The sequence below is a fragment of the bacterium genome (assembly GCA_035419245.1).
Taxonomy (GTDB): Bacteria; Zhuqueibacterota; Zhuqueibacteria; order Residuimicrobiales; family Residuimicrobiaceae; genus JAKPUX01.
In genome coordinates this window covers 179,116-236,786 of sequence record DAOLSP010000001.1, presented here as the reverse complement: position 1 = coordinate 236,786, position 57,671 = coordinate 179,116, and the positions used below count along the sequence as shown (strand labels likewise).

General features: G+C 59.2%; 40 protein-coding genes and 1 other RNA gene (1 of these 41 running past the window's edge). 26 read left to right on the top strand and 15 right to left on the bottom strand.

The features are described from left to right. Nucleotides 1-1,045, bottom strand: the 5' portion of a protein-coding gene (locus tag PLH32_00920; GenBank protein HQJ63149.1) for an HD domain-containing protein. The gene continues 368 nt to the left of window position 1, outside the view; 1,045 of the gene's 1,413 nt are visible here — the first part of the coding sequence; the start codon lies at nucleotides 1,043-1,045; its stop codon lies off the left edge, out of view. A gap of 551 nt (nucleotides 1,046-1,596) precedes the next feature. Here PLH32_00920 and PLH32_00915 point away from each other — a divergent pair. The 11 genes from PLH32_00915 to PLH32_00865 all read left to right on the top strand — a co-directional run bounded on the left by PLH32_00915 (nucleotide 1,597) and on the right by PLH32_00865 (nucleotide 15,687). After that, the gene (locus PLH32_00915) at nucleotides 1,597-6,132 is read left to right on the top strand and encodes an Ig-like domain-containing protein (protein ID HQJ63148.1); all 4,536 of its coding nucleotides are present in this window, start codon (nucleotides 1,597-1,599) and stop codon (nucleotides 6,130-6,132) included. Nucleotides 6,133-6,147: 15 nt separating this feature from the next. Beyond that, nucleotides 6,148-7,107, top strand: coding sequence for a T9SS type A sorting domain-containing protein (locus PLH32_00910; GenBank protein ID HQJ63147.1), 960 nt, complete (start codon nucleotides 6,148-6,150; stop codon nucleotides 7,105-7,107). A gap of 307 nt (nucleotides 7,108-7,414) precedes the next feature. Continuing rightward, nucleotides 7,415-9,217: a peptidylprolyl isomerase gene (locus tag PLH32_00905; GenBank protein HQJ63146.1), complete on the top strand. Its 1,803-nt coding sequence runs from the start codon at nucleotides 7,415-7,417 to the stop codon at nucleotides 9,215-9,217. A gap of 157 nt (nucleotides 9,218-9,374) precedes the next feature. Next, the gene (locus PLH32_00900) at nucleotides 9,375-9,785 is read left to right on the top strand and encodes an Rrf2 family transcriptional regulator (protein ID HQJ63145.1); all 411 of its coding nucleotides are present in this window, start codon (nucleotides 9,375-9,377) and stop codon (nucleotides 9,783-9,785) included. A gap of 7 nt (nucleotides 9,786-9,792) precedes the next feature. Beyond that, the gene (sufB, locus tag PLH32_00895; GenBank protein ID HQJ63144.1) at nucleotides 9,793-11,238 is read left to right on the top strand and encodes a Fe-S cluster assembly protein SufB; all 1,446 of its coding nucleotides are present in this window, start codon (nucleotides 9,793-9,795) and stop codon (nucleotides 11,236-11,238) included. A 35-nt stretch (nucleotides 11,239-11,273) separates the two neighbouring features. Beyond that, nucleotides 11,274-12,041 (top strand): Fe-S cluster assembly ATPase SufC, encoded by a 768-nt coding sequence (gene sufC, locus PLH32_00890; GenBank protein HQJ63143.1) that lies wholly within the window; start codon nucleotides 11,274-11,276, stop codon nucleotides 12,039-12,041. A gap of 13 nt (nucleotides 12,042-12,054) precedes the next feature. Next, entirely contained in the window at nucleotides 12,055-13,362 is a 1,308-nt protein-coding gene (gene sufD, locus PLH32_00885) for a Fe-S cluster assembly protein SufD (protein HQJ63142.1), read from the top strand. 3 nt (nucleotides 13,363-13,365) lie between these two features. Beyond that, on the top strand, nucleotides 13,366-13,689 hold the full coding sequence (locus PLH32_00880) for an SUF system Fe-S cluster assembly protein (GenBank protein HQJ63141.1): 324 nt from the start codon (nucleotides 13,366-13,368) through the stop codon (nucleotides 13,687-13,689). Between the two features lie 12 nt (nucleotides 13,690-13,701). Then, nucleotides 13,702-14,016 (top strand): non-heme iron oxygenase ferredoxin subunit, encoded by a 315-nt coding sequence (locus tag PLH32_00875; GenBank protein HQJ63140.1) that lies wholly within the window; start codon nucleotides 13,702-13,704, stop codon nucleotides 14,014-14,016. A gap of 1 nt (nucleotide 14,017) precedes the next feature. Beyond that, entirely contained in the window at nucleotides 14,018-15,241 is a 1,224-nt protein-coding gene (locus PLH32_00870; GenBank protein HQJ63139.1) for a SufS family cysteine desulfurase, read from the top strand. Further along, complete coding sequence (locus PLH32_00865) at nucleotides 15,232-15,687, top strand: SUF system NifU family Fe-S cluster assembly protein (protein ID HQJ63138.1); 456 nt, start codon at nucleotides 15,232-15,234, stop codon at nucleotides 15,685-15,687. Before PLH32_00870 ends, PLH32_00865 begins: the two co-directional genes overlap by 10 nt. Here PLH32_00865 and eutT read toward each other — a convergent pair. The 7 genes from eutT to PLH32_00830 form a co-directional block, all read right to left on the bottom strand. Beyond that, the gene (gene eutT / locus PLH32_00860) at nucleotides 15,684-16,499 is read right to left on the bottom strand and encodes an ethanolamine utilization cob(I)yrinic acid a,c-diamide adenosyltransferase EutT (protein HQJ63137.1); all 816 of its coding nucleotides are present in this window, start codon (nucleotides 16,497-16,499) and stop codon (nucleotides 15,684-15,686) included. The genes PLH32_00865 and eutT overlap by 4 nt on opposite strands. Before the next feature lie 54 nt (nucleotides 16,500-16,553). Then, nucleotides 16,554-16,918: a transfer-messenger RNA gene (gene ssrA / locus PLH32_00855) on the bottom strand. A gap of 72 nt (nucleotides 16,919-16,990) precedes the next feature. Continuing rightward, on the bottom strand, nucleotides 16,991-18,238 hold the full coding sequence (locus tag PLH32_00850; protein ID HQJ63136.1) for an ABC transporter permease: 1,248 nt from the start codon (nucleotides 18,236-18,238) through the stop codon (nucleotides 16,991-16,993). 23 nt (nucleotides 18,239-18,261) lie between these two features. Next, entirely contained in the window at nucleotides 18,262-19,500 is a 1,239-nt protein-coding gene (locus tag PLH32_00845) for an ABC transporter permease (protein HQJ63135.1), read from the bottom strand. A 38-nt stretch (nucleotides 19,501-19,538) separates the two neighbouring features. Next, nucleotides 19,539-20,642, bottom strand: coding sequence for an efflux RND transporter periplasmic adaptor subunit (locus PLH32_00840; protein ID HQJ63134.1), 1,104 nt, complete (start codon nucleotides 20,640-20,642; stop codon nucleotides 19,539-19,541). A gap of 155 nt (nucleotides 20,643-20,797) precedes the next feature. After that, entirely contained in the window at nucleotides 20,798-22,249 is a 1,452-nt protein-coding gene (locus PLH32_00835; protein HQJ63133.1) for an aminoacyl-histidine dipeptidase, read from the bottom strand. A gap of 37 nt (nucleotides 22,250-22,286) precedes the next feature. Then, nucleotides 22,287-22,811 carry an asparaginase gene (locus PLH32_00830; GenBank protein ID HQJ63132.1) on the bottom strand — a complete coding sequence of 175 codons (525 nt, stop codon included), beginning with the start codon at nucleotides 22,809-22,811 and terminating at the stop codon, nucleotides 22,287-22,289. A 254-nt stretch (nucleotides 22,812-23,065) separates the two neighbouring features. Here PLH32_00830 and greA point away from each other — a divergent pair, with 254 nt between their 5' ends. The 4 genes from greA to PLH32_00810 all read left to right on the top strand — a co-directional run bounded on the left by greA (nucleotide 23,066) and on the right by PLH32_00810 (nucleotide 33,019). Beyond that, nucleotides 23,066-23,536, top strand: a complete 471-nt coding sequence (greA, locus tag PLH32_00825; GenBank protein ID HQJ63131.1) for a transcription elongation factor GreA — start codon at nucleotides 23,066-23,068, stop codon at nucleotides 23,534-23,536. Nucleotides 23,537-23,860: 324 nt separating this feature from the next. Then, on the top strand, nucleotides 23,861-24,688 hold the full coding sequence (locus tag PLH32_00820) for an SH3 domain-containing protein (protein HQJ63130.1): 828 nt from the start codon (nucleotides 23,861-23,863) through the stop codon (nucleotides 24,686-24,688). A 90-nt stretch (nucleotides 24,689-24,778) separates the two neighbouring features. Beyond that, entirely contained in the window at nucleotides 24,779-25,606 is an 828-nt protein-coding gene (locus tag PLH32_00815) for a cohesin domain-containing protein (protein HQJ63129.1), read from the top strand. A gap of 96 nt (nucleotides 25,607-25,702) precedes the next feature. Further along, entirely contained in the window at nucleotides 25,703-33,019 is a 7,317-nt protein-coding gene (locus PLH32_00810; GenBank protein HQJ63128.1) for a YCF48-related protein, read from the top strand. Between the two features lie 75 nt (nucleotides 33,020-33,094). Here the strand turns inward: PLH32_00810 and PLH32_00805 are convergent, their stop codons facing one another. Further along, the gene (locus PLH32_00805) at nucleotides 33,095-33,859 is read right to left on the bottom strand and encodes a tetratricopeptide repeat protein (protein HQJ63127.1); all 765 of its coding nucleotides are present in this window, start codon (nucleotides 33,857-33,859) and stop codon (nucleotides 33,095-33,097) included. 177 nt (nucleotides 33,860-34,036) lie between these two features. On the opposite strand from PLH32_00805, the gene uvrA reads away from it, so the two are divergent. From uvrA to PLH32_00785, 4 genes are all read left to right on the top strand, one after another. Beyond that, nucleotides 34,037-36,859 (top strand): excinuclease ABC subunit UvrA, encoded by a 2,823-nt coding sequence (gene uvrA, locus PLH32_00800; protein HQJ63126.1) that lies wholly within the window; start codon nucleotides 34,037-34,039, stop codon nucleotides 36,857-36,859. A 927-nt stretch (nucleotides 36,860-37,786) separates the two neighbouring features. After that, nucleotides 37,787-38,038 (top strand): ribbon-helix-helix protein, CopG family, encoded by a 252-nt coding sequence (locus PLH32_00795; GenBank protein ID HQJ63125.1) that lies wholly within the window; start codon nucleotides 37,787-37,789, stop codon nucleotides 38,036-38,038. Further along, nucleotides 38,032-38,385: a type II toxin-antitoxin system PemK/MazF family toxin gene (locus tag PLH32_00790; GenBank protein HQJ63124.1), complete on the top strand. Its 354-nt coding sequence runs from the start codon at nucleotides 38,032-38,034 to the stop codon at nucleotides 38,383-38,385. The genes PLH32_00795 and PLH32_00790 overlap by 7 nt, the downstream gene beginning before the upstream one ends. Before the next feature lie 18 nt (nucleotides 38,386-38,403). Beyond that, nucleotides 38,404-39,654, top strand: a complete 1,251-nt coding sequence (locus PLH32_00785) for a M48 family metallopeptidase (GenBank protein HQJ63123.1) — start codon at nucleotides 38,404-38,406, stop codon at nucleotides 39,652-39,654. A gap of 11 nt (nucleotides 39,655-39,665) precedes the next feature. Here the strand turns inward: PLH32_00785 and PLH32_00780 are convergent, their stop codons facing one another. Continuing rightward, entirely contained in the window at nucleotides 39,666-40,091 is a 426-nt protein-coding gene (locus PLH32_00780) for a hypothetical protein (protein HQJ63122.1), read from the bottom strand. Between the two features lie 207 nt (nucleotides 40,092-40,298). Between PLH32_00780 and PLH32_00775 the strand changes: the two genes are divergently transcribed. Further along, nucleotides 40,299-45,890 carry an MG2 domain-containing protein gene (locus PLH32_00775; GenBank protein ID HQJ63121.1) on the top strand — a complete coding sequence of 1,864 codons (5,592 nt, stop codon included), beginning with the start codon at nucleotides 40,299-40,301 and terminating at the stop codon, nucleotides 45,888-45,890. A 168-nt stretch (nucleotides 45,891-46,058) separates the two neighbouring features. Beyond that, nucleotides 46,059-46,433 (top strand): ankyrin repeat domain-containing protein, encoded by a 375-nt coding sequence (locus PLH32_00770; GenBank protein ID HQJ63120.1) that lies wholly within the window; start codon nucleotides 46,059-46,061, stop codon nucleotides 46,431-46,433. Nucleotides 46,434-46,579: 146 nt separating this feature from the next. Here the strand turns inward: PLH32_00770 and PLH32_00765 are convergent, their stop codons facing one another. The 4 genes from PLH32_00765 to PLH32_00750 all read right to left on the bottom strand — a co-directional run bounded on the left by PLH32_00765 (nucleotide 46,580) and on the right by PLH32_00750 (nucleotide 50,284). After that, nucleotides 46,580-46,942 (bottom strand): DoxX family protein, encoded by a 363-nt coding sequence (locus PLH32_00765; protein ID HQJ63119.1) that lies wholly within the window; start codon nucleotides 46,940-46,942, stop codon nucleotides 46,580-46,582. A 39-nt stretch (nucleotides 46,943-46,981) separates the two neighbouring features. Further along, a complete protein-coding gene (locus PLH32_00760) occupies nucleotides 46,982-47,437 on the bottom strand; it encodes a MarR family transcriptional regulator (GenBank protein ID HQJ63118.1) in 456 nt (151 codons plus the stop codon). Between the two features lie 203 nt (nucleotides 47,438-47,640). Beyond that, on the bottom strand, nucleotides 47,641-48,174 hold the full coding sequence (locus PLH32_00755) for a VUT family protein (protein ID HQJ63117.1): 534 nt from the start codon (nucleotides 48,172-48,174) through the stop codon (nucleotides 47,641-47,643). A gap of 13 nt (nucleotides 48,175-48,187) precedes the next feature. After that, a complete protein-coding gene (locus PLH32_00750) occupies nucleotides 48,188-50,284 on the bottom strand; it encodes a M3 family metallopeptidase (protein HQJ63116.1) in 2,097 nt (698 codons plus the stop codon). A 273-nt stretch (nucleotides 50,285-50,557) separates the two neighbouring features. Here PLH32_00750 and PLH32_00745 point away from each other — a divergent pair, with 273 nt between their 5' ends. The 4 genes from PLH32_00745 to upp all read left to right on the top strand — a co-directional run bounded on the left by PLH32_00745 (nucleotide 50,558) and on the right by upp (nucleotide 52,989). After that, the gene (locus PLH32_00745) at nucleotides 50,558-50,707 is read left to right on the top strand and encodes a hypothetical protein (GenBank protein HQJ63115.1); all 150 of its coding nucleotides are present in this window, start codon (nucleotides 50,558-50,560) and stop codon (nucleotides 50,705-50,707) included. A 56-nt stretch (nucleotides 50,708-50,763) separates the two neighbouring features. Next, complete coding sequence (locus tag PLH32_00740) at nucleotides 50,764-51,633, top strand: hypothetical protein (protein HQJ63114.1); 870 nt, start codon at nucleotides 50,764-50,766, stop codon at nucleotides 51,631-51,633. A 272-nt stretch (nucleotides 51,634-51,905) separates the two neighbouring features. Continuing rightward, a complete protein-coding gene (locus tag PLH32_00735) occupies nucleotides 51,906-52,304 on the top strand; it encodes a hypothetical protein (GenBank protein HQJ63113.1) in 399 nt (132 codons plus the stop codon). Nucleotides 52,305-52,365: 61 nt separating this feature from the next. Then, nucleotides 52,366-52,989, top strand: a complete 624-nt coding sequence (gene upp / locus PLH32_00730; protein ID HQJ63112.1) for a uracil phosphoribosyltransferase — start codon at nucleotides 52,366-52,368, stop codon at nucleotides 52,987-52,989. Between the two features lie 61 nt (nucleotides 52,990-53,050). On the opposite strand, the gene PLH32_00725 is transcribed toward upp, so the two are convergent. Next, nucleotides 53,051-53,260 (bottom strand): DUF2892 domain-containing protein, encoded by a 210-nt coding sequence (locus tag PLH32_00725; protein ID HQJ63111.1) that lies wholly within the window; start codon nucleotides 53,258-53,260, stop codon nucleotides 53,051-53,053. A gap of 284 nt (nucleotides 53,261-53,544) precedes the next feature. Between PLH32_00725 and PLH32_00720 the strand changes: the two genes are divergently transcribed. Beyond that, complete coding sequence (locus PLH32_00720; GenBank protein ID HQJ63110.1) at nucleotides 53,545-57,627, top strand: two-component regulator propeller domain-containing protein; 4,083 nt, start codon at nucleotides 53,545-53,547, stop codon at nucleotides 57,625-57,627. The last annotated feature ends 44 nt before the right edge of the window (nucleotides 57,628-57,671 follow it).

The window sequence follows — 57,671 nt, the reverse complement described above, 5'->3', positions numbered from 1 at the left end:
TCACCCCTTCCTCGGCTAGATGAATCGGCCGCAAATGCAGCCGGATGAGTTTTTGAATATAGTCGATCATCTCCTGGGGCAAACGCAGCCGCCGGCCGATAGCCGGGAAAAGGCGGGCGCCCAGCTCCTCGTGACCGTGAAAGCTCCAGCCGGTGCCGGGTTTGAATTCCTTAGTCTGCGGCTTGGCGATGTCATGAAAAAGGGCGGCGAACCGCAGCCCGAGCTGATCCGAGACCTGGGCCACATTGTCGACGACCTTGAGCGTATGCTCAAAGACATCCTTGTGGCGGAAGCTGGCAATCTGTTCGACTCCCTTGAGGGCGGCGACCTCCGGTAAAACCAGATCGAGGACGCCGCTGTCGCTCAGCAGCCGCAGCGCGATCGAGGGTTTGCGGCTGGCGATCATCTTCACAAGCTCCTCGCTGATGCGCTCCTGCGAGATGATGTGCAAGCGCTCGCGTTCGCTGCCCAGAGCCTGAAAGGTAAGAGGTTCGATCTCGAACTGCAGTTGCGCCGCAAAGCGGATGGCGCGCAGGATCCGCAGCGGATCGTCACTGAAAGTCCGGACCGCATCGAGCGGTGTGCGCAGGATGCCGGCTTCGAGATCGGCTCGTCCGGCAAAGGGATCGATCACCTCGCCGTAGCGGGCTCCGTTCAGGGACACCGCCAGGGCATTGATGGTAAAGTCGCGGCGCGCCAAATCGGTCTCGAGATCGGCGCTGCTCACCTCGGGATGACGTGAATCGCTGCGGTAGCTCTCGCGGCGAGCTCCGACCACCTCAATCGACAGGCCGCGGTAGCGCAGCATCGCTGTGCCGAACTTTTTAAATATCGAAATATTTGCTATATTAAGGTGGTCGGCCAACTGCTGGGCGAAGGCCGTACCATCGCCGACCACCACGATATCGATGTCCTTGCCGGTTCTACCGAGCAAGCGGTCGCGGACATAGCCGCCAACAGCATAGGCTGCGCAGCCGGCGTGGTCGGCCACCGCACCGATGGCTCTGAGAATGGGAACATCAAAGTGTGGTCTCTTCTTTTTCATCTTCTCGAAAGGGTATGCTTCAGGCCTCCGCAAGTTCTGCGCTGCAGGGCTCCCGGAAGAGGCGGCATGGTGCCGGAGGCGGTTAGGAAACGGATAACCTAATGTAACCATTCGTGTTTAAAAATAAAAGTAAAAGCATACGGCTTCCGCCGAAAATTGATCGAAATGGAGTAATATCATACAGACGGGCGCGGGCGCAGCGACGCGGGGCCTTACATGTTTCATCGCTGAACAATGTTTCATGGAAACACGGAACGGGGATAGACTCTGTCAGTAATAGCTATAAATCGTCAAAAATGATGGTGTTGACCGCAGAATTGGAAAAGGGCTAATTACATTAATAACAAAGGGCGTGCTCTGGGCGCGATAGCACTTTGTGACGACGATCTCAATCCATAAGCGAAAAAAAGGTTGCATTTATCTATGGCATTGAATTTGCGATGAGGCCCGCAGAGTATACTACTATGGCTGCTTTGCGCCCCCGGTTTTCGGGCTGCAAAACCGGTAGCGGCGCAACTCCGTCATCAACGAAGAACCAAATGGAGGCGAAAATGAAGTTGACTCCGATGTTACGCATCATGTTCGTCCTTGCGCTCTTGTTCGGGGCCGCGGCAGACCTTTCAGCGCAAATTCTGCGCCGGGAGACCGCCGATCCTCTGCAGACGGGCACGGCGGCCTGGATCAAGGTCGTCTTCAATGTGGCCGGTGGCACAAGAACCTACCTCAACGACAACTTTACCGGCACCGAATTTCGCATCGATTTGAATGTCGATGGCGACAACAACATCAGCACCAATCCGGGTGATCTCTACACCCTGCGCGGTCCTGGCGACATCTTCACATCGCCCCCGGGAGTGCCGGGCGGCAACAATGATGATGCCATTTATCTGCCCATCCGGCAGGGGACCTCGACGCCTTATCCGTACGACACCAATTTGCGTCCCTGGATCTGGTTGGTTGAAGGGGGCGGCTTGCAGATCAGCGGGACCGGAATCTCCGGCCCCTGGGGCGTGATTCAATACCCCTCCGTCTATATCGAATGCGACGACGGCATTACCCCTACGATCCGCCAGGCTCTCTATTATGACGACGGCAGCGGCAATTCGAATCCGGTGAGTGGTGTCCATGTCGGCAACCGCGTGGCGTTTGACGGCTATATCGATCGCATCGACCTGATCTGGAGCGAGCCGATGAATCCCTCCAACGTCACGGTCAACGATCAAATCTTCAGCGGTCTCGGCAGCACCATCCACAGCATGGAATCGATCGGCGTCTGGAATCTGGTGGGCGGCATGTCCAAGCGCTTCACCTTGTGGGTGCGCTCTAGCGCGCCCAACAGCGGCATCACCCCGACCCTGACCTACACCAAGCCGCTGAGCACAACCGACCGTTTCCGCGAGGCGACTACCTCGCAGTTCCAGGCCTATGCCGAAAGCCACTCGCGCACCTTGACGGACAAGGCCGGTCCGGCGATCATCAGTGCCCATACCAAGCGCGCCACCCGTCGTCAGCCCCTGGCCGCCGCCCTGGCAACCAAGCGCATCGAGGTGACCTTCAGCGAACCGCTCGATTATGCCAGCGTGCAAGGTGTTGATTTCACGGTGATCACTACGACCACCAGCCCCTCGCCCAATCCGATCAGTGTGATCGTTTCTCCCAATTCCGGCCTGGCTCCATCGGCCACCTACGAGTTTCAGCTGACCACCGACTATGCGTCCGGCAATGAAGTCGGCACCATCGTCTACGTGGCCGATCGCCAGGTCACCGACGCCGTCGGCAACTACAATGGCGAATCGCTGGCCCTGGCACCCCCCACCGCTCCGACCAATGGGCCCGGCGCTGTGGTGCCCATCACCGACGGCATTTACCCGATCATCACGCAAGTCATGACCCACGACGCCATTTTGCCCGCAGACCTGACCACCGGCGGTCCCAATGGCTGGGGCTATCTGGATTATGCCGATATCGTTTTTGACCATGCCATGAACACCGCACGCGTCAGCACGGCCGGCCTCCAAATCAGTGGCGAAGGGCTGCTGACGATCGGTGGCACCGGCGCCTGGATTTCCGCCAACACCCTGCGCGTGATCCTGACGGCTACCTCGCCCAAAGTGGCCAACACCGGCTTGATCCCGCGGGTGACCTACACCAATCCCGGCGATCCCAACGGCCTCAATGAGCCGGTCAACAACGGCTTGGTGGAAGCCCTTTACAGCTCGGATATCGCCCTTTCGGCGAACAACGCGCAGGTGGTGCAGATTCTCGATACCGCCGGCCCCGCGATCATCCGCGCCTTGACGGCTGGGACCAAGCGCATCCGCCTGGTCTTCAGCGAGAAGGTCAACACGGCCAGCTGGCCGATCAGTCCAACGCCCGGCATGCCTTCGCCTCTTTTCAAGTGGTTCGTGGGCCTCTCCAACTATGACGTCTCCGGGATTCAGATCTATTTCACTGGCATGTCCCCGGCGCGCACCGACAGCATCGTCTATCTCAATCATACCGGGCTGGCTTGGACCAAAAACGACAGCGGCGCCATCAACTTCAGGGCGCAATCGCTGGTCAACGATCTGGCCGTTACGCCCAACGGCAACATGCAATATGACAACGAGCTGAGCCTCAGCGGCACCACCCGGACGTTGCTGGGTTCGGATGTCAAGGTTGAACGCGACAACATTCCGCCGATCCTCCTCAGCCTGGCGACGGTGGACTTGGATGCCGATGGCAAGATCGATCACTACCGCTTCATCTATGATGATCTCTCGCCGATCTATCCCAAGCGCTCCTTCAGGCCGGCCAACTGGACCATCACGGGTTATGATGGCCTGAAGAAAAACCTGGTGGTGGACCTCAATGTCTACAATCCGGGCTATGCCTATTACCAGCCTGCGGCTATCAACACTTATGGGGATACGGTTGCGGCCTATATCCAATTTGATGAAACCACTGGCAGCGGACCGGCCTTGACACCCTATGGTGGCGATACCGGTGATGTGCCGGATGTGGTGGTTACAGCCAATAACGGCTTCACCGACTGGGCGGACAACCCCATGGCCCCGCTCCCGGTGGGCCTGACGGCTGAAAAAGACAATGCCGGTCCGGCCATCATGAGCGCCAAGACGATCAGCCGCTTTGACGTCGAGGTATTTATGAGCGAGGATCTGGCCGACTGGTCGGTCTACAGCACCGATTTCTATCTCAACATGGCCCCCAGAGCCAATTACGTCGGCGCCTGGCCCATTAGCGATGCGCGGGAGGTCTCCCCGGGCAAGGTCCTGCTCAACACTTTCTCCTATAGTTCTTCCCTGGGTTGGGATCCCAAGGCCGAGGGCATCCTCCGCTACGATGCACCGGGGGTCGAGGAAGATCTGGTGACGCCGGTCTCGAACAGCAATACCCAGACCAGCTGGGTCGCTGTGACGAGCAACGCCGCCTGCTCTTTTGTGATCCAGCCGGTAGTCGCCGGCGCCCAGGTCCGTGGCGTCCCCTTTGATGTGCAGGTGATCGCTCGCGACAAGTATGGTGTGATCGACAAGAATTTCGCCGGCTATTTGACCTTCTCGAGCAATCTCCAGTCGAGCGAGATCGTCATGCCCAGCGGTCCCAAGAAGCTGACCGAAGGCATCGGCGTCTTCCGCTTCACCAGCTGGGTGAGCACCAACAACCTCATCCTCTCTGTTTCGATCGGCACGGATATTTATCCTCTGGATTCCGCCTCTTCGAGCGCGATCACGGTGATCGATCCGATCATCGATCAGCCGGATTATTTGACGGTGCAGGATGTGCCGGGCGATCAGGGCGGCTGGATTACCCTGAAGTGGCCGTTCTCGGCCAACCATCAGGGCATGGGCGCCACGCCGGTGATTAACTATTACGAGATCTTTTACACGATCAACGGCGAGGATACGCTCCACTACTGGCCGCAGCAAATCGCCGCTTACAATCCCTCCGGCACAGGCTCGACGGTCATGGCGGTCGATCTGCCGGTTGTCAGCAGCGACACGATGGCTTTTTATGTGCGGGCGGTCTGGGTGCCTCCGGCTGCTGCGGTCAAGGGCGGTGGCGCGACGCTGGCCGCCTTGCCGCAGACTACGGCGGGGGCGGTTCCCCTGCTCATTCACAGCCAGGAGGGCTCGAACCCGGTCACCTCGGTGCTCGGCACCATGGGCGGTTCGGTGGTTTCCGGCGCTGCCATGGGCAGCGGCCGGGCGATAGACAACATTGCGCCGATGGCCCCGGCACGGCTGGCTGCGGATAAGAAGGGCGCCGCCGTCAATCTGCATTGGAATCCGGTGACCCGCGGTGTCAATGGCTCGCTCGAACGCACCGGCACCATCAGATACCGCGTCTATGTGCATGACTCCAAACCCTATTTCGACCCGGATGTGGAAGGCACGCTGCTGGCAGCCACCTCGGACACTACGCTGATGGTCAACAGTGAAACGCTGCGTCAATATTATGTCGTCCGCGCCGTCGACAGCGACAACTACTCCGCGCTTTCCCGCCGCGTCGGCAAATATGGCTTTGCACTAGTCCGCGCAGCCAAACCGCGCTATAATTATCTCTCCTTGCCGCTGGAGAGCCCGATCCGCAATGCCAAGGATCTCGCCGAGGCCATCGGCTCCGGCGTCAAGGTGGTGCTGCAGATCAACCCGGCAACCAACGGCTACAGCACCTATTATTTGCCGGATCTGAATTTCCCGGCGACGCCCTTCGCCCTCCACAGCGGCATGCCGGTCCTGATTCAGGCGGATGATACCGCCCCGGAGAAGTGGTTCTATTGCGGCGCAGTGCCGAACCCCGGCGAGCTTCAGTTCAGGTTGAGCACGACGGCCAAGTACACCTACAACGAAATCATCGTGCCGTTAGACCGGCCGGAGATCACCAACGCCAGTCAGTTGGCTGCCGAGATCGGTGGTGTGGAAGTGCTGCTCAAGGTCGGCGCCGACGGCCGCGGATTCAGCCAGTACTGGCTGCCGTCGCTCAACTTCGGCAATCCGATGACCCCGTTCAGTGTCGCCCCGGGTGATCCGGTTCTGATCCAGGTCAACAAGACCGCGCCAGCCGTCTGGCCCACATATACTCGTTAATCAGGAGGGATCGTCATGAGACTCAAATATTTCGCGCTGGCCTTGTTTGCGTTGGGTCAGATCGGCACCTTGTACGCGCAGGGTGATATGATGCCCCATATCGTGGGTGGAAAATTCCTCAATCCGGACGGCTCGGTGCCCGCCGCCGGCGAGATCAGGTTTCAGGCCTTTCTGACCAAATCGCCGGGCGATACCAGTCAGGCCAATTACTGCGCCACGGGGGGTGGATGGAGTGTTGAACTCAAGCAAACCCCGATGATTTCTTATGCCAACTGGCAGGCCGGGGATACCCTGGTGGTCAAGTTCGAAAACGTTTTGACGACCAGCCCCTTTTACGGCGCTGCCAAATCGATCTCCTATGTCACCACGGAGGATCCCTATGAGATTGTTGGCAGTGTCTCGCTGCCCGTCGAGCTCACTACCTTCACCGCCGCGGTGAAGAACACCTCCCTCAGTGATGTGGTCCTGCTGGAGTGGCATACCGTAGGCGAAAGCAACAATCTCGGCTTCGACGTCGAACGCAGTCTGGATGGTAAATCCTTTACCCGGCTGGGCTTCGTCGCCGGCGCTGGCTCCACCAATCTCGCGCAGAGTTACGGTTTCACCGACAGCAAGGTTGAGGTGGGCACCTATTTTTACCGCCTGCGGCAAATCGACCGCAACGGCGCCTTCACCTACTCCGATGTGCGTGAGGTGGAAGTCACAGCCCCGCAGCGCTATGAATTGACGCAGAATTTCCCCAATCCTTTCAATCCCCAGACCGAGATCGTCTTCCGGGTCAAGCAGGAGGGGATGGTCACCCTCAAGGTTTTTGATCTGCTCGGCCGTGAGGTGCGGACTCTGGTCAATGAGAAAAAGACGGCGGGCGTGCATCGGGTCACCTTTGATGCGCACGCCCTGCCTTCCGGGGTCTATGTCTACAGCATCACCATGGGCTCGTTCCACGATGTTAAAAAGATGCTGCTGGTCAAGTAAGGGACGAACACAGCAGTAACCAATCTCCAGATAGGCAATCAGATGGTCCCTCCCCGTCTGATGACCTATGCAGCCCGGCGTCGAGGGGAGAGGGCTATGCCCGCTTGACGCCTGAGAGCGCGGGACCCACCAGGGTCCCGCTTTTTTTATGCTGCATTCCGGCTGACCCCGCGCCGCCGGCGCGGATTTCATGAGACCGGGAGGCCGACGCAGGGAAAAAAGCCTTGCATTTTTGGCGTCTTAATGCTATATTCATTGGTTTTATTAGAAATAAACCCCTTCATTTTCACCTTAAAGGATACAAACCATGGCTTTGATGAAAAGCATGCGTAACAGCATGAAGACCATCCTCTTGGTCCTGGTCGTTGCCTTCATTTTAACGATCATTGTGGATTGGGGTATGGGCGGTTTCAAGTCCAACCAGCCCCGGGGTGTGATCGCCAAGGTGGATGGCCAGCCGATTCATTATGAAGAGTTTTCCAGCCGCCTGCAAAACGAGCTGACGGCCTATCGCCAGCAATCGGGCAGCGATCCCGAGGGTTATCAGCTGCAGCAGATTGAGAATCGCGTTTTTGATAATCTGGTACAGCAACGGCTGCTCAACCGCGAAGTCAAGGCGGTCAAGCTAAATGCTTCGGACCAGGAGATCATCGAGGAGATTTTTAACAATCCCCCGGAAGAGCTGCGCCAGAATCAGGCGTTTCAGGATTCGACCGGCAAGTTCGATATGCAGCGCTATCAGGCGGCCTTGAACAATCCGGGCGCCGGTGAATTCTGGTCCTCGGTCGAGGAATATCTGCGCACGACCCTGCCGATGCGCAAGTTGGACAATCTGCTGCGGGCTACGGCCGTTGTCAGTGAGGTGGAGCTCCGGGCGGAGTACATGAAGCGTGCCCTCAAGGCTCAGGCGGAATATGTGCTGGTTCCTGCCAGCAATTTTCTCGCTTCGGTCGCTGACCCCACAGATGCCGAGATCAAAGCCTATCATAAAAAGAACGAGGAGGAGTTCAAGGAGCCGGAAAAGCGCGCGATCGATTATGTCCTGTTCGATTTCACGCCGACCAAAGCCGATTCTGAGGCGGTCCGGCAGCAGGCCAGCGAGCTCCTGGCGGAAGCCCGCTCCGGCAGCGATTTTGCCGAATTGGCCAAGCTCAACTCGCAGGATCAGGGTTCCGCCGAAAAGGGCGGGGACCTTGGCTTCTTTGCCCGCGGTGCCATGGTCAAACCCTTTGAGGATGCCGCTTTCGCCGCCCGCCCGGGCGATATTGTCGGCCCCGTGACCTCCCAGTTCGGCCTGCATATCATCAAGGTGGGTGAGCGCAAGACCGAAGCAGGCCAGGAAAAGGTCCAGGCGAGCCATATTCTGCTTAAATATGAGATGTCGCCGCGGACGCGCGAGGCGCTGCAGGAAGAGGCCAATTATATCGCCGAGACGGCCAAGGAACAGGATCTGAAAAGCGTCGCCGCCACCGAGAATAAAAAGGTCGAACGCACCGAGCCCTTTGTCGCCGGCGGTTTCATCCCCGGCGTCGGCATGGAACCTCGCGTCAGCGGATTCGTTTTCCGCAGCAAAAAAGGCGCGGTCAGCGATGTGATCTATGCGGAACGCGGTTATATGATCGTGCAGGTGGTCGATGTGATCCCCGAGCATGTAAAGTCGTGGGTCGAAGCCAAGGAGACCATCAGCGCCAAACTGAAGAATGACAAGGCCATGGAGCTGGCGAGGAGTAAATGCCAGGCGCTTTACGAGCAGGCTTTTTCGGCCAATTCCCTCGACGGGGTGGCAGCGCAGATTGGCGCCAAAGTTCAGCAGACCGGCGATTTTACCTTTTCCGGCTACATCTCCGGCATCGGCCGCGAGCCGCGCTTCGTTGGAACGGCTTTTGCGCTGCAGCCCGGCACCATTTCGCAGCCGGTAGAGGGGAGCCGGGGTTATTATCTGATTAAGCTGTTGAACAAGAGCAATTTTGTCGAGTCGGAATTCGCCGCGCAAAAAGAGTCGCTGCGCAGCCAGCTGCTGCAGCGCAAGCAGCAGGCCGTCTTCGGACAGTGGTACACCGGCTTGAAGGACCAATCGAAAATCGACGATTTCCGCAAGAATTATCTCTAGAATGCAGGCCAGCCACTCCGGCCATTCTGCAGTTTCATTCCCCGGCGTCATCGACGCTGGGGTTTTTTTTTGAATGAAATGAAAGAGATCGCCGGGAACAAAAGGCCGGAAGGTGTTGTTAATAGATTTAAATAAGACTAAAAAGGTCCTATATAAAATGTTCAGATTATCCAAAAAGACTGAATACAGCATCCTGGCGCTGCGCCATCTGCACCAGAGCGCCGCGGGTACAGCGACCGTGCGTGAAATTGCGGAGACCTGCCGCATCCCGCTGGCCCTCCTGGCCAAACTGATGCAGCGCCTGGCCAAAGCGGGCATGGTCCAATCCCTCCAGGGTGTCAATGGCGGCTACTGCCTCGAGCGCCGTATGGACGGCATCAACCTTGCTGAGGTGATGGAGGCGGTTGAGGGTCCCTTCGGGATCACAGCTTGCGGGGCCCGGGAAACCGGGTGCGAACGCGCCGCGTTCTGCGATTTCAGGGGTGCCGTGCGGCCGCTGCAACGGCAGATATTCACCTACCTGCAGTCGGTCACCCTGGCCGATCTGGAACGAACTGCGGGATTGTGAGGACCGGATGAGCACAGAAGTTGAAAAACTGGAATCCCTGGCCAACCAGGAATACAAATACGGATTCACCTCTGATATCGAGGCCGAAACCCTGCCGAAGGGGCTTAATGAGGAAATCATCCGCGCGATATCGGCCAGGAAAAAGGAACCCCCCTTCATGCTCGAATGGAGGCTCAAGGCCTACCGGCACTGGCTGACCCTGCAGGAGCCGCGCTGGGCCAACGTCAAGTATCCGCCTATCGACTATCAGGATATCAGCTATTATTCGGCCCCGAAGAGCCACGGCGGGCCGAAGAGCCTGGACGAGGTGGATCCTGAAATTCTGGCGCTCTATCAAAAGCTGGGCATTCCGCTCGAGGAGCAGCAGGCTCTCGCCGGTGTGGCTGTTGATGCGGTGCTCGACAGCGTCTCGGTGGCGACGACCTTTAAGGAGAAACTCGCGCAGCTCGGGATTATTTTTTGCCCCTTCTCGGAGGCGGTTCAGAACCATCCCGATCTGGTGAAACAGTACCTGGGCAAGGTGGTGCCCGCGACTGATAATTTTTATGCCGCCCTCAATTCGGCGGTCTTCAGCGACGGATCGTTTATCTATGTGCCCAAAGGGGTGCGCTGCCCAATGGAGCTCTCGACCTACTTCCGCATCAACGCGGTCAACACCGGGCAGTTCGAGCGCACCCTCATTATCGCCGAAGAGGGGAGTTATGTCAGTTACCTCGAAGGGTGCACCGCCCCGATCCGCAAGGAGAACCAGCTGCATGCGGCCGTCGTCGAACTGATTGCGATGGAGCATGCCGAGATCAAATATTCCACGGTCCAGAACTGGTTTCCCGGCGACAAGGAGGGGCGTGGTGGGGTCTATAACTTTGTCACCAAGCGCGGCCTGTGCGCAGGTGCGCATTCGCACATTTCCTGGACTCAGGTCGAGACCGGATCGGCCATCACCTGGAAATACCCGAGCTGCATCCTCAAGGGCGACCATTCGATCGGGGAGTTTTACTCGGTTGCGATGACCAACCATCATCAGCAGGCGGATACCGGCACCAAGATGATTCATATCGGCCGCCATACGCGCAGCACCATCGTTTCCAAGGGCATCTCTGCCGGGGTGAGCCAAAACAGTTACCGCGGTCAGGTGAAGGTGCTGAAAAGTGCCGCACAGGCGCGCAATTTTTCCCAATGCGATTCCCTGCTGATCGGAGATCGCTGCGGGGCGCACACCTTTCCCTACATCGAGGTGAAAAACAGCACTGCCCGGGTTGAACACGAGGCGACCACCTCCAAGATTGGCGAAGATCAGATCTTTTACCTCAATCAGCGCGGCGTCTCGCGGGAGGATGCGGTCTCGATGATCGTCAATGGCTTCTGCCGCGAGGTGTTGGCCGAGCTGCCGATGGAGTTCGCGGTGGAAGCGCAAAAGCTGCTGAGTGTCAGTCTGGAAGGCAGTGTGGGATGAATCGGACCTGATACGTACTTTAGTGGAGAATGGTTATGCTTGAGATACGCGATTTGCGGGTGGGCATTGAGGGGCGGGAGATTCTCAAAGGGATTACGCTATCGGTCCAGCCGGGCGAGGTGCATGCGATCATGGGACCGAACGGATCGGGCAAAAGCACCCTGGCCCAGGTACTGGCGGGGCGCCCGGGTTATGAGATGCTCAGCGGAGAGGTCCGCTATCGGGGGTTGGATCTGCTTGAGCTTACGCCGGAGGTACGCGCGCGGGAAGGCCTCTTCCTGGCCTTCCAGTATCCGGTGGAGATCCCCGGAGTAAATACCTCCTACTTTCTGCGCACGGCGTTGAACGAAGTGCGCACGCATCGCGGCGAGAGCCGCTTGGGCGCCGCCGATTTTCTCAAGATGGTGCGCGCCAAAATGAAGTTGGTGGAGATGGACCCCGTTTTTCTCAACCGCGCGATCAACGAGGGATTTTCGGGCGGCGAAAAGAAGCGCAACGAGATCCTGCAGATGGCCGTGCTCGAGCCGTATCTGGCCATCCTCGACGAGACCGATTCGGGGCTCGATATCGACGCCCTGCGGATCGTCGCCGGCGGCGTCAACAAGCTGCGCACACCGAATAACGCCTTTGTGGTCGTCACCCATTACCAGCGCCTACTCGAATATATCGTCCCCGATTTCGTTCATGTGCTTTACGACGGCCGCATCGTCCAGTCCGGTGATAAATCCCTGGCGTTTGAGCTTGAGGCCAACGGTTACGATGAGATCAAAGAACGCGCCGGCCAGCCGGCGCCAACGGCATAGGCGAGGGCAGCCCATGGAAGAGAGCGTTGGCCCCCTGTGGCCCGAACTGCATCATCGTGCGCTGGAACAAGCAGCGGCTTCCGCACCGGAGTTCCTCGCTGAATTGCGCCGGGAGGCGCTGGCGCGTTTCACTGCGCATGGTTTTCCGACCCTAAAGCAGGAGCGCTGGCGTTTCACCGATGTCTCCGCTCTCGGCGGAAGCAGCTGGAAGCGGATTGCGGAGAGTCCCGCGCCGTCGGGCCTGCCGGAGACGATGACCGCGCTGCTCGAACCCTCCGCCTACCGCCTGGTTTTCATCAACGGCCGTCTCAGCCCAGAATCCCGGTTGCCCGGGGCGGCGGATTCTTTCTCTATCCGCATGGCGACGGAGCTTCGCGATGGATTTCTGGCGCGCGTGGAACGGCGGATGCGCGAGACGGCCGCGACCATGGATGCACCCTTCGCCCAGATCAACACCGCTTTGGCGGCCGAGAGTGTGGTTCTGACCATTCCGGACCGACTCACGCTGCTCGTGCCCATTGAGATCGTTCATTACACGGATGCGCCAGCGGCGGCGGTTCATCCGCGCGTTCTGCTGTTGATGGGAGAGAGGGCGGAGGCGCAGCTGCTCGAGGTCTATGGCGGCAGCGCCGGTTCAGACCATTTCACCAATCCCCTGACCGATGTTGTGGTAGGAGAAGCGAGCCGCCTGGATCACTACATCCTTCAGAATGAGGGCGCCGCGGCCTACCACATCTCCTCGACACGCGCCACCCTGGGCCGGGACAGCCGATATACACGCTGGATCTGCGATTTTGGCGGGCGGCTGGTGCGGCATGACCTCGAGGTCGAACTGGCGGATTCGGCGGCTGAGGCGAACCTCTTCGGCCTTTACATGCCGAAGAAGCGGCAGCACATTGACCACCACACGACGTTACGCCATCTGCAGCCGCACACCTTTAGCCGTCAGCTCTACAAGGGGGTGCTGCAGGACACGTCGCATTCGGTCTTCAACGGCCGGATTTGGGTCGCCCGGGAGGCGCAGCACACCGACGCGATCCAGCACAACAAGAATCTGCTCCTCTCCGATGAAGCCCTCGCGGACAGCCAGCCGCAGCTCGAGATTTTTGCCGACGATGTGCGCTGCACCCATGGGGGAACGATCGGCCAGATGGATCAGGAGGGCCTCTTTTACCTGCAGTCTCGCGGTATCGGGGTGGAGCGGGCGCGGCAGATTATGGTGCATGCCTTTGCCGGTGAAATCACGGAGTCGATCCGTCTCGGATCTCTGCGCGAGCGGATCGGGCGGATGGTCCATGAACGTCTCGGCCGGGAGGAGTAGCGCATGGCGAACGCCCTTGACCGGGAAGCGCTGATGGACCAGGTCGTGTTGACCCTGCGGGATCTGTACGACCCCGAGATTCCGGTCAACATCTATGACCTCGGTCTCATTTATCATGTTGATATCGACGAGGAAGGCCGCGTCGATATCCTGATGACGCTCACTTCGCCGATGTGCCCGGTGGCAGAGAGCTTGCCGCCGGAGATCGAGTCGCGGTTGTCGGCCATCCCGGGGGTGAGCGCGGTTCGAGTCACGGTGACCTGGGAGCCTCCCTGGGATGACTCGAGGATGAGTGAAGAAGCGAGGCTGGAACTGGGCCTTTTTTAAGGAGCATAGAGGATGTCCGGGTTTATCACGCTCTTTCCTGCGGCTGATCTGCCGGAAGGCGAAATGCGCCGTGTGATGGCGGGAAAAGAAGCCCTGGTGGTCGTTCATCAGCAAGGCCAGTGGTATGCCCTGATGGATGCCTGTTCGCACGAGGCCGTGCCGCTCTCAGAGGGCTACCTGGAGCCCGGCCGGATCTGTTGCGCGCAACACGGGGCCGCCTTTGACCTGCGCAACGGCGAGGTTCTGACGCCGCCGGCGTATGAGGCGGTGGCGGTACGGCAGGTACGTGTGACGGCGGGCATGGTTGAGGTGGAAGGAGAGGCGTAGCATGCTGGATGTCAGAAAAATTCGCTCCGACTTTCCCCTTTTGGTGCGGCCGGAGAACCGCGATCTCGTCTATATAGACAGCGCAGCCACCACGCACCGGCCGCGCCAGGTTCTGGAGGCGATGGAGGACTTTTACCGGCGCGACAATGCCAATCCCCACCGCGGAGCTTACCGCCTCGCCGAGCGGGCGACGGCGGCCTACGAGGCGGCGCGGGCGCGCGTGGCGGCCTTCATCGGCGCCGGACGCAGCGAGGAGATCATTTTCACCCGCAATGCAACCGAGGCGGTCAATCTGGTCGCTTGGGGCTGGGCGGAACGCGCGGTGCAGGAGGGCGATGAGATCATCGTAACCGAGCTGGAGCACCACAGCAATCTGGTGCCCTGGCAGATGGTCGCACAGCGGTGTGGTGCGCGGCTGCGCTTTCTCGAAATTGACGAGGCGGGCCGGCTCTCTTCCGACCAGCTGGATGATCTGCTTACGCCGAGGACTCGTCTGCTGGCCATCACCCAGACCTCAAACGCGCTGGGAACCATTGTCCCGCTGGGCCGCTTCATCGACAAGGCCCACGCTGCCGGCGCTCTGGTGCTGGTCGATGGCGCCCAAAGTGTACCGCATATGGCGGTCGATGTGCAGGCGCTCGACACCGATTTTCTGGCCTTTTCCGGACACAAGATGCTCGGACCTCTCGGCATCGGTGTCCTCTACGGCAAGATGGCCCATCTGGAGAAGATGAATCCCTTTCTTTTTGGGGGCGACATGATCAGCAGCGTCGATTACATGCACTCCGAGTGGAACGATGTACCATGGAAATTCGAGGCGGGCACCCAGAATGTGGCGGGAGCGGTCGGTCTGGCGGCAGCCATCGACTACCTGGAGGAGATCGGCATGACGGCCATTGCGGAACACGATCATGCGTTGACGCAGCTGGCTCTGGAGAAGCTGGCCTCCCTGGAAGGGATCATCTTGTACGGCCCGCGTACCGAGCGTGGCCCGGCGCTCTCCTTCAACCTGGCCTCTATCCATCCCCATGATCTGGCCACATTTCTCGATCAGCAGCAGATTGCCATCCGTTCAGGCCATCACTGTGCCCAGGTGGTCATGCACAAGCTGCAGGTCCCGGCCACCGCTCGAGCCAGCTTTTATCTCTATAACAGCGAACAGGATGTCGAACGTCTGGTTAACGGTTTGTTACAGGCAAAGGATTACTTTGAAAAATGGCTTTAGATCAACTCTATCAGGAAGTGCTTCTGGACCATTACAGGCAACCGCGCAACCGGGGGGAGCTTGCCGATGCGGACGTCCGTCTGGAATTGAAAAATCCCTTTTGCGGGGACGAAATTCTGCTGACCCTGAAAATGGCGGACGGACGGGTGCAGAAAGCCGCCTTTGAAGGTCATGGCTGTGTGATCAGTCAGGCCTCGGCTTCGGTGATGACGGAAAAGATCAAGGGATTGCGGGTGGAGGAGATTGAAAAGATCGCCGACCAATTCACCCGGCTGGTCAAGGAAGGCCGCTATGAGCGGCCGGAGGAAGAGGAGTTCGATGAGATCGAGGCCTTCGCCGGAGTATGCGAATTCCCCACCCGGGTCAAGTGCGCTATGCTCGCCTGGCGGACCCTGCTGCAGGGGCTGCAGGCACATGAGCACGACCATCCCCACGACGACCATTAGAATTTGATCGTTTCCAGCTCGACCTTTTTTCCCTTTTCTGCCAGCACGGTGAGGAGCATCAGCACATACAAGCCGCTGCTCAGCCGGTTGGCGGCCGTCAGCAGATCGGGCCGGATCATGGTGCCATCCGGCCCGGTAAAGGCTTGCACGATAGCGATCTCCACCTCACGGCACAACGCGCGTAGGACGTTGAGCCGTGCGACATTCCTTCCCTGGGATTCCTCCGGAACGATATGATCATGACCAAGATAGCGGAGCGGGTAATGCGAGAGGGCCTGCAGCTGTTCCGCATCGATACCAGCCAGTCCGGGTGGAGCGAGGGTCTCCCCGGTCACCTCGGATTTCAGCAGAGTGCCCATCCGCGAGCGCAGCTCCGCCAGATAGGGATGCAGCCAGGGGAAGCGTTTTTCCGGGTCGAAATCGCTCTGAGCGAGAACAGTAAAAGCGATGAGGGTATCCAGCTTGCCGCGGAGGACGATGCGGGGATGGGTCTTGGCGACCAGAGTGTGGGCATCGAGGTGGGTGATCAGCTCCGCATCAGCCTCGTTCTGCTTGTGCGTCGAGGGATCGCGCTTTTCCTGGGCGGCGCTGCGTCCGGTCAGGGGGTTGAGACGCACAAGAGGCTGGTCCGGCGCGGCGCCGGCGAAGACCCGGCCCTGATTGTCGATGTATCGGACCACGATGTGGCGCTCAGAGAGAAGCTGCCGCGCAGCGGGTGTCAGCTCGCTGCCGTACGGCAAATGGATTTCGCCGCCCTCAGCGAGGGCAAAGGCCGTGCGCAATAACTCTTCAGTGATCACCGCTCGGGTCATGGTCCCTCCTTCTTGGGGCGGATAAAAAAAGCCTTGTTTGTTCAACAAGGCTTGAGGTGGAGACGGTGGGAGTCGAACCCACGTCCGAAAACCCGGCCGTAGCAGCCACTACATGCATAGTCTGCTGCTGGATCTCGACCGCACCACGCGCAACAGACCAAGCGGATGCGGTCCAGCCCTGTTAAGGTTCGCCTCGGGGCCCAGAGCATGCCCGGAGGCTATCCTGCAGTGATCGACGCTCCTCTACAGCCCCTGCGGGCGCAAACCATAGGGAACGTGGCCACCTTTAATTAGGCAGCCAGTGCATACGAATAATCGTCTGCATCTACTTATTGTCCCGGATGATTAACGAGGCCAACCGGGGTCCTCGGCATGCGTCCACTACCGTCATGATTCCCGTCGAAACCATATTCGTCCCCATGTACTGCTGAAACGAATCTCTGCCGGGATTTGTTCCTTAAATGTACAAATTTTGCGGATACGGCGCAACTCTATTCGTAGCGCAAGGCTTCAACCGGATCGATATGAGCGGCGCGCCGCGCTGGAAAGAAGCCGGCGAGGAGGCCGATCAGTGCCAACAGCGAGACGGCGATGACCATCACGGAGGTTGAGAGCAGGGGGCGTCCGAGGAACTGCATGGCCCCGTCTTGCGCCGGAATCAGCCAGATCGCCTTGATGATTCCTGTGGCTGCCAGGATGCCCACAAGCCCGCCGATGGTGGACATCAGCAGGGACTCAAAGATGATTTGGAGCATGATGTGCCAGCGCCGCGCGCCTACCGCGCGTTTGATGCCGATCTCGCGGGTGCGTTCCTTAACGACAACGTACATGATATTAGCCACACCAACGCCGGCGATGATCAGGGTCATCGAACCGACCACGCCCATAAAGATATTCAGTCCGAGAAAGATCTTATCCTGGATGGCTACGGTCTCGGCGACGTCCCAAACGAAGAGGGCCTTATCATCCTTGGGGTCGAAGCGGTGTTTGCGGCCGAGAACCCGATAGATCTCCTCCTTGATCAGTTTGCCCTCCTGGGGATTGGCCGGCTGGAGGATGATGCTATTGAGGTAGCGCCACCCGTAAATGCTCTGAAAGGTCGAATACGGGATGACGGCGCGACGGTCATCGGGGCCGTTGTTCATCGAGGTCTGCATCTTTTTGGGCAGGACACCGACGACGGTGAAGGGCAGGCCGTCCAGTTCGCAGCCCTTGCCGACCGGATTTTCCTCGCCAAAAAGCTCCCTGGCGATCTCGCTGCCGATAAAAACGACACGCCGTTTTTCCTGCTGATCCATGGCATCGAGGAAGCGGCCGCCCGCGGCCGGATACATGCGTCGCATCCATTCAAAATTGGGGTAGACCGCTTCCATATAGGTCAAAGCCGTACGGCTGCCATTCCGCAGCCGGGTGCCGTGCTTGCCTTGCTGGGGACAAACCTGGCTGACCATCGGAAGGCTTTGCTGTAGTAGCTCGACGTCCTCTTCGGTGAGACCGATGCGGCGGCCGATTGGCAGGCCCTGGTACTTGATGGTCGTCTGGTTGGGCCAAACCGTGATCACCCGGTCGGCGGCATTGAGCAAGCCCTCGCGCATGCGAAAGGAAAGTCCGGCGCCGAAGGACATCAGCAGGATCACCACCAGCGTTCCCCAGGTGATGGCAAAGGTGGTGAGAAATGCGCGCAGCCGCTGCTTCTTTATGTCTTGCAGAAATTCCCTGATCAGCATCCAGAGATGCATCCTGACTCCTCCGCGATTAGGGGTTAGTGGCGCAGGCACTCGATGACGCTGAGTCGGGAGGCCTTGCGGGCCGGAAACCAGCCAGCGACCATCCCGACCAGGCCGAGGATCAGCACGGTGATCAGCGCGACGCGTACGTTAAGTGCGGGATCGCCGACATATTCTTCATAGGGCATTGCAGCGATCCCCTTGATGATCAGCGCGGCGAGAAGGAAGCCGATGACCGCGCCGGCCAAAACAATGATGAAGGACTCGAGAAGGAACTGGGACATGATATGGGAACGCCGGGCGCCAACGGATCGCCGCACCCCGATCTCCGCGGTGCGCTCCTGGACGACGACATACATGATATTGGCCAGGCCGATGCCGCCGACGGTCAGTGTCATCACACCGATGATGCCCATGAAGATGTTGAATCCAAGGGAAAAATAGTAGGTGAATTTGTCCATCTCGGTGGTATCCCAGATCCCCAGGGCCTCCTTGTCCTTGGGATCGAAGCCCTTCTTTTTGCCGAGCACCTCATAAATCCGCTGTTGCGCCAGCTGCGAATCGAGCGGATTGCCGATCTGGTAGACAATATTTTCGATCCGCCGCGCTCCGAACATGGACTGAAAGGTCGAGGCCGGAATGAAGGCGCGGTCCTGATCGCGAGAGCTATAAGAGGAGTTCTGAGTCTTATGTGTCAGCACGCCGATGACCAGGAAGGGCGAGTCGGCGACGTAGAGGTATTTGCCGACGGGATTGCTGCCTTCGCCAAAGAGGAATTTGGCCAGTTCGTCCCCCAAAAAGACCACCCGTTTGCGCTCCTTAAGATCGATATCATCGATCCAGCGCCCGCCGGGTTGGGTCTGGATGTTGCGCATCTCGGCATACTCGGGGATAACGCCGGCGACGTTCGGCTTGTTGATCTGCTCGCCGAAGCGCAGCGGGGCGTTCCATTTGGAATATTCCGGACTGATCCGGCGGATTTCGCGCACCTCGCGGCGTAACAGTTCCGCATCCTCCTCGATGAAGCTGATAAATCGGTCGCGGCCGAAGCCCATGTAGGGGAGAGCGGTGCGCCCCGGCCAAAGGATGGCGATGGACTCCCCCATGCCGTGCATGTTCTTACTCATCGAGGTGTGCACGCCTACGCCGAAGGCCAGAAGCACGACGATGCTCACCGTGCCCCAGATAATCCCGAAAAGGGTCATGAAGGTGCGGCCCTTGTACTGGCGCAGATAATACAGGATCTCTTTGATGGTTTCTAGCAAATGACTCATGGTCGCTGCTCCCGGATTGGCACGGGCCGATTGGGGCCTTAAACGATGGGCTTGACCTTTTTCTCGAGAACCTCCTGCCCCTCTTGCAGCCCGGAGATCACCTCGATGTTGATGGCGTCGCTGAGACCGGTCCTGATGTACTGCTCCTTGCTGCTCTCGGGGCCGGTGCTGATCTGGACGAAGGCGGAGTCATTGCGGAAGGTGACCACACGTTCCGGGATGGCCAGCACTTTTTCCTTTTTGCTGATGATAACGCTAGCATTGGCGGAAAATCCGGCGCGGAGCACGGCGCCCGCCGCATCGTCGATCGCGATCTCCACCGGGAAGAGGGTGGTGTTTTCCTCCTTGCGCGCCTTTAGTGAGATCAGGGAGACATGACCCTTGACGGTTTTGCCCGGCAGGGCGCCAATCTGCAGTTCGCAGGGCATCCCCTCGGTGATCTTGCCGACATCGATCTCATCCAGGGTGCCGCGGAAGAGCAGGTCTTTCATGTCGGCCATTTTCATCAATTCGGTTCCGGCCTGGTATGAAGTCAGGGGGACGACCGGGTCGCCGAGGTTGACCGACTTTTGCAGAATGTAGCCGGTGATGGGGGCACGGACGGTGGTTTCGATGGCATTGCCGGCAATATTTATTCGTCCCTTCTTGAGTAGCGCCAGCCGTTCACGGGCTATCTGTGTGCGCACGGAGGCCTGGTCATGTTGCTGCGCCAGGGTCTCATATTCCTGCTGTGCGATCAACCCCTTGGCCTGGAGCTCTTTCTGACGTTCGAGTTCCTTGCTCAGGGTGGCCAGTTCGATCTCGGCGATTTCGACACCGCGGGTGGCTTCGGCCAGTTCGAGGGGCGTCGGATCGGGCCGGACGTCGAGCAGCGGGGCGCCGGCCTGGATGTGATCGCCGACCTCGACGTAGAGCTTGCCGACGACGCCGGAGGTTTTAGATTTGACCGCGATCTCATTCCGGGGCTCGATCGCGCCTACTGCCAGAGCCTTGTCAATGATATCCATGCGTCCGACCTTGACCTTGGCCGGCCCCTTTTCCTCCCCCTTCTTCGCTTTAGCCATGATCGATGCCGCTAGGAGGATCACAATGACCACGGCAGCGATCAACCAGTACCATTTTTTTCTGTTGCGTTTCAACATAGCGGAGGACTCCATCTAGTGTGCCGCCAACTGCTGGAGAAAACGGTTTAGTGAAATATACGGAACCCCCGGCTGTTTGTTTCAGTGTGGCAGGGGCGGGAGGGGCCAGGCAAAAAAAAGCCCCGCGGGACCACGCGGGGCATGGGCAAGGCCTCTCAGGCGAGGGTTTCGACTAGTTTAAGCAGGTGGGCGTAAAATTTGGCCACGCTCTTGACATCGACCCGTTCCTTCGTCGAATGGACATCCCGCAAGTCCGGACCGAAGGAGATCATATCCATCCCCGGGTAGATGGCGCCAATGATGCCACACTCCAGTCCGGCATGGATGGCTGAATATTTGGCCTTTTTGCGGGTCACCGCTTCGTAGGTTTCCGCCGTTACCTTGAGCAGTGGGGAGTCGACATTGGGCATCCAGGAGGGATAGCCCTCGGGCTGCTCGATTTTAGCACCGGCCAACTTGGCGATCGCTGCCAACTTGTCGCGCGTGGCGCGCAGCGCCGGCATGCTGGAACTGCGGCTGCTGCACAGAATCGTCGCCTTTTTCTCCTTGGTATCGATGATGGCGACATTATTTGAGGTTTCGACCAGACCCTTGATGCTCCGGCTCATCGCCAGAGGACCGTGGGGAAGTGCAAAGATCAGGCCCAACAGCTGCTCTTTTGATTCGCTATCGAGCACAGTGGGAATTTTCCCCTTGGACTCCTCGATGATTAGGTTGATTTTTCCCTCCACCGGTTTGAATTCAAGCCGGATATCATCGAGCGTACTGTTCAACCAGGCCTTGGCTTTTTCAACCTCTTTCTTCTTCAGGACGATTTCTGCCACCGCCGTATCCGGAATGGCATTATGCTTGGTACCGCCCTTGAAGCTGGCCAGCTCGACTTTCACCTCCCTGGAGAGCTGCCAGATGAGGCGGTTGAGGATCTTGATGGCATTCCCGCGCCCCTGATGGATCTCAATGCCGGAGTGCCCGCCGTTCAGGCCGGTAACCGTCACGGTGAGGGCTTTGTCGCCCTTGGCTTCGGCACGTTTGATCGGCAGCTGAAGATTGGAATCAGCGCCGCCGGCGCAGCCAATCGAGAAATTACCAAGCTCTTCGCTGTCGAGGTTGAGCAGGATGCGGCCCTTGATGGCATCCGGGGAGAGGGTACGCGCACCATCCAGCCCGGTCTCTTCGGAAACGGTGAAGAGGGCTTCAAGCGGGCCGTGGACAAGCTTGTCATCCTCCAGAACCGCGAGAGCAGCTGCGACGCCAATACCGTTATCGGCCCCCAGGGTTGTGCCATCCGCTTTCAGCCAATCTCCATTGAGGATTAAACGGAGGGGGTCTTTGTCGAAATTATGCGGGGAGCCCGGTTCTTTCACATTGACCATGTCGAGGTGACCCTGGAGCACAACGCCGGTGGATTTTTCATGGCCGGAAGAGGCTTTTTTATAAACGATCACATTGCCGGTTTCATCGCGTACCGCTTTCAAGCCCAAATTTTGGGCTACCTTGAGCACATAATCACCGATCGCTTTTTCATTGCCCGAACCATGGGGAATTTTACAGATTTCCTCAAAATGCTTCCAGAGTGCTTTGGGTTCAAGATGCGCTGTTACAGACATGGCTGCCTCCTGATTTAGGATGGATATCGTTAACGAGTTAGATGGATTCTCGTTTTTCAAAGGTGCCTTTTTCACGGTTTTTGAACACCCCGGGCAAGGGATGGATACGTCCATGCATGCTGATGTAGACCCCGGGTGCAACCAGGGAGCAGGCCAGCAGGGCTTCGGTAAAGTTCTGCAGGGCGTCGGAGTTTTCAAAGCCGAAAGGCTTCATCGCCCCGGTCAGGACGATAGGCACCCGCAATCCGGCAAGATTGTGATGGAGATACTCCGCTGTCTTTTCCATGGTGTCGGTGCCATGGAGGATGAGAATGGGGGCATCATGCTCCAGGAGATTCTCGACGGCGAGCAGGATCATCTGCCGGTCCTTGTCGGTCATCTCCAGCGAGTCTTTGCAGAGCAGATCGTAGCTTTGGATGGTGGTATAGGGCAGACGTAGCCGGGCGAGCATCTGCTGCAGGAGTGAGCCGCGGTTGGTCAGGGTGCCGCTCTCTTCGTCGTAGATCTTTTCGATGGTGCCGCCGGTGGTGATGACGTAGATCTTGACTTTTTTTGCGGGCATGGAGGCCTTCTTTCTGGTGATCCGTTATTCAATTTAGTACAAGCGGGCTAAAAAGCCAAGGAATTTGTTTTCGCGCTTGCGCCGGTAGGGAATTCTTTAAATTTTTCTTGACAAATTGCGTATTTATTATTAGTTTAACAACACGCAAACCGAATCGGTGTCCTAACGCCGGTTCGGTTTGCGTTTTTATTCCGCTTGGATCCGTCTCCCGACATATCCATTGAACCGTGCAAAGAGAGTGAAGAGGCCTGGTGATGAAACCCCTGTACCTGACCAAAGAGCAGTTGAACAAATTACAGACTGAATTGCATCATCTCAAGCGCAACGAACGCACCAAGGTGATCAAGGAGATTGCCGAGGCGCGCGAAAAGGGCGATCTGAGCGAGAATGCCGAATATGATGCCGCCAAGGAGAAGCAGCTGCTGATCGAGCGCAAGATCGCCCGGCTGGAGGAGACCCTTTCGCGGGCGCGGATATTGAGCGAAGAGATGATGGGGACCGAGCAGGTTCATGTGGGCAGCCGCGTGCTGCTGGTCGATCTTAAAACCGAGGAGGAGACGGTCTACGAGCTGGTGCCGACCGCAGAATTCCATTCCTATGATCTAGATGCCATCTCCATCGATTCACCGGTTGGCAAGGCTTTGGTCGGCAAGGGTGTGGACGATATTGTCTCGATCCGTGTGCCTGCAGGGGAGATCACCTATCGCGTTAAAAAGATTTCATAAGCGAGCAACCAGGGGTACCACCGTAGTCCGGTCTGGAACGGGGATCCCGAGAATCCGGTTTTTGTTCTTGAACGTACAGCATCGGGCTTTGCATCCATTCTCTTTCATACGTTGCCAGACGCTTTTCGCGACGAACCGCCCGTGTTTCGTATGAAGCCGGGCTTTTTTATGCATAAATTTGCCGCGCATTGGGACACTTCTGTAATCGTGGACTGGAATTTGCCTTTCTGCAAGGGGAAAGGACCGGGCCATCTTCCAATTATTATATCATCAATATAATAAATATTTTAAACTATTCGCCCAATCCAGGGAGAATGTCATACGATGGAACACCTGCTAAACTCTGAAACAAAATGGCGCTGGTTTTTCGCGCTGCTGATACTGCCGTTGGCGGCCGGGGCGCAAGTCTTTGATACCACGCCGCCCAAAATCGCCCATCAGCCGGTCCGTCTCGGCCGGGTCGGCAAAATCTTGCCCATTCTCGCCAATGTAAGCGATAACTCCGGCGTCAAGAGCGTGCGCATCACCGTCCAGCATGACGGGCAACAGATCCAGCACGAAATGAATCCGGTACAGAGCGCCTCGAGCGTGCCGGTGGTGGTGCAAACCGGTACCGAAGCAGTGGCGCTTTATGCAACGCCTAGCGGCAACGGCAAACTTCTGGGGCAGCTTGCCCCGGGTGAACTGCTCGAGGTCACTCTGGTGCACCCACCCTATTACCGCATTCGCAGCGCGGCGGGTCTGGTGGGGTACATTCCGGCCGATGCGGTCCAGATTGTCGAGTCCGGCGCGGCCTACCGGATCACCCTGCCGGTGCAGCTCACCGCCGGAGGACGTTTGTCCTACCAGATCACCGCGACCGATGATTTTGGCAATGAAGCCAAAACCGATCAGATCCCCATCCGGCTGCTCACCGATGAAGAGATTGCACGATTGCAGGAACGGCGCAGCGGACCGACCCCGTTGACCCGCGGTAAAGAGGCAACAGCCGTCCGTCCGGCCGCGAAAGGAACTTCTAAATCCCTCTATGCCAAGCCGGCATTCTGGATCACCACAGCCGCAATCGGCGGCGGGATCATCTATATGCTCGCCAGCGGGAGTGACGATACTGCACCCAAAAAGGCCGTGGTCGGCGTCACCATCGGCTGGTGAAGTGCGCCGGGCCAGGCCCCAATCCCGGGATCTGCTGCCCGGATGGAGTTGCAACGCTGGTGAAAGCCTTCTATTCATAGGAGTCATTCCATGGTTGCCCTTAAAAAAATATACCGCCTGTATGCCGCTGGCCTGCTGGCGCTACTGGCTGCCTGCAGCCAGCCCCTCTCGACCGAGCCGGAGAACGCGGATGATGCCCGCGTCACGGCAACCTTCTCGCTCTCCAAAGCCGCCGTGCTCAAGACGGGGATCAGCCGGCTGGTCATCACCGTCTCGGGAACGGGGATGAAGACCATGACGCTGGATACCACCGTTTCGGCTGCAGCAGAGGGGCGGTTCCAGACCACGCTCAAGGTCACGCCTGGCAAGAACCGGCTCTTCCAGGTGTCAGCTTTCCAGGATACCCTGCTGGTTCTGACCGGAAAAGACAGCCTCGACCTGAAGGCCGGGCAAAAAACGGCGCTCCGTCTGACCCTGCAGTTTCAGGTGCCAGCCCTCACCTTGACCCCCATCGATACCACCCTGGCCGTGAACAGCACCCTCACGGTCTATGTCAAAGCCCATCATGTGGACAGCCTGTGCACGATCGGTACCAAATTGAAATTCGACCCTGCCAAGCTGCAGGTGGTCGAGCTCGGTCGCGAGGACGATTTTCTTAAAAAGAACGGCGGGGCGGTCACGCAGTTGCAGTTCAGCAAGGACAACACTGCGGGCGAGGTGATCTTGCAACTGGGCATCTTCCCTGCGGGCAAATCGGTGAGCGGTGAGGGCAAGATCGCCCGCATCCTTTTCAAAGCGACCGCGACTTCGACAGCTGATATAGACCTCAACCTGAAGGGGACGGATCTGGGTTTGTATGACAAGCGTGCCAATCCCATGCAAGCCGTGGCGCTGGGCAGCCATATTGTGATTCAGTAGCTACTTCTCAACAGAGATCGGCAGAAGGGCCGGGGTGGAGGGGTTGTTCTCCGGCGATATCCAGGATCATTCGTCATCAAAACTAAAGAGTCGCATATGAAGAACAAGAGTGCAAGACCGGTCATCGGACTGATCACAATCCTACTCCTATTGGCTGCCGGCCTGTCCCAGGCCGCAACCAACCGCATCGCCGTCACCGCGGCGCCGGATACCTTGCGGACCTCTTTCGGCCCGCCGCTGGACAGCGAGTGGCAGCCCTATTCGATTCCGCTCACCGCGGGCACTTTCAAGGTCTCCGACAGCCTCTTCGATCGTGTCCTGTCCAATGTCCAGACCTTCCGCATTCGCACCGAAATGAGCGATGCCAAGGATATCGCCGGCATCGACAGCATCCGCGTCGGCTCGCGGTATTCGGCCAGCTTCAGCTCGGGAACGGAGGAGTGGAGTGCTTCGGGGGACGGCACGCTGGAATGGAAATCCTACGGCGGCCGACCGGGCGGATATCTGCAGGTCAGCGACTGGGGTACGGGCGACTGGCACTGGGCGGTGGCGCCGCCTGCATGGTCGGGCGACTGGTCGGAGCTCAAAGGGAGCGCGGTAACCTTTTATTTCAAGACCGACCACCCCGATTATCCCGCCCTCATCGAAATCACCTCCGGTGAAAATACCCAGCTGGTATTGAGCGCAGCTCCGCTCATTGTGCCACTGGGTTCCTACACCCTGGCTAAAATCTCTCTGGCCACAGTGGCGTCTGCCGACGTCAAGATCACGCTGACCTCCTCGGATCCGGGCTGCCTGCATGTGCCTGAGGTGGTGACGATCAGCCGCGGCACCCGGGAACAGGAGTTCAAGATATCGGCCGCTGCGAGAGAGCCGGGCTGCACCTCGGTTATCACAGCTGAGGCGCCGGGTTTCCAGACTGGCCGACTCACCCTTGCCGTCGGCAAACCGGTTGAAGCCAGCACCTACGCCACCCTCCGGGGGCGTGTGACCGATGCGATCACCAAGGAAGGCATCGCCGGAGCGGCGGTCTGGCTGGCGGGCCGGAACACCGTGACCGATGCCCACGGCGATTATACCATCACGGATATTCCCACCAGTGTGATTGCCGCCAATTTCAGCGCCGAACCCCTCGCCGGCAAAGCACCGCTCCAGGTGCAGTTCACTGACCTCTCAAGCGTCGGCAGCTACACCCTTTTTGTCTCCGCCACCGACTATATGGGTACCGAGTCGATTCTCGCCTTCAGCGAGAGCGAGGACAAATACTTGGAGATCTCACTCTCGCCGGTCATCAAGCCCGGCGAGATGCGCCTGATCCTTAATTGGGGCAACCAGCCCAAGGACCTCGATCTGCATCTGCGCACGCCGGTGATCGAGGGCGTGAGTCATGAAATCTATTGGGATAACAAGGGCAATCTCGAAAGCGCACCCTACGTTTTGCTCGATGTCGATCACCAGGAAGGTTACGGACCGGAGACGATCACCATCGGCGCGCTGCAACCGGGCACCTACCGTTGTTTTGTCGAGAATTTTTCCGAGCTGCCGGCGCTCAGCGGCGCCAACGCGCGTGTGCAGATCTACACCTCGGCGGGGCTGTTGCAGACCATCACCATTCCTACCTCCGGAACCGGCACCTTCTGGTATGTCTGCGAAATCGATGGCGCCACCGGCGCGGTTACGGTGCGCAATCTCATCCAGCCGGCTGTCCCCGCGGCCGCTCTGGCAGCGCGGCGCGCCAAGGTGCCAGCCGATCATGAGATCCTCGGCAGCGGCGGCGTGATCTCCTGGAACTGGGATTTTGACGGGGACCTCTTCATCGATTCCAACCTCCAAAATCCGGTCCATACCTACGGCAAACCGGGCCTCTATTCGGTCACCCTGCGGGTCAGCGATGGCAGCCGGGACTACTCGGTGAGAAAGGACAACTATATCTCGGTTCAGCCCGGGGTGATCACCGATGTCTCCTGGAGCCGCCAGTATGCACCCCTTACCCAGGATCTTTACACCGTCCATGCCCTCGACACCCTGACCGCTTGGGCAGGCGGCGCAGGCGGCACACTGCTCTTCACTAAAAACGGCGGAGCGACCTGGAGTGTGCGCAATGTCGATGCCAAATACACACTGAAAGATCTCTTCTTTACCACCGCCCTGAATGGATGGGCGGTGGGCTATGACAGCAAGCAGAATGCCGCCATTCTCCGGAGCACCGACGGCGGTCTCACCTGGTCCAGGGTCCTGAGCAGCACCACCGCACGCCTCTTCAGCCTGCACATGGTCAATGGCACGCTCGGGTGGGCGAGCGGCTACGAGGGCAAGATCGAGACCACGACCGACGGCGGGGCGACCTGGTCGCAGCAGTTCACGGGTCTTGCGGCCGGGCTCTACGCGGTTTACTTCCTCAACGCCGAGAAGGGCATCGTCGCCGGCGATAACGGCGTCATTCTCCGCACCGGCGATGGCGGCGCCAACTGGCAGCTCATGACCAGCGGGATTAATGTCCGGATTAATGACATTTGGTTCGCCGATGAGAATCTCGGCTGGGCGGTCTGCGAAAACGGCAAAATCCTCCACACCACCAACGGCGGGTCTACATGGAGCGCGCTTCAGGTGAGCAGCGCTGCACTGCGCGCCATCCACTTCACCTCCTCCTGGCACGGCTATGCGGCCGGCGATGGCGGTCTGATCTTTAAAACCTACGATGGCGGAGAGAGCTGGAGCGAAGAGAGCAGCACCGTGGGCTCCACGCTCAACGACCTTTTCATCGTTCATCCCGCGTGCGGCTGGGCTGTCGGCGCCGGTGGGGTCATTCTCCGGCTGCATCAGGGCGCGAGCTATCCATTCAGCATCACCAACCTGACGGCCCGCGCTACCGGCCCCAATACCGTCGGGCTCACTTGGGAGAATCCTAGCGATGAATATGCCGGTACGGTGATTGTTCGCAGCGCAACCGGCTATCCAGCAAGCGTGAGCGATGGCGTCACCATTTACAATGGCACCCGAAGCTTTTGCAGGGACTCTCTGCTCACCGCCAATACCACCTACTATTACGCCGCCTTCGCCTATAACAGCGCTGGACGCTATTCGCCCCTCGGCGCGACCTCGAGGGCTCTGGTCAGAACCGACGAGGGCTTTGAGTTGCACGGGTACAAGGTGACCGTCAGCAGCGTGGATGCCAGCGTTTTCCCGGTGGTCAAATCTTTCGTCTCCGTCGTCGATTCCGCGACCATGGAGCCCATCACCGGGCTGACGAAAGAGAATTTCGGCGTGCGCGAGGATGGAACCAAAGAGTCCCCGATCACGGTGGAATCGGTCAGCGGTACCTCCGGCGCCAAGGCCGATATCGTCTTTGTCTTCGATACCACCGGGAGCATGGGCGAAGAGATCAACGGCCTCAAGGAACGGGCATCGGCCTTTGCGGACGCCTTGGCTGCCAAGGGGATCGATTACCGTCTCGCTCTGGTAACCTACGGCGATGCCGTGGACAAGATCAACGATTTCACGGCTGAGATCTCCACATTCAAGGGATGGATCAACAGCCTGTACGCCTCGGGCGGAGGTGATACCAAGGAGAATTCGCTGGAAGGGCTGGCCAGCGCGACAACCCTCAGTTTCCGAGCTGTCAGCCAGCGCATTTTCATCCTCATTACCGATGCCGATTACCATCAGGCCGGAGAGAGCGGCGGCGGCACCACCACCTATACCACCACCAGCATGATCGCTCTGCTGCAATCCCAGCGCATCATGTGTAATGTGGTCGGACCTGATTATCCTCAATTCCGGCAGATGGCTGCGGAGACCGGCGGGCTCTATTTCGATATCAACGGCGATTTTCAGGCGATTATTGATAAGTTGAGCGTCGCCCTCTCCTCGCAGTATGTGGTGAGCTACACAACCCATAATCCGATACGTGATAACACCTGGCGCGATGTCATCATCACCGCGGCGCGCGGCATCCGGGGCGGCTGGGATAGCGGGCGCTATTACATTGCCGGCAAGCTGCCCAATGTGCGCGACTTTACCGCTGTGGCGGTCGCTTATAATAAAATCTACTGCCGCTGGTCATTCCCGCCCGGTAAAGCGCATGAGGGTGTCAAAGTGCTGCGCCGGATGGGTGGATGCCCGGCAGATCCCGCCGACGGGGAAATCGTTTACACCGGCGTCGACAGCACCTGCATCGATGCCGGGTTGACACCCGAAACCACTTATTATTACAGCGCCTTCACCTATAACAGCAGCGGCCAGGTGGCCGAGGCTTCCACCAGCGCCCGTGGTTATGCACACACCTGGCCCTTTTATTCTGGAACCAGCGGCTGGGTGGTGGCCTCCTCCGGCACAACCAGCAACCTCTATGCGATTATTGCCGATTCCCTGCATGCCCTGGCTGCGGGTGATAACGGCGTGATCGTGCGCACCGCCAACGGTGGCGCGAGCTGGAACAGCGCGGCCATCACCGCCAAGAGCGTGATCCGGGATCTCGCCTTTGTCGGCCCTGCCACCGGCTGGCTGGTTGGCCAGAGCAGCGCCGGGGCGGGGCTCTGCATGAAGACCAACAGCGGCGGCGATTCCTGGATCTCCTCACCGACCAGCGCTGCGGGGGTGCTTTATGCCAACGAGATGGTGAGCAGTGCGCTCGGCTGGAATGCCGGCAGTCAGGGCCTGATCGAGAAGACGGTCAACGGCGGCAGCACCTGGACCTCCCAGTACAGCGCCGCTGGGCAAACCTTTTATGACATCACCTTCGTCAACCCCGACACCGGCTGGGCCGTCGGTGAGGCGGGGGCCATTCTCAGGACCGTCAACGGCGGCGCCGTCTGGAGCAGTCAGAACAGCGGCGTGACCAGCGCCATCCGCGGCGTGGTTTTTATCGACGCCAACCAGGGCTGGGCGGTTACCGGCGATGGCAAGGTACTACGCACCCGTAACGGCGGTGTGACCTGGAGCAGCACCAGCGTCAGCTCCTTGCCCCTCCATGCCGTCGATTTTGCGGACGCCGGCAATGGAGTGGCGGTCGGCCAGGGCGGCCGGATCTACCGGACACATGACGGCGGTGGCACCTGGATTCTCGAGGCCAGCGGCGTGAGCGTTGGGCTGAATGCCGTCTGCCTCCTGAACGCTTATTCCGGCTGGATCGCCGGCGATGGCGGCACCATCCTTATGTTCGGCCGTAAGGGCGCAGGCGCCTACTCAGGGCTTGATGTAACCGTCAGCAGCGTCGACGCCGAGGCCTTCCCCGTGATCAAAAGCTTCGTCTCGGTCGTTGATTCCGCGAGCCATACCGCGGTCACCGACCTCACCGCGGAGAATTTCAAGGTGAGGGAAGAGGGCCTGCTGCAATCCCCGATCAAGGTGGAGATGGTCAGCACCGGTTCAGGAGCCCGCGCGGACATCGCCTTCGTCTTTGATGTCACCGGCAGCATGGGGGACGAGATCGCCGGATTGAAGTCGCGCGCCCTTAGTTTCGCCGACGCCCTGGCCGCCAAGGGGATCGATTTCCGGCTCGGCCTGGTCACCTTCAGCGACAGCACAGAGGAGGTGCATGACTTCACTGCGGATGCCGCCGAATTCAAGGCGTGGATCGACGGATTGCGTGCCTCCGGCGGCGGGGATACCAAAGAGAACGCCCTCGAAGCACTGGCCCGCGCGAGCAAGCTCTCCTATCGCGCGACCAGCCAAAAGATGGCGGTGTTGATCACCGATGCCGATTACCACCAAGCTGGCGAGTCTGGCGGCGGCACCACGACCTATACGACCGAGACAATGATCTCCCTGCTGCAGAGCCAACGCATCGTCACCCACGTTGTCGGGCCGAATGGTGCGCCCTTCCACAGCCTTGCCGAGCGAACCAGCGGGTTATGGTACAGCATCAGCGCCGACTTTGCGGGCATCATCGATGCCATTGGTGCCCTGCTGACCTCGCAGTATGTCATCACCTACACCACCAGCAATCCGGTGCCGGATAATACCTGGCGCCAGGTCGCGGTGGTAGCCGAGCGCAGCAGCAAAGGGGGCTACGATATCGGCCGCTACTATGTCGGCGCCAGCCGCATTGCCCTCGCGCCAGCCGCCTTGATTGGCATCAAAGATGCCTCCTTCGATATAAGCGTCACAGTCGACGGGCTGGTTAACCTCGGCTTGGTCCATTTTGTCCTCGCCTACAACGCGACCAAAATCGATGTGGTCAGCTGGGCGGCGGGCGACTTTTTGAAGCAGGGGGGGGCCGCGGATCCGACCCTGATCGTCACCGACGACGGGGTGGGCCTGGTTGACGTCTCCATGACCCGAGTCGGCGCCGCCACCGGCGCCAGTGGCAGCGGCACTCTTCTGAGCGTTCGCTTCAAGGTGCTGACGGCAGACTGCGCTAGCGATCTGAATCTGAACTCCGTACAACTCCGCCAGCCGGACAATACCGACCTGCCGGTTGCCAGCAGCGGTGCGCATATCCAGGCCGCCACCGCCGTGGGTTTGATCGGCGATTTCGACGGCGATCTCGACATCGATCTGCGCGATTTCACCCTGCTTGCCGGCTATTGGCAGCCGGCGAACTCCGCTGCCGGCGATATCGGCCCGGCTTCGGGGAGTGTCCCCGCGCTCACGGTGATGCACGACGGTGTGGTCAATTTTGAGGATCTCTTCGTCTTCACCCGGATGTGGAACTGGTACCAGTCCCGGCCGGTTGCGGTCGCCGCGCTCTCCCGGAGCACGGCAACACCGCTGGCCTGGAAGGTCTCACCGCTCCCCGGCGCCGACGGGCAGTACCTCTGTGAATTAATCGCGTCGGAGATCTCGGGTCTGGCCATGGCCCATCTGCGGCTGCGCTATAATCCCGAACAATTGCGGGTCGGTGCCATCACCGCCGGCGCCTTATGGGAGGCGGGTGGGGCCACCACGGCGCTGATGGTCGACCATGAATCCCGCTGCGGGATTATCGATCTGGCTCTGGCCCGCCTCGCAGAGAAGAACCGCGCCGCCGAGGTGAGCGGCGCCGGTGCCTTGGTTCGCATCGTGGTGGAGGAGCGCGGCGCCGCCGGGGCCCTCTGCGACTGGAAGGTGGAGAATCTGGATCTCCGCAGCCCGGGAAGCTGGATCCTGGCGCAAGCCCCCGAGACCGGACAGCTTCGCATCAGCGAACTCCCCACACGCTATGCGTTGGCACAGAACTATCCCAATCCGTTCAACGGGCGCACCGAGGTGCGGTTCTCGCTGCCGAAGAGCGGGACGGCGCGGGTGGTTGTCCTTAATATCCTGGGTCAGCCGGTGCGCACCCTGGCCGAGGGGCGTTTTGAGGCGGGGAGTTATCGCCGGATTTGGGACGGTCGCAATGAGTCGGGCCAGGAAGTCGTGAGTGGGATCTACCTGCTTAGGATGGAAGCGGCGGGATATACCGAGCTGCGGCGCATGGCCTTTGTCAAATGAGATCCGCAGCCGAAGCATGAAATGGAAAGGCCTCCCGGACAGAACATCCGGGAGGCCTTTTTGCGATCATACCGATTACTGAAGCTTTTTCGTCACCTTGTCTAGGCGTTCTTTGGCTTCTTTCTTGTGGACATCGTCGTTGAAGACCAGGTTGGGGCAGGCCAGGGCTTTTTCGAAGGCTTCTTTGGCTGGCTGGTACTGGTCCATCTCCTGGAAGGTGATGCCGAGCTCGAGATAGTGGTTGCAGTAATCCGGTTTCAGGGCGATGGCTTTTTTAAACAGCTCCACCGCCTTTTCATTGCTGGCCGGGGGAAGTCCGCCGTAGAGGACCTTGGCGAACATTTTTAGGACGCCGCTGAGGTTGGCCACTTCGCGGTTCCAGCGGCCCAGGACATGGCAGGCGATATCGTTATTGGGATTGAGCTGCAGGGTTTTTTCCGCTTCGCTCTTGACCTCTTTGGAGAGTTCGACTTTCTTTTTGCCGCCCTCCATCAAGGCGACACGGCCGACGACGATTGCCAGGGTGAGGTGCGCCATATCGTCATTGGGGCAAAGGGCCACCGCCTTGCGGGCGAATTTCTCGCCGGCGTAATAGTTAGTGCGCTGAATCTCCTTGGAGGCCATTTCGCCGATATCGACGTGGGCACGGGAAATTTTCCAGGCGGCCACGCAGCGGGAGGAATCGGCTTTCCAGGCAAGCTGGTAGAATTTCAGAGCCGTCGCGTTGTCGAATTTGGCATAGGCGGCATCGCCCTGGGCCAGATCATCCTCGGCGGAGGTCTGGGCGGCCAGGGGAAGGGCCAGGAACAACAGGGAGTAGATCAGGCGAAGGGTTCTCATTTTAATCTCCGGATTTCAATGGCCACAGCAAAATGAACTTTATTCATAATTCTACACTTTTTTTGCCACAATGTCAATCTTTTTCTCTCCTAATCACCGGGACCCCACAAAATACTTTAATTTGGCCCGCTGCTTTTGTAAATTACAGTTTGAGCACTCATGAAGGGCAGTGGAAAAATGGAAAAAGAGCAGATCATCATTCGCGGCGCCCGCGAGCACAATCTCAAGAATATCAGCCTCGAAATCCCCCGCAACCGGCTGGTGGTCATCACCGGGCTCTCCGGCAGCGGCAAATCCTCTCTGGCCTTTGATACCCTTTACGCCGAAGGCCAGCGGCGCTATGTCGAGTCGCTTTCGGCTTATGCCCGTCAGTTTCTGGGCCTGATGGAGAAGCCGGATGTCGACTATATCGAGGGTCTCTCGCCGGCGATTTCGATCGAGCAGCGCACGACGGGGCGTAATCCCCGCTCTACGGTCGGCACCGTAACCGAGATCTATGATTATCTACGCCTGCTGTTTGCGCGCATCGGCGTGCCCTATTGCTACAATTGCGGAAAGAAGATCGAGCGCCAGACGATCCAGCAGATCGTCGACCAGGTGATGGCGCTGCCGGAAGAGACTAAAATCCAGATTCTCGCACCAGTGGTGCGCGGCCGTAAGGGCGAATACCGCGAGATTTTTGAGGAGGCGCGCCGCGACGGTTACGTGCGCGTCCGCCTTGACGGCGAGATCCTCGAACTGGACCGTGAGATCAAACCCGATAAGAACCGCAAGCATAACATTGAGGTGGTGGTCGACCGCCTCATAGTCGGGCCGCGCATCCAGTCGCGACTCACCGACTCGGTTGAGACCGCCCTCAGCCTCGCCTCGGGCATTGTCCTCATCGATGTCGTCAGCGGCGAGGAGCTGCTCTTCAGCGAGCACTATGCCTGCATCGATTGCGGCATCTCCTACGAAGAACTCGCCCCGCGGATGTTCTCCTTCAACACCCCCTACGGCGCCTGCCCAGTATGCAATGGCCTCGGCACGAAAATGGAAATCAATCCCGAACTGATCGTCCCGGACAAGAGCAAGCCCCTCAGCCAGGGCGCCATCGCTCCCTGGGGAAAAATACAGGATGGGTGGTACCTCAGCCTCACCGCGGGGGTGGTTGAAAAATTCGGCTATACGATGGAAACGCGCTTCGACCAGCTCTCCCCCGAGTGCCAGCAAGTGCTGCTCTACGGCTCCGATGAAGAGATGGAGTTCAACTATCGTTCCAGTACCGGCCGGATGGAGGGCGTCTACCGCAACAAGTTTGAGGGGATCATCCGCAATATGGAGCGGCGTTACCAGCAGACCGACTCCAGCGGGATCCGCGAATGGATCGAAGGGTTCATGGATATCATCCCCTGCCCGGAGTGTCAGGGCTCGCGGCTGCGCAAGGAGGCGCGGGCAGTCCGGATCGGCGATCTCACCATTCAAAATGTGGTTGGATTCTCGGTGGATCAGGCACAGACTTTTTTCAATGATCTTCAGCTCTCGGCCCGGGACCAGTTGATCGCCCAGCAGATCCTCAAGGAGATCCGCGAGCGGCTGACCTTTCTCGACAACGTCGGACTCGACTATCTGACCCTCGACCGCGCCGCCGGCACCCTTTCAGGCGGTGAGGCCCAGCGCATCCGGCTTGCGACCCAGATCGGCTCCCAGCTGGTGGGCGTGCTATATATCCTCGATGAACCCTCCATCGGCCTGCATCAGCGCGACAACCAGCGGCTGATCGACACCCTGATGAAGTTGCGCGATCTCGGCAATTCGGTCATCGTGGTGGAGCATGACAAGGAGACCATCGAAAAGGCCGATTTTGTCGTCGATCTCGGTCCCGGCGCCGGGGAGCACGGCGGCGAGCTGGTCGCGCTCGGCACACCGCAGGAGGTTGCCGCCAACCCGGCTTCAATCACCGGCGATTATCTGGCCGGCCGGCGCACCATTCCCCTGCCGGAAAAACGCCGCAAGGGCAACGGTCACCGGCTCTCCATCCATGGCGCCACGGGTAACAATCTCAAGAACATCGATGTCGACATCCCCCTGGGCACCCTGGTCTGCGTCACCGGCGTCTCGGGCAGCGGCAAGAGCAGCCTGATCAATGAGACACTCTATAACCTCCTCAGCAGGCATTTCTATCGGTCCAAGGAGGCGCCCCTCGCTTACCAGAGCATCACAGGGCTGGAGCACCTCGATAAGGTGATCGCCATCGACCAGTCGCCGATCGGCCGCACCCCGCGTTCCAATCCGGCGACCTATACCGGTCTTTTCACTCCGATCCGCGACCTCTTCACCCAGCTGCCCGACTCCAAGATCCGCGGTTACCAACCCGGCCGTTTCAGTTTCAATGTCAAGGGCGGGCGCTGCGAGGCCTGCCAAGGAGACGGCATCATCAAGATCGAAATGAATTTCCTTCCCGATGTTTACGTCACCTGCGAGGTGTGCAAGGGTCAGCGCTACAACCGCGAGACCCTGGAGATAAAGTACAAGGGGGAGTCGATCGCCGGCATCCTCGACATGACCGTGGATCATGCACTCGAATTCTTCGACAAAATCCCGGTGATCAAGCGCAAACTCAAGACTCTGGCGGACGTCGGCCTGGGATACATCCGCCTCGGCCAGCAGGGGACCACGCTCTCGGGCGGCGAGGCGCAGCGGGTTAAGTTGGCTACGGAGCTGAGCAAGATCGGCACCGGCCGGACCATCTATATTCTCGACGAGCCAACCACCGGGCTCCATTTCGAGGACTGCAACATGCTCCTCCGCGTTCTCAACCGCCTTGTTGACAAGGGCAACACCGTGGTGGTGATCGAGCACCATCTGGATGTGATCAAGACGGCGGACTATATCATCGATCTCGGACCCGACGGCGGCGAGAAGGGCGGCTATGTGGTCGCTGCGGGCACCCCGGAGGAGGTGGCTCGCGTCGCGGCATCCTATACCGGGCAGTTTCTTAAGGGGGCGCTGCGGCGTTGAGCGGCTCCCTCGCCGCTCCGCGCTTCCCCCGCTCCCCCCGCTCCCCCCAACCCGCCTCGCTCCGCCCCGCCGTGCTCTGGCGCCCGCCGTTATGTAATAAAGCAGGCTTTATTAGGCATTTTTCACAAATTGGATCTACCTCTCCCCTCGCTCCCAAATACCTAAAGATATCAAAGGCGGAGAAAAGCGCTTGCTTGGGCCGGGCGCGTCACTTCAGCCAAACTGTCATATACACTCGTCTTGATAAATGGTGGACGCTGCATTATGGCTATTATAGCAAAGAGCATTGTGGCCGCATTCTCGGAAAAGCAGACAAAAAACGCTGTAGTGGGCGACGCAGACGGTCCACAATAGCCGGCGGTCATGGACGGCTAGGTTTTTTTGTCAGAAAACGGCTACTGCATAGGGTTTCCGGTTAATCCAGAATCCGCTGAAAGCTGCTTCGTACGCGTTGTTATATTTCCTGCCGGGATGGTTCCGCTGGAAATATCTGGCCAATACCTCCTGAGTCAGGCTGATTGAGAATCTCTGAAATTCACGCGCGTCATCCAGAATCGTTGGGGCCCGATCGACAAAAATGGCAGGCCATGCTTTCTCCTGGCATATCTTCGAAAATAGGCCAGGAGAAAGCGCTAAAAATCTCTCCAGCCTGCTACATCCTTTCTTGCACCAAGCTTCCCCTATTAACATACGACCTGTGGACAGAGCCCACTCGCAGCCCTCAGCTACATCCTTTTTACACCAGCTTCATCTATCAACATACCATCTTGTACCCCCTCGCTCCTGCCGTCTGCACCCTTGCGTTCCACACTGAATGACGCCGCGCCGGCTCTACGAGGCGTATCACGGCTGTGCGCAATGGTATAAAAAAAGTATTGACAAAATTATAACAAAAGCGTATACTAATAGTATGAAGGAGGTATAAACATGGCAATCGCGAAAACGGCAATCTCCATTCAGAAACCGCTCCTCGACAAGGTCGATACCTTGGCCAAGGACCTTTCGCTCTCGCGCAGCAAGATCTTCACTTTGGCCGTCGAGGCCTATCTGGAGCAGCTGCAGAACCAGATCCTTCTGGAGAAGATCGACGAGGCCTTTTCCGACCCCGATCCGCGCGAGCAGGGCTACCTGGCGCATATGCGGCGGCGGCAGCGCCATCTCCTGGAGGATACCTGGTGATCAAGCAGGGTGAGGTCTACTGGATTTCCCTGGAGCCCCCAATCGGATCCGGACCCGGATATCGCCATCCACACGTCGTCATCCAGAACAACCTCTTCAATGCCAGCAAGATCCGCACGGTGGTTGTTTGTGCCTTGACTTCCAACCTGCAGCGCGGCCGCTCGCCGGGCAATGTGACCCTCAAAAAGGGTGAAGCGGGACTGCCCAAGGCGAGCGTTGCCAATGTGACCCAGCTTTTCACCGTGGACAAAGCGGAGCTGACCGAAAAAATCGGGACGCTCTCCCCCGACCGGATGCGCCAGATTCTTGACGGCATCGAGCTGCTGACGCGGCCGCGAAATCCCTGACCCAAATCGAGTGGATCGATGAATCTCTATGCGCTGATCATTCTGGCCGCCTTGTTGGCCGATTTCCTGCTGGCCGGTGTGGCGAAGGGCTTGAACCTCAGAACCTTGTCGAAGCCGCTGCCTGACGAGTTCGCCGGTGTGTTCGATCCGGAAGCCTACGCCAGGATGCAGGCCTATACCCGCGAGAAGACGGTGTTCAGTCTGATCACGGCCGCCTTCGATCTGGCCGTGCTGTTGATCTTCTGGTTTGCCGGTGGATTCAATTGGCTGGATCAATTGGTGCGCGGCTGGGGATGGCCTCCGCTGGTCAACGGCCTGCTCTATATCGGCTTGCTCATGGCCGCCTCCGGTGCGCTCTCCCTGCCTTTTACCGTCTATCACACCTTCGTCATCGAGGCGAAATACGGTTTTAACCGCACCACGGTCAAGACCTTCATCCTCGACCTGGTCAAAGGATTGGTGCTGGCGGTTGTATTGGGCGGGCCATTGCTGGCAGGACTACTCGCTTTTTTCCAGTATGCGGGGGCCTGGGCGTGGTTCTATGCCTGGGTGGTTACGTCGGGGTATTCGCTGCTGGTGAGTTTTGTCGCCCCGACTTGGATCATGCCGCTATTCAATAAATTCACGCCGCTGGAGGAGGGCGAGCTTAGGACGGCGATCCTGACCTTTACGGAGAAGGTGCGTTTCCCCCTCAGGGGTGTTTTTGTCATGGACGGCTCGAAGCGGTCAACCAAATCGAACGCCTTTTTCACCGGATTTGGCAGGAACAAGCGTATCGTCCTGCTCGATACACTGATCGAAAAACAGACCACAGTTGAACTGGTCGCGGTGCTGGCGCATGAAATCGGCCATTATAAGAAGAAACACATCCTGATCGGGATGCTGATCAGCATCGTGCATATGGGGATCATGTTCTTCCTGCTATCGCTCTTCATCCGCGTTGTGGAACTGCATGCGGCTTTCAGGATGGAGCAGCTCTCGCTCTATGCCGGTCTGGTCTTCTTCGGCTTGCTCTATTCGCCGGTCGAGATGATCCTCGGGCCGTTGACGAACGGGCTATCGCGCCGGCATGAATATCAGGCCGATCATTTTGCCGCCGTCTCCGGCCTAAGTGAAGCGATGATTTCAGCGCTAAAAAAACTCTCGCGCGACAATCTCTCACATCTTACCCCGCATCCCTTTTACGTCTGGCTGACCTACTCCCATCCGCCGGTGCTGGAGCGGATACAACATCTCCGTATCTTCTCGCAAGAAAATACGACGTCGTAAGAGCGCCTTATCTAAAAGGGGTTTGGGGCGGCGATCCGCGCGACGGGGCAGAAAAGCGGTGGATGCTGCAAAGGGAAAGAGGGGCTAAAACTTTTCCCCCGGATGCCCGGTTGCTCCATTTTACGGTAGAGGTGGGGAGGTTTAATCTGGGCGAATTTGAGAAAACCATCGGTGAGTTCTCGGATTCGGGCCGCCTCCTCAACTATCTTTTTGAGATAGCGGTCGTAAAATCCGGTTTTGCCGATGCCATCCGGTGATATTCCATCAACAGCCGCTGAACCGCCAGCAGGATCAAGGAGAGCGGAGTCTTGATCTGGTAGGCCAGGCGTTGCGCCAGCCGGGGCGTTCTTTACCAGCGAGATAGTCGCGACGGAATCGCCGCAAGGGTCGAAGACGCAAGTCCAGATGGCGTGAGAACCTCCGCTGGTGCTGCTCATGGGCCGGTGCCCCTCTGCCGGGAAATGGAACCACTCCGCTCCTTGCGCTTCGCTTGCAGTACTTCAGTATACACCTTGGCACGCAAAAAGTCAAGCAACAAATACTTGCAAATGGCCGTAAATCTTGCTAAAATGCGCAAAGACGGGCTCAAGGGCCCGCCGCTGTTCCTCAATGGCTGTGGGATTCATTTTCATGCGGAGGTCAGGATGAGAGGGTGCAGGACATTTTTGCTGATGTTGAGCCTGGCGGCGATGGTCTCCGGCGGCGAGCTCTCGGTGCTCTCGGTCACACCCAAAGGCCCGGTCGGCGCCGTGACCGATGCCCTCAGCATTGTCGTCACCTTCAGCGAGCCCATGGTAGCCCTCAAGGCGACGCCGGAAGGGCTTGCTTCCGGGCCGCTGAAGATTTCGCCCGCCATCAAAGGCCAATTCCGCTGGATGGGGACGCGGACGCTGGCCTTCACACCCCTCGACACCCTCCCGGTCGCCACCCGCTTCGAGGTGACTGTTCCGGCGGGCACCAAAGCCCTCAGCGGTGCCCTCCTGACCAAAGCCTATTCCTGGAGCTTCAATACCCTTCGCCCGCTCCTGCTGCAGTCGGAGCCTGAAGACGGTGAGCAGGGATTTGATCCGCGCGGCCTCTTTTTACTCTGCTTCAATCTAGAGATGGATCCCACCCGCATCGGCGATAAACTCATCCTCAGCGATGGAGTTCGTTCCCTCCCCATCCAGCTGCGGCGTGCCACCGTCGAGGAGATCCACCGCTCCTGGCGTCTCGGCGAGGATTCCACGCGGGTGATTGCCGTGATGCCGGCGGCGCCGCTGGCGCGCAATAAAAAGTATACCCTCAAACTCGCGCCGGGTTTGCTCGCCCGAAAAGGCGCCCTCGGGCTGGCGGAGGCGCGGAGCATCGCCGTCAGCACCGTTGGCGATCTCTGGTTCAAGGGGATCTCCTCCGGCCGCAGCGAGGAGGGCGGGCGGATCACCCCGGTCAGCGGCATCGAGTTTGAGTTCAGCAACCGCGTGACGCCGGCGGAGTTGGTCCAGCATCTCAAATTTCAGCCCGAGGTAAAGATTCCCGATTTCTATGCCGAGCGCACCTGGGCGAGCGGCACGGTCCGTCTGAATCTTGAATTGTTTCCCGAAACCCTCTACCACTTTTCCATCGATGGCGGGTTGAAGGATACCTATGGCAATCTCATCAGCCGCGCCGTTAACGACACGTTTCGTACGGCCGCCTATCCGGCGCGGGTCTCGCTGAATACCGGCCCCGGTGTACTCGAGGCTTACGGTGACCGCAACTATCCGGTATTTTTTGTCAACAAGGAGCGGGTCCGGGTGCGCCTCGGCCTGGTGGCACCCGAGCGGCTGATTCCCTTGCTGCTATCGCCCGAGGATATTTATGGGCGCGCCAAGCCTCTGCCCGATTCGCTTTTCATGGTGGACCGGATGTGGGAGGTCCGGCAACCGCGCAACGTCAAAAGCGCCCAGCCGCTCAAGGTGGACTGGGTGCTGGGCGGGCGGAAGACCGGCGTGGTGCTCTCCGAGATCGACGATCTGACCACCCATCCGGAGATTCCGGTGCGTTGGAGCCGCATTCTGCTGCAGGTGACCGACATCGGCGTTTCCGCCAAATTCTCGCCCCTCAACAATCTGATCTGGGTCACCCATCTCAAGGACGCGACGCCGGTGGCCGGCGCGCGTGTCGAAATCCGCGACGATGCCAACCGCAAGCTCTGGAGCGGGACCACCGGGCCGCAAGGGCTTTGTGAGACCCCGGGGTGGCGCGAACTCGGTATAGGCGCTACCCAGCGCTGGGAGAAACCGCGGCAGTGGGTTTTCGTGTACAAGGATCAGGATTTCGCGTACAATGCCTCGGACTGGGGAACCGGCATTTTCCCCTACCGTTTCGGCATCGAGTACGAATGGAATCCCGAGCCGGTCAAGCACGCGGGTGTGCTCTTCACCGAGCGTGGCCTCTATCGCGCGGGCGAGATCATCCACTTCAAGGGCATGATGCGGGAAAAGCGCTATCACGATTGGAGCGTCCCGGCCAAAAGAAATTATCTCCTGCGCATCAATGACAGCCGCGGCAATGAACTGGTCAACAAAACCATCCACCTCTCCGAATTCGGCTCCTTTGATTACGACCTGCAGCTTTCAGGAACCGCCCCGCTGGGTTACTACTCAGCGGCGGTAAGTGATGCCCCCGACAGCAGCGGCACGGAGGGTGAGAGCTACATGAACACCAGCTTCCGTGTCGAAGCCTATCGCCCCGCCGAATTTTCGGTCCGGGTCCGCAGTGCGGCTCCCGCCTTTCTACTCGGCGACAGTGTGACCGCCCGGGTCGCGGCCCATTATCTCTTCGGCGCCCCCCTGGCGGGACAGAAAGTGGCCTGGAATGCCTACCTCGACCGCGATACCTTCTGGCCGCAGGGCCATGAAGGCTTCCTTTTCGGCATCATGGATTGGTCCGATGATGAGACCGACCGTTTTTCCGGCCGCGTCCTCGCCCAGTCGCATGCTACGCTGGACGCCCAGGGTGAGGCCCGCTTCGCAGCCTCGGTGCAGGCGGCCGGAATTGATTTTCCCCTCTCCCTGACGGTCAGCGCCGATGTCACCAGCCCCGGCCGGCAGGTGATCGGCTCGAGCGAAAGAATCACCATCCATCCCGCTTCATTCTACATCGGTCTCAAGCCGGCGACGAGCTTTGCCGAGGCGATGAAGCCGCTGGCTTTCGATCTGATCACGGTCACGCCCGAAGGGGCGCCGGCCCCCGGAAAGAGTATTAAGGTGCGCCTGGTCAAGCGGCAGTGGCACTCGGTGCACAAGGCCGGTCTCGGCGGCCGATATGAATGGATCAGCAAGGCGGTGGATACGCCCAGCGATTCGGTGACGATCACAACCGCCTCTGAGGCCGTGAGCCGCAGCTTCATCCCCAAAGAGGCGGGGGTCTATTACCTCGAGGCGTACGGCCGTGAGGGCACCGGCCGGGCAACGCGGAGCCAGGCGTGGCTCTATGTCATCGGCAAGGGCTATGTCGCCTGGATGCGCGAGGATGACGACCGGATAGAACTGGTTGCGGACCGCACCGGGTACAAACCGGGCCAGACGGCCCGGGTGATGGTCAAGTCGCCGTTCGAAAGTGCCCAGGCTTTGGTGACCCTCGAGCGTGAAGGGATCATGAGCCAGCAGGTTGTGACACTGACCGGGAGCACACCGACGCTCGAGATCCCGTTGACGCGAAAATATCTACCCAACGTTTTCGTTTCGGTGATACTCCTGCGTGGTCGGGCGGGCAACGCCCTGTTTTCCGAAGAGGGTGAAGATGTCGGCCGCCCGGCATTCAAGATCGGCTATGTCAACCTGCCGGTCGATCCCGGAGACCAGCATCTCAAGGTGGCTGTACAGGCGGAGCGCAGCGATTATCTTCCAGGCACTCCGGTCACGCTGGATATTGACGTCAAGGATGCGGCCGGCGAACCCTCGGCCGCCGAGGTCACCCTGGCCGTCGTCGATCGCGGCGTCCTCGACCTGATCAACTATGAGCTTCCTGATCCTTTCGATGTCTTCTACGGCAACCGGCCGCTCTCGGTGCAGACCTCCGAGACCCGTCTCCATATCGTTGAGCAGCGCAACTACGGCGAGAAGGGCGAGAAACGCGGCGGTGGCGGCGCCGAAGGCTACAGCAGCGAGATGGACCTGCGCAAGAATTTCAAGGCCACCGCTTACTGGAATCCGGCGCTTGACGTCGATGCCACCGGCCATGCGCGTGTGACCTTCAAGCTGCCGGATAACCTCACCACCTTCAAGATCATGGCCGTCGCCAATTCCATCGCCTCTGAGTTCGGATATGCCAGCAGCGAGATCAAGGTTAATCAGCCCCTGATGCTGCTGGCCACGCTGCCGCGCTTTGCCCGCATCGGTGATACCTTCGAGGCGGGGGCGGTGATCCACAATTATTCCGGCGAGGCGGGCGAGGCCACCCTGAATCTTGAGGTCAGCGGCCTCGAATTGCAGGGGCCGAGCGCCGTCACGGTGACCGTGCCTCGCAATGGTAGCCAGGAGGTGCGTTATTCATTCAGGGCGGTGAAAGAGGGCACAGCCACCTTCCGCTTCCGCTGCCAGATGGCTGGGTCCAGCGATGCACTCGAACGCTCCATTCCTGTCGAGGTACCGGGCGTGCGGGAGACGGTTGCCCTTTACGAGCGCGCTGGGGGATCTGCCGCGCAGATTCTGGAAATCCCCCAGGCCGCGCATAAGGAGCTTTCGACCCTCGAGGTGTCGCTCGCCTCGACGGCCCTCTCCGAACTCTCCGGACCTTTCGAGTATCTGATGTATTATCCCTATGAGTGCCTCGAGCAGCGCCTGTCGCGGGCCCTGCCGGTGCTGGTCTCCGGTGATCTGGTGGATGCTTTCGGACTGCAAACAAAGGGCGCCAAAGAGTACAAATCTATCGCCCGCAGCGTGCTCGCCGACCTCGGCCGTTTTCGCACCGAGGAAGGCGGCTTTGCGATCTGGCCTGGATCGAACTACAGCTCGCCATTCGTTACCGCCTATGCCGCCTGGGCCATGACGCTGGCCCAAAAAGCGGGATATGATGTGGATGAGGCCCTCCTGACGGATGCCCTCACCTTCATAAAAAATGTGCTCAAAGGAGAGTACTATCAGGCTACGCCTTACAATCAGGCCTCCTGGCAGACGACCCATGCTCTGATGCTCTACGTGCTGGCACTCAACGGACAGGCGGAGGCTTCTGCACTGGACCGCCTGATCGGGGCCAAGACGCCGATGACAACGACCGGCAAAGCGTGGCTGCTTAAAACGGTCTCTCTTCTCGGCCGCAAGGACGACTCCAGGGCCCGGCTGACTCAGGAGTTGCTCAACAAGATCCGCGTCTCGCCGACGGAGGTCCATTTCGCGGCGGAGAACGAGGCCCCCTGGATCTACGACTCGGATGTCCGCACCACCGCCGTGGTGCTGCAGGCTTTGCTCGAAACCGGAGCGACGTTTCCGCAGGCCGGGCAAGCGGTTGCCTGGCTGATGACCGAGCGCCGAGAGGGGCATTGGTCTAATACCCAGGAGAATTTTTTCGTCCTTTATGCGCTTTCCGAATACCTGAAGAAGAACGAAGCAGAGACGCCCCGGTTCACCGCCCGGGTCCGACTCGCCGGCCAGGAGGTGATGAGTGCGCTCTTCGCCGGACGCTCAGTCGCCGTGGAGCGCCGGGTCCTGCCGCTGTCGGCGTACCCAGAGAAAAAAGTTCAGGCCGAGATCAGCAAGGAGGGGCCGGGCACCCTCTATTATGGCCTGCGCATGAGTTATTACCCCCTCAAGTATGACGATACGCGCGAGGAGGGGATTACGGTCTTCAAGGTGATGGAACCGCTCACTTCCGGACAAAAGGTTTCGGAGAAGATACCGGCTGGTGAGGTGGTCAAGGTCACGCTGACGGTGGTGGTGCCCCAGGCGCGTCACTACGTCGTGGTGGACGACCCGCTGCCTGCGGGCCTGGAGGCGGTCCAGGTCACCTTTGCGACGACCAGTGCGGCGACGGCGCGGATGGAAGAGGATGAATCCGCCGGAGAAGAGTGGTGGAGCGGATTTACCCACATTGAGAAACAGGATGACCGGGTGCTGCTCTTCGCCGACTGGCTGCCGGAAGGGGTGCACACCTACACCTATCTGATGCGCGCGACGACGCCCGGCACCTTCACCCTGCCACCGACCCGGGCTGAAGAGATGTACAAACCCGAGGTTTACGGCCGGACCATGGGGGGCAAAGTGAGGGTGGAATGATCGGCGGCGCTATCAGCGCCCTGGATAATGGAACGAGGGACCATGAGGAAATCTGAACGCCGCGGGGCGCGGACGTCAATGCTGCCGCTGCGAATGGTCTCACCCCGCTGATGTGCGACTTCGAGCCAAAGTTTCTGAGCTTGCTCATCGACAAGGGGGCGGATATTCATGCCGTCAACCACGAAGGGCTCACTCCTTATGACCGCCGGGAGCGTCGAGATCGCCGAATGGCTGCTTCGCGACGGCGCGCAGTTGAACGCCAGCGATCATGCCGGCAAAACACCGCTCATCGGTTCTGGCGGGGTCGAGATGACTCAGCTCCTGCTGCGCTATGGTGCCGACGTCCGCTTTCGCTGCCAGGATGGTCATACCGCGCTGATCGCTGCGGCCGAACACCGTGATCCCTTCAGCGCCGAGCTCCTGTTGAAGAAAGGAATCGAAGTGAATGCCCAGACGGTCTCCGGTGAGACGGCACTCCAGATCGCCATCCGCAACGGGGATGCCGCCTTGAGAGCGCTGCTGCGCACGGCCGGGGCCCGATGAGTTCGGCCGGGCCCCTTGTGCCCACCCGACATACTCTTTTATTAAAATGCAAAAGGGCGGCCACTGCTGAAAGTGGGCCGCCCTGTTTTTTAAGAATGCCGGCCGAACTCATCCGGTTTGGCCCGTGAGCGTCGGGTCCGGCTGACTCAATTTTTGGAGATGCTGGCAATCACCAGGGCCCCGCCGGCAATCGCCATATCTTTCAGCAGGCCGATCATCGACATCTGCATGGTCTCGGGATTGAACATTCCGGGGATATGTAACGTCAGGATGAAGACGCCCAGCAAGGCGGCAAGCAAGGTGGAGGCCAGCCTGGCGTATTTTTGCGCGATGATAGCCGCGGCGGCCGCGATCATCGCCAGACCGGTAAAATAGATCCAGAAAACACCGCCAGGAACGAATGAGGGAATCATACCGGCCATGGCCGAAGCATGAGTGAGATGATTGATGCCGAATACCACAAAGGGTAGGGCAAAAACAATGCGGCCGACAGTGGTCAGGGTTTTCATTGGGATGGTTCCTTTCTTAATTTGCTTTTTTTCGATCAATTAAACAGATCCGCGCACCTGGTCAAGAATCCGGCTGGCTTCTTCCGCCTCCGTTTCGCTGAGAGTGGTCAAGTTGGCAAACCATGCTTCCAGCACCCGGTCAATGGCCGCAAGCAGCGCCATTCCCGCCTCCGTAATGGTTACTTCACAGCTGCGCCGGTCTTTCAAGCTGGTTGCGCGTTGCAGCAATCCCTTCAGACGCAGGCGTTCGACCAGCCGGGAGACATCCGGCTGACGATCGAGCATCCGTTCCTGCAGCAGTCCGATGGAGGTGGCGCGCGGCGCCTGGCCACGCAGTATCCGCAGGATGTTGAACTGCTGCAGGGTGATATCAAAGGGCCTGAGCAGAACGGTATGCTGTTCGCGCAGCCAGTTGGCAGTGAAGAAGGTATTGATGATCAGCTTGTGCCGTGCGCTGGCGAATTTATCCTGGTGTATTTCTTCCTCGATGCGCATGGTATCCTTTTATTTAAAAGTTATAACATATAATGTCATAACATTATTCCAGATGGTGCTGCCTTTTTAGCCAAGTCGGAAAGATTGAAGGATGCGGATGGCGCCAGGCTGGCGGCATGAGAGGGATTCCAGCCGGTGACGGCGATGAACCGGCTGGAGGCAGGGAGGCTCGGATCGGGCGCGACGGAGGGCCGGGCGCAAGCTCAGGATTGATGCGGCAGGGCTGGGGCGAGAGCCGCAGCGGTATCCCGGCTTTTTTTCAGGGCCACCAGGGCGCCGGTGAGTGTTTTGACAACAATTTCGCCAAAAATAATCTGGACGAGCATCAGCGGCTTGAAAACACCGAGAAAGGCGACGAGGTTAAAGATAGTGCTGTCGAGGGGAATGCTGACAGCGTTGGAGCCGATGACCCGTTGCAGCCAGGGCCGGCTCAGCAGCTTTTGATAGATTTCGGTATCGGCGGTCTCTGAGAGGATGATGGCCATGAAGGAGGCGGCGATGATGCGCCAGGGCACACCCAGCAAGGTGCTTTCGATGACCATGCCGACGGCGGCCACGGCGATCATCAAATAGACCTTGCCGCGGCCGTGGCGATGCACCCGGTCCCGTTGGGTGAAGGTGATGCCAAAGATGAGGGTGCCCACCGAAACCATGCCGAAGACCGGAAAGGGGATGAACAGGGTGGCGGTATAGTTGGCCAGCCAGACCGCCAGGCAATAGATGATGGCGTTGATCAAGGGAAAGCTCCTCTCACTCGCCTGTCAGACCGCGCTTTTTCAGCAGCGGCTCGATTCCGGGTTCACGGCCGCGAAATTTTTGATAGAGGATCATCGGCTCTTCGCTGCCTCCCGCCGCAAGGATGTATTTGCGGAAGGCTGCAGCGGTCTTTTGGTCAAAGAGTGTAGTCTCCTTGAAGGCCTGAAAGGCATCCGCATCGAGTACCTCGGCCCAGATGTAGGCATAATAGCCCGAGGAGTAACCGCCGGAGAAGATATGGCGGAAATAGGGGCTGCGGTAGCGCGAGGCGATTTCCGGCAAAAGGCCGATGCGCGCCATGGACTGCTGTTCGAAGAGGATGGCGTCGTGCTCGATCGGTTCGCGTGGGGTGTGCCAGTCCATGTCCAGGAAGGAAGCCGCGAGGTACTCGACGGTCGCAAAGCCCTGATTGAAGCGGCCCGAGCGTTCGATCTTGCCGATGAGATCCTCCGGGATGGGTGCGCCGGTCTGGTAGTGGCGGGCATAGCTTTTTAGCACCTCGGGTTCGAAGGCCCAGTTTTCCATGATTTGCGACGGCAGCTCGACAAAATCGCGCGCCACCGAGGTGCCGGCGACCCGGGGATAGGTGCAGTCGGAGAGCAGGCCGTGCAGGGCGTGGCCGAATTCGTGGAACATGGTCTCGACCTCGTCCATGCTTAGCAGGGCGGGGGTGTCGGCGGTCGGTTTGGAAAAGTTACCGACATTACAGATCACCGGCCGCTGTATCCCGCCCAGCTTCTGCTGCAAACGGTATTCGCTCATCCAGGCGCCGCCGCGTTTGCTGGCGCGCGGGAAATAGTCGACCATGAGGATGCCCACCGCGCGGCCATCGGCCTCCTTGACCTCGAAGGCGCGGACATCGGGGTGATAGACCGGGACATCCTTGCGCTCGCTGAAGGTGATGCCGTAGAGCTTTTGTGCCACACTGAAAACGCCGCTGCGGACATTCTCGAGCTTGAAGTAGGGGCGCAAAGCCTCCTCGTCAAGGTCATAGCGGTTTTTTTTCACCTTTTCGGCGTAATACCACCAGTCCCAGGGCTGGAGCTGAAAACCGCCCTCTTCCTGGTCGATGATCGCCTGCATATCGGCCGCTTCCTGGCGGGCGCGTTTCTGGGCCGGCCGCCAGAGCTGTTCGAGCAGGGCGTAGACATTTTCCGGTTTTTTCGCCATATTCTCTTCGAGGATATAATCGGCATGGCTGGGGTAGCCGAGGAGGTTGGCCCGGCGCACGCGTAGCGCGGCGATCTTGCTCAGAATGGCCTTGTTGTCGGCACTGTTGTTATTGTCTCCGCGGTGGATGTAGGCGGTGTAGATCTGCCGGCGCAGTTCGCGGTTTTCGGTGTACTGGAGAAAAGGAAAGATGCTGGGCGCCTGCAGGGTGAAGACCCACTGGCCGGTCTGACCGCGTTCGGCGGCAGCTTCGGCACCGGCGGCGATCACGGCTGGAGGCAGACCCGCGAGATCCCGGGGATCGGCGATGGTCAGGGCATAGTCATTGGTCTCTTTGAGGACGTTGTCGCCGAACTGGAGCTCGAGCAGGGCCAACTCCTGATTGATCGCGCGCAATTCCGCTTTCCTGGTTTCCTCGAGGTTGGCGCCACCGCGGACAAAGTCCCGGTAGTAGAGGGTGAGCACCATGGTCTGCTCGGGGGTCAAGCCGAGGCGTTCGCGCGTGTCATAGAGCGCCTTGATGCGTTTGAAAAGCGGCGTATTGAGACGGATATCGTCCGCATGAGCGGAGCGCAGCGGCGCCGCCTCTTTGGCGATCTGCTGCAGCGGTTCGCTAGTAAGGGCGGAGGTCATATTGTCAAAGACGCCGGTCACCCGGGTTAACAGCTGACCGCTGAGCTCAAGGGCGTCGATGGTGTTGGCGAAGGTCGGAGGCTCGGGATTCTCCGCAATCGCTGCGATCTCAAGTTTGTGCTGACGGATGCCCTCCTGGATCGCCGGGAGGTAATGCTCGTTTTTTATCTTGCTGAAAGGCGGCACACCGAAGGGAGTCTTGAATTCTTTCAGCAGGGGATTTTCTGCGGCCGTGGCGATGGTGAGGGAGAAGGCCAGTACCAGCAGGGCGATCATCGATTCTTTCATGAGGCTCCTCGTTGGGCTATGGAAAGTGAACGGGATAAAATAGAGAAAAATCCGCAAATATTCAAGGAGTAATCCACCTCTGCGCCGCGGGTTTCGGGCCGACCTACCCTACTCTCTCGCCTCCCCCGCTGCGCAATGCGCTCCCGCGCCACCAGTCTCGCGCTCCCAACCCTCAATCCCACCCTGCTGATTTCTGTCTCGGACGCGCCAAATCGCTTGCCTTTCGCAGCGAATACTCTTACATTGCATTGAACCAGCCAACTAGGAGTTTCCATGAAACCTGCTCGATTTCTGCTGGACCTGCTTCTTGCAGCGCCCGCACTGACCCAGACGCCCGCTTACAAAAACCTGCAGTTGAGCATTGAAATGCGCGTTCAGGATCTGCGCGGTGTTCAGCGCATCCGCCTCGCTGCGGGCGAGTGAAGTTCGGCCGACTATCCACGGAACTGATGGTTAGACTGGAATGAAAGGCCCTGGTCATGCGTTTTGTTTCCCTGATGCTGTTACTTCTGCTGCCGGCTGCGCCGGGCCTATCCAGGTGCCCCGGCGACGACACACGGCCGCTGACCGCGCGTGAACATGAATTCTTTATCCGCGTGCTCTCCACCATCGCCAAAGCCCTGCCGCCGGGGCCGATGACGTGGCTGAAAGAAGAGGAGACGCCGCTGATTCCTCCGGAGCGTATCGCGGCCAATGCTGGCTGGCATCCCCTGCAGGTACATTACGGGATCACGTGGGCCAATGCCCAGCGTAAAAAACTGGCCGAGATGGACGAGAAACGCACCCTGCGCAGTCTCGGCAAGTCCGAGGAGGAGCGGGCCAGGGCGGAAGCGCAGAAAAAACTCGACCAGCTGCTCAATGAGAAGGAGGAGGCCGACAAGGGCCATGATCTCACCGCGGCCCAGGTGCTCGATCGGGAGATCACGAATTTGATGGTCGAGATCCACCGCATCAAGGATTTTGAGCAAGACCCGCAGCAGCGCGAGGAGCCACAGGATCTCCGCGACACCCGGCTGCAAATTAACGTGGATGTCAATGTATTCTCGATGCCCCTCGCCCGGCCCGTCCGTCCGGACTCTCTGGCCACACTGACGGCGCCCGTGCTTCGCGAGCTCGAGGGATTTGACAGTGATGGACGGTGGCGGGAAGGTGCCATACTCGTCTTTCTCGGACAGGGATGGAGGAGGGTGGAAGGAATGCCCGCGGGCATGCAGATGTTGGAGCCGGTGGGATTGCCCTCCGCCGACGCCTATGCGCTGGTGGTGCGCGTCCAGGGTGAAATCGGCCGGGTTCGCAGCTGCCTCCATGCGATCGACTGGCTGGCGTTGCAGAGATTAATTTTCATGTAGGAGAAATGTGCAGCGGTAAAAAGCGGGGGAACCGTCCAAACAAGGGCGCCCAAGCTCCAAATTTATTACTTTATGCGCCAAAATTAACGATTTATAGGAATATTGTATTGACTTTTACGGAACAGTGTAGTATTATTAAATAGCAGCTTGTTTTCTGTTCTGCCCTACAAATTTTCCCGGACCAGCATGGCAGCATGGCGGACGCGCGGCGTGCGCAAGGCACCCGGATCCGGATTGTGGATGCCTTAGGGGGATGTTGAGGAAATCAGGAGATGGGACAACAACAACTTTTACTCCTCGTCATCGCCTTCGCCGTCGTCGGGATCGCCATTGTGGCCGGGTTCAATATGTTTCATAACGCCGCGGATGCCGCCCAGGTTGACTCGGTCAGCCAGGAGTGCACCGGCATGGCGGTCAAGGCACAGGCCTACTACCTGACGCCGGCCTACCGTGGCGGCGGCGGCAATACCTTCTCGCGATTGACCCTGCAGCGCATTGCGCCAGCGTCACCGGTTTTTCCTGCCGGTGAAACCGAAGATGGTACCTACGAGATCGAGGTGCAGCCGCAAACCGTCACGATCACCGGAACGCCGAAACGTTCCAGTGCGGCTTCGCGGGTGGTGACGGCCGTCGTCACACCGTCACTTATCACCCTGACGGTCGCGGATTAGACCGTGAGCGACGCAGCTTGACCTCCCGGACGGCTTCAGAATACTTCATGAATAGGCATCCATGGAAAACGTGCATCTCATCCATCATCCGGTGCTGGCGCATTCCCTGACGCTGCTCAGGGACCGACGTACCGGGACTGAAGAGTTCCGCCGTCATGCCGCCATCGTGGCCCAGATTGTGCTGCTCGAGGCCACTCGAACCCTTCCGGTAAAGAAGAAGACAGTGCGGACCCCGCTGGCTTCGATCCAGGGCGGCCAGCTCACGGAGGATCTCGTTCTCGTGCCAGTACTGCGCGCCGGACTCTCCCTGCTGAATGCTGCCCTTGATATTCTGCCTGGAACCCCGGTGGGCTTTATCGGCCTCGAACGCGATGAACGGACAGCGCTGGCCCGAACCTATTATCAGAAATTCCCTTTAGAACTGAAACACAAACACGTCATCGTGCTCGATCCCATGCTGGCCACCGGAGGCTCTCTGATCGATACGGTCGCCCGGCTGTATGACCGCGGCGTGCAGGATATCTGCGCCGCCTGCGTGGTGGCCGCTCCGGAGGGGATTGCCGCGCTGCATAAAAGCTATACCGAGGTCCTCATCTATACCGCGGCCATCGACAGTCATCTGGATGAGACGAAGTATATCGTGCCGGGGCTCGGCGATTTTGGCGACCGCTATTTTGGCACCTGATCCCTGGGAGCATTTTATAATCAAAAAGCCCGGTCAATATGATTGATCCGGGCTTTTGGCTTTATTTACTCTTCTCGACTGTTGAAATCCCGAAAAGGGCATAAAGCGGGCACCAGCGAAAAATCCCGGTGAGGAGCGGAATCCAGCCGATGTTGGCCCAGACATAATAGGGATTGTGGAAGAAGTAGTAATTGACGTAGTTACTGCCGGCAATCAAAACACCCGCGACGATGCGGATCCAGCGATCGGTTTTTCCAACGTTGCATTTCATGGCATCAGTCCTTTCTCGAATTCGGTTATCAAATTCTGGTATTCTTCGTTACTTACCACCTTGAAACACCCCCTGACGGCGGGATATTTCCTGGGGACGGCAATGTCAAAAGGGTCCGGCCGCGGAATTTATCATACCGGCTCAAAAAATACTTTGAAAATACTGCCAATTGATTATCTTTAAACGTATCACCCCGGGGTGTTGCAGCTGAATGCACTGCCTGACCTGGGTGTTGGTCACCTCGGGAGCTCTTTTCGCCAATCTGCCCTGCATAGGAGGGGGTTATGCGCAAGATCGGCCTCGCCTGTATCCTGGTGTTATCCCTCCTGATAGCTCCATCCTTCGCCCTCGATCCGAACAAATTGATCACCCAGTACGACCTCCGCGTCTATACGGCCAAAGACGGTCTGCCGATGAATTCCGTCAAGAAGGTCTTTCAGGATTCGCGCGGCTATATCTGGGTCGGCACCCAGGAGGGGCTGGTGCGCTTCGATGGCGCTGAATTCAGGCTCTACGACAAGAGCCGCTACCCCGGCCTGCGCTCTAATTTCATCTGGGACATCGCCGAGGACCGTGCGGGCAACCTCTGGCTCGCCACCCAGGGGGGCGGGATCAGTCGCTTCGACGGGACGCAGTTTACGAGCTACGATACCGCCGACGGTCTTGCCAACAATGTCGTCAATCAAATTATAATGGCCGAGGATGGCTCCCTGCTCATCGCAACGGAAAACGGCTTGTCGCGCTTCAAGGAGGGGCGCCTCTCCAGCTACCGTTTCCCCAACGGCGCCAACACCAATGACATCCGCGCCCTGCTGCAGGATCCGGAGGGCAACCTTTTCGTGGGGCGCTCCAATCACTGGCTGTCGATCTTTGCCGCGGCGGATTTCAAAGGAACGCTCGCGGGGGAGGGACTCGCTATGGGCGGATTTGGCGCCGCCCGCCCCCCACTCCTGCGTCCCGACAGCTGCAACTTTTGGTACAATACTGCGCTCTGCAGACTGCGTTCTGGGGAGATCCTCACCGGCACTCTTTCAGGCCTTCTCCTGCGCTTGACCCGAAAGCCCCCGTATCAGGTTGAACAGGTGTGGGCTCCGGATCCGGAGTATTCCCTTGTTCCCATTCGCTCGATCATCGAAGACCGTCATGGCGCGCTCTGGTTCTGCCCGGAAGGAAGGGGCATTGTCCGCTATTATCGCGGCCAGACGGCCCGGCTGTATAAGGGCAAAGGCTTGCCCTTCGAAAACGATTCCTTCAACTTGATTATGGAAGATCGCGAGGGTTCGATCTGGATCGGCGGCGATTGCCTCCTCCGCCTCTGTGACAAAGCCTTCACCCCCTGGGGTGCGCCGGAGGGACTGCCGCCGGACTATGGCCACTCGGTTTGCGCCGATCGGTCGGGCCTGGTATGCGCTGGACTCAAATGGGGCGGCGTCAGCCTGATCCGCGATGCCACGATCCGCACCTGTACGGCGGTTTCGGCATTCCCGGCCGACGGGATCACCACCGTCTATCCCGCCGCGCAAGGCGGTTTCTGGATCGGCTTTGGCAGCCATAGTGTCAGCTGGTTATCGCCGGCAGGAGAGATCAAACACTGGGATCTCCTGAAAAGCAACGGGCAGGCCTGTATAAGATCTTTCCTGGAAGATCAGGACGGCCACCTCTGGGCAGGCGGGAGCGGCTGCCTCAACCGATTTGATGGCACTCGATGGAAACCCTACTGGTTTAACGGTTTCCAGCCGGCCCGTTCGGATGTGACCGCCATGCTCGAGATGGCGCCGGATGATCTCTGGTTCGGAACCTGGGGCGCCGGACTGCATCGCCTCACCCGGGAGCGGTTCAACCAGGAGGCGATCCTGCCCGCGTTGCGCCAGGAAGGCATTACCTTACTGTTTCGGGATCAGGGAGGGATCGTCTGGATCGGCACCGACAACCAGGGTCTGTATCGGTATGCGGCGGGCAGGTACGACCGCTATACGGCGCGCGACGGATTGTTCGATGAACGCATCTTTGCGATGCTCGAGGATGACAGCCTCAATTACTGGTTCAGCTGCAACAAGGGGGTCTTCAAGGCAGCGAAACAGTCCTTCGCCGCATTCACGGCCGGCAAGATAAGCCGTATCCCCTGCACTGTCTATAATCAGCTAGACGGTATACGTGTAGCTGAGTGCAACGGCCGCCGCCAGCCCTCGGGGTGGAAGGACCCCTCCGGCCGCCTCTGGTTCACCTCGGTCGCCGGTTTTGTCTCCGTCGATCCCAACCATCTGCCCCACAATCCGGTGCCGCCACCGGTCTATATCGAAACCATCGGTTCGCCGGACAGCTCACATAGCTGCCTTTCTACTCCCCTCCGACTTGCTGCGCGCGAGCGCGATCTGCGTATCCGCTATTCGGGGTTGAGTTACAAAACGCCCGAGCGCGTGCGCTTCCGCGTCAAGCTCGAGGGTTATGACCCCGACTGGCGCGATGTTGGTACCCGCCGTGAGGCGGATTACACCAATCTACCCAAAGGCAACTTTACCTTTCGCGTTACCGCCTGCAACAACGACGGCGTCTGGAATGAGAAGGGCGCCGCCCAGGCTTTCATCATCCCGCCTTTCTGGTACGAGACCTGGTGGGCGTACAGCAGCTATTTCCTGCTCGGCTTTGCCCTGGTCGGCTGGACCTCCCGGAGATGGTATCGACGGCAATATCTCCAGCAGCAGCTGGCGCTCCAAACCGAGCATACCGCAAAACTGGAGGAACTCAACCGGGCCAAATCGCGTTTTTTCGCCGGCATCTCGCATGAGTTTCGCACCCCCCTGACCCTGATCGCGGCGCCCCTTGAAGAGCTTGCAGAGCAAAAGGGCAACGGCAAAACAGCGCTCTTTGCCATGATGTTGCGCAACACCCGGCGGCTGGAACGGCTGGTCGATCAACTGCTCGATCTGGCACAAGTACAGTCGGGCAAGATGAAGCTGCAGGCCCAGCCGGTGGAAGTGCTGCCCTTTCTGCGCACCCTGGTGGCGTCTTTTGAATCCCTCGCCCGGCGGCGCCGCATCAACCTGACCCTGGAATCGCCTCCTGCCGCTTCGCCACCGACATCGCCACTGGTGGTGTGGCTCGATCCGGACAAGATGGAAACGGTGCTCAGTACACTGCTCGATAACGCCTTGAAATACACACCGCGGGGGGGATCGGTTCAAGTGGCGATGCGGGCACCGGTCACGGCTGCAAACCGGGAAGGAGTTCAGATCACGATCAGTGACAACGGGCCGGGCATTCCTGCGGATATAGTGCCGTACCTCTTTGATTATTTTTACCGCTACCGGGATGAGAACCGCCTTTCGGTTCCTGGTGCAGGCATCGGCCTGGCGGTCGGGCGCGAGCTGGTGCAGGCGCACCATGGAGAGGTGGCCGTCCGCAGCACGCCTGGACAGGGCACCACTTTTACGATTCTTCTTCCCATGGGGAAGGATCACCTGCGGCCGGAGGAGATCGCCGGGGAGACCGTCCTCAGCGAGTTTGAATGGAAGCCGCGGCCGCCGCAAGTCACCGGCATCGATGCGATCTCGGCGCCTGCAGAAGGAGAGCAGGGAGGGGAAAATGACCACCGCAAACGGATTCTGATCATCGAGGACAATCCGGACATGCGCGCGCTGCTGCGCCACCAGCTGACGCCGGCCTACCGGCTGCTCGAAGCCCGGGACGGGAAAGAAGGATTGAATCTGGCCCAGATCGAGCAGCCGGATCTGATCCTCAGCGATGTCATGATGCCGGAGATGGACGGTTACGAGCTGGCACAAAGACTGCGGGCCGATCTCCGTACCAGTCACATTCCGCTGCTGCTCCTGACCGCCCGCGGCGGCGGAGAGGAGAGAATGAAGGGATTGAATCAGGGCGCCTCCGATTATCTGACCAAGCCCTTCGACCGCCGCGAGCTTTTACTGCGGATCGGCAACCTGATCCGGCTGCAAGAGCAGCTCAAGCAGCGGGTGCGTCAGGACCTGGCCAACCTGGGCGGTTCGCAGCAAGGTCACCCGGTTACCCCGGCCGATGCCCAATTCCTCAATCATGTCATTGCGGTGATCCGGGACAACTATGCCGATGCCGAATTTGCCGCTGCTGCACTGGCGCGGCTGCTGGGCGTAAGCCGCGCCCACCTGAACCGCAAACTGGTGGCGCTCTCCGGCATGAAGACCAATCAATTCATCCGCACCCTGCGGCTGCAGCGCGCCGCAGAATTGCTGGGCCGGCGGGCGGGCTCGGTCAGCGAGATCGCCTTCGCAGTGGGATTCAACCACCTCAGCTATTTCGCCGCCTGTTTCAAGGAGCAGTATGGCTCTTCGCCGTCCGAGTATAGCGAGAAAGCGCCATCGCCCCAGATCTAAACTCACTCTATCACTTCTTTGTTATAGATTGTCACTCCTGTGTT

Coding starts and splice junctions, on each gene's coding strand:
- PLH32_00915 (HQJ63148.1), top strand. CDS start 1,597: ATGAAGTTGACTCCGATGTTACGCATCATGTTCGTCCTTGCGCTCTTG.
- PLH32_00910 (HQJ63147.1), top strand. CDS start 6,148: ATGAGACTCAAATATTTCGCGCTGGCCTTGTTTGCGTTGGGTCAGATC.
- PLH32_00905 (HQJ63146.1), top strand. CDS start 7,415: ATGGCTTTGATGAAAAGCATGCGTAACAGCATGAAGACCATCCTCTTG.
- PLH32_00900 (HQJ63145.1), top strand. CDS start 9,375: ATGTTCAGATTATCCAAAAAGACTGAATACAGCATCCTGGCGCTGCGC.
- sufB (HQJ63144.1), top strand. CDS start 9,793: ATGAGCACAGAAGTTGAAAAACTGGAATCCCTGGCCAACCAGGAATAC.
- sufC (HQJ63143.1), top strand. CDS start 11,274: ATGCTTGAGATACGCGATTTGCGGGTGGGCATTGAGGGGCGGGAGATT.
- sufD (HQJ63142.1), top strand. CDS start 12,055: ATGGAAGAGAGCGTTGGCCCCCTGTGGCCCGAACTGCATCATCGTGCG.
- PLH32_00880 (HQJ63141.1), top strand. CDS start 13,366: ATGGCGAACGCCCTTGACCGGGAAGCGCTGATGGACCAGGTCGTGTTG.
- PLH32_00875 (HQJ63140.1), top strand. CDS start 13,702: ATGTCCGGGTTTATCACGCTCTTTCCTGCGGCTGATCTGCCGGAAGGC.
- PLH32_00870 (HQJ63139.1), top strand. CDS start 14,018: ATGCTGGATGTCAGAAAAATTCGCTCCGACTTTCCCCTTTTGGTGCGG.
- PLH32_00865 (HQJ63138.1), top strand. CDS start 15,232: ATGGCTTTAGATCAACTCTATCAGGAAGTGCTTCTGGACCATTACAGG.
- eutT (HQJ63137.1), bottom strand. CDS start 16,499: ATGACCCGAGCGGTGATCACTGAAGAGTTATTGCGCACGGCCTTTGCC.
- PLH32_00850 (HQJ63136.1), bottom strand. CDS start 18,238: ATGCATCTCTGGATGCTGATCAGGGAATTTCTGCAAGACATAAAGAAG.
- PLH32_00845 (HQJ63135.1), bottom strand. CDS start 19,500: ATGAGTCATTTGCTAGAAACCATCAAAGAGATCCTGTATTATCTGCGC.
- PLH32_00840 (HQJ63134.1), bottom strand. CDS start 20,642: ATGTTGAAACGCAACAGAAAAAAATGGTACTGGTTGATCGCTGCCGTG.
- PLH32_00835 (HQJ63133.1), bottom strand. CDS start 22,249: ATGTCTGTAACAGCGCATCTTGAACCCAAAGCACTCTGGAAGCATTTT.
- PLH32_00830 (HQJ63132.1), bottom strand. CDS start 22,811: ATGCCCGCAAAAAAAGTCAAGATCTACGTCATCACCACCGGCGGCACC.
- greA (HQJ63131.1), top strand. CDS start 23,066: ATGAAACCCCTGTACCTGACCAAAGAGCAGTTGAACAAATTACAGACT.
- PLH32_00820 (HQJ63130.1), top strand. CDS start 23,861: ATGGAACACCTGCTAAACTCTGAAACAAAATGGCGCTGGTTTTTCGCG.
- PLH32_00815 (HQJ63129.1), top strand. CDS start 24,779: ATGGTTGCCCTTAAAAAAATATACCGCCTGTATGCCGCTGGCCTGCTG.
- PLH32_00810 (HQJ63128.1), top strand. CDS start 25,703: ATGAAGAACAAGAGTGCAAGACCGGTCATCGGACTGATCACAATCCTA.
- PLH32_00805 (HQJ63127.1), bottom strand. CDS start 33,859: ATGAGAACCCTTCGCCTGATCTACTCCCTGTTGTTCCTGGCCCTTCCC.
- uvrA (HQJ63126.1), top strand. CDS start 34,037: ATGGAAAAAGAGCAGATCATCATTCGCGGCGCCCGCGAGCACAATCTC.
- PLH32_00795 (HQJ63125.1), top strand. CDS start 37,787: ATGGCAATCGCGAAAACGGCAATCTCCATTCAGAAACCGCTCCTCGAC.
- PLH32_00785 (HQJ63123.1), top strand. CDS start 38,404: ATGAATCTCTATGCGCTGATCATTCTGGCCGCCTTGTTGGCCGATTTC.
- PLH32_00780 (HQJ63122.1), bottom strand. CDS start 40,091: ATGAGCAGCACCAGCGGAGGTTCTCACGCCATCTGGACTTGCGTCTTC.
- PLH32_00775 (HQJ63121.1), top strand. CDS start 40,299: ATGAGAGGGTGCAGGACATTTTTGCTGATGTTGAGCCTGGCGGCGATG.
- PLH32_00770 (HQJ63120.1), top strand. CDS start 46,059: ATGCCGTCAACCACGAAGGGCTCACTCCTTATGACCGCCGGGAGCGTC.
- PLH32_00765 (HQJ63119.1), bottom strand. CDS start 46,942: ATGAAAACCCTGACCACTGTCGGCCGCATTGTTTTTGCCCTACCCTTT.
- PLH32_00760 (HQJ63118.1), bottom strand. CDS start 47,437: ATGCGCATCGAGGAAGAAATACACCAGGATAAATTCGCCAGCGCACGG.
- PLH32_00750 (HQJ63116.1), bottom strand. CDS start 50,284: ATGAAAGAATCGATGATCGCCCTGCTGGTACTGGCCTTCTCCCTCACC.
- PLH32_00745 (HQJ63115.1), top strand. CDS start 50,558: ATGAAACCTGCTCGATTTCTGCTGGACCTGCTTCTTGCAGCGCCCGCA.
- PLH32_00740 (HQJ63114.1), top strand. CDS start 50,764: ATGCGTTTTGTTTCCCTGATGCTGTTACTTCTGCTGCCGGCTGCGCCG.
- PLH32_00735 (HQJ63113.1), top strand. CDS start 51,906: ATGGGACAACAACAACTTTTACTCCTCGTCATCGCCTTCGCCGTCGTC.
- upp (HQJ63112.1), top strand. CDS start 52,366: ATGGAAAACGTGCATCTCATCCATCATCCGGTGCTGGCGCATTCCCTG.
- PLH32_00725 (HQJ63111.1), bottom strand. CDS start 53,260: ATGAAATGCAACGTTGGAAAAACCGATCGCTGGATCCGCATCGTCGCG.
- PLH32_00720 (HQJ63110.1), top strand. CDS start 53,545: ATGCGCAAGATCGGCCTCGCCTGTATCCTGGTGTTATCCCTCCTGATA.